Here is a 57,671-nt window from a genome sequence, read left to right as displayed (position 1 = left end):
CTAATCCATTGATTCCATCAATACCAGCGGTACCGGTGTCACCCTTGTCTCCTTTGTCACCTTTATCACCATCTATTCCGTTGGTTCCATCCAATCCGTTGGTTCCATTGATACCATCTGTACCAGCGGCTCCGGTATCGCCCTTGTCACCTTTATCTCCTTTGGCGCCGTCTATTCCGTTGGTTCCATTAATACCATCTGCACCAGCAGCTCCGGTATCTCCTTTGTCACCCTTGTCACCTTTAGCACCATCTATTCCGTTGGTTCCATTGATACCATCTGCACCAGCGGCTCCGGTAACCCCCTTGTCACCTTTATCACCTTTAGCGCCATCTGTTCCGTCTATTCCGTTGGTTCCATCTAATCCATTGATTCCATCAATACCAGCGGTACCGGTGTCACCCTTGTCTCCTTTGTCACCTTTATCACCTTTAGCACCGTCTATTCCGTTGGTTCCATTGATACCATCTGCACCAGCAGCTCCGGTATCGCCCTTGTCACCCTTGTCACCTTTAGCGCCATCTGTTCCGTCTATTCCATTGGTTCCGTTGATACCATCTGCACCAGCTGCTCCGGTATCACCCTTGTCACCTTTGTCACCTTTAGCACCATCTATTCCGTTGGTTCCGTCTATTCCGTTGGTTCCGTTGATTCCATCTGCACCGGCAGCTCCAGTATCTCCAGTATCTCCTTTAGCGCCATCTATTCCGTTGGTTCCATTGATACCATCTGCACCAGCAGCTCCGGTATCGCCCTTGTCACCCTTGTCACCTTTAGCGCCATCTGTTCCGTCTATTCCATTGGTTCCGTTGATACCATCTGCACCAGCTGCTCCGGTATCACCCTTGTCACCTTTGTCACCTTTAGCACCATCTATTCCGTTGGTTCCGTCTATTCCGTTGGTTCCGTTGATTCCATCTGCACCGGCAGCTCCAGTATCTCCAGTATCTCCTTTAGCGCCATCTGTTCCGTTGGTTCCATTAATACCATCTGCACCAGCTGTTCCGGTATCACCTTTGTCACCTTTGTCACCTTTATCTCCTTTAGCACCATCAGTTCCGTTGGTTCCATTGATACCATCTGCACCAGCAGCCCCGGTATCACCTTTATCACCTTTAGCACCATCAGTTCCGTTGGTTCCATTAATACCATCTGCACCGGAAGCTCCGGTATCACCTTTGTCGCCTTTATCACCTTTAGCGCCGTCTATTCCGTTGGTTCCATTGATACCATTTGCACCAGCGGCTCCGGTATCACCTTTATCTCCTTTGTCACCTTTAGTACCATCTATTCCGTTCGTTCCATTGGTTCCATCTGCACCAGCAGCTCCGGTATCACCTTTGTCGCCTTTAGCACCATCTATTCCGTTGGTTCCGTCTATTCCGTTGGTTCCGTCTATTCCGTTGGTTCCGTTGATTCCATCTGCACCGGCAGCTCCAGTATCTCCAGTATCTCCAGTATCTCCTTTAGCGCCATCTGTTCCGTTGGTTCCATTAATACCATCTGCACCGGCAGCTCCGGTATCACCCTTGTCACCTTTATCACCTTTAGCACCGTCTATTCCGTTGGTTCCATTGAGACCATCTGCACCAGCAGCTCCGGTATCACCTTTATCTCCTTTGTCACCCTTAGCACCATCAGTTCCGTTGGTTCCGTTTATACCATCTGCACCAGCGGCTCCGGTATCACCGGTATCACCCTTGTCACCTTTATCACCTTTAGCACCGTCTATTCCGTTAGTTCCATTGATACCATCTGCACCAGCAGCTCCGGTATCGCCCTTGTCACCCTTGTCACCTTTAGCGCCATCTGTTCCGTCTATTCCATTGGTTCCGTTGATACCATCTGCACCAGCTGCTCCGGTATCACCCTTGTCACCTTTGTCACCTTTAGCACCATCTATTCCGTTGGTTCCGTCTATTCCGTTGGTTCCGTTGATTCCATCTGCACCGGCAGCTCCAGTATCTCCAGTATCTCCTTTAGCGCCATCTGTTCCGTTGGTTCCATTAATACCAGCTGCACCGGCAGCTCCGGTATCACCCTTGTCACCTTTATCACCTTTAGCACCGTCTATTCCGTTGGTTCCATTGGTTCCATCAGTACCAGCTGCACCAGCAGCTCCGGTATCGCCCTTGTCACCCTTGTCACCCTTGTCACCTTTAGCGCCATCTGTTCCGTCTATTCCATTGGTTCCGTTGATACCATCTGCACCAGCTGCTCCGGTATCACCCTTGTCACCTTTGTCACCTTTAGCACCATCTATTCCGTTGGTTCCGTCTATTCCGTTGGTTCCGTTGATTCCATCTGCACCGGCAGCTCCAGTATCTCCAGTATCTCCTTTAGCGCCATCTGTTCCGTTGGTTCCATTAATACCATCTGCACCGGCAGCTCCGGTATCACCCTTGTCACCTTTATCACCTTTAGCACCGTCTATTCCGTTGGTTCCATTGGTTCCATCAGTACCAGCTGCACCGGTATCACCCTTGTCACCTTTGTCACCTTTAGCGCCATCTATTCCGTTGGTTCCATTAATACCATCTGCACCAGCTGTTCCGGTATCACCTTTGTCACCTTTGTCACCTTTAGCACCATCTGTTCCGTTGGTTCCGTCAATACCATCTACACCAGCGGCTCCGGTATCACCTTTATCTCCTTTGTCACCCTTAGCACCATCAGTTCCGTTGGTTCCATTGATACCATCTGCACCAGCAGCCCCGGTATCACCTTTATCACCTTTAGCACCATCAGTTCCGTTGGTTCCATCTATTCCGTTGGTTCCGTCAATACCAGCTGCACCAGCAGCTCCGGTATCGCCCTTGTCACCTTTATCCCCTTTAGCGCCATCTGTTCCGTTGGTTCCATTGAGACCATCTGCACCAGCAGCTCCGGTATCACCTTTATCTCCTTTGTCACCCTTAGCACCATCAGTTCCGTTGGTTCCGTTGATACCATCTGCACCAGCAGCTCCGGTATCACCTTTGTCTCCTTTATCTCCTTTTGCCCCGGTAGGTCCAATAAGGTTTGAAGTTGTGAAATTTGTACCATCGGAATAATTGAAAGTAAATGTTCCGTTGTTATTGTCGATTGTAGATATAATGGCTGTTCCAGTTTTATTGGAATTATTATCGCATAGGTTTATCCAATTGTTTCCATCGAAATAGTAAACACATTGTACATCGATATTATAGACCAAAGCACCTCTAAGTGGTGAAATGCTTTGCATTTGCGTTGTAGAGACTCGGGTAAGAACCAAGGCCTTAGTCGTGCTCTCCAATTCAATAATGGAAGCTGCATCTATGTTATTCGGATTTTCTCCAATTTTGACCTGAGCAGTCATAAATTGAACTCCCAGTAGTAGAAGTAGGAAACCTAACTTTTTTAGGTACATAATATTTAAGATTTTGGGGCAACTTTATATTGCAACGTAAAAATAATTCTGATTCTCAGGACATTTAACTAAATGTTGCGAATCCCTATTAATATGTTGTGAAAAAACATTTTGAGAAAATATATCCGAAAAAACTACTGTTAATCGATGTTATAAGAAATATAACGGCCTGTTTTATAGTCAGATAATTCCGATAAAAACCATCAAGAACAAATTAAAAACAGCAACATTAATTGTCAAAAAAAGTAAAATCTAGAGGGTAGGACTTTTTCGCTTATGTAGCGAACGCATGAATGAAATAAAAAAGTGTTTTGAAAAATTAGCGGGTCAAATATAGAAAGCCTTGAAAGTCCAAACCTAAATCTTGCATCGAGACAATATAAAAATAAACTCCTGTAGGTAGCCCATTTTCACGTTGAATTACGAAATTATCAACATTTGAAATCCCCCTAAATTGGTTTGTATAATTCTCCTGATCAAAAACCTTTGAGCCAAATCGGTTATATATCTGGAGATGATTGTTTGGAGATTGTTCTAATTCCGGAATGTAGAAAAAATCATTGATTCCATCATTATTGACCGAAACTAGATAATTGTCAAGATTTAGATAATCTAAGGGTTCACTTCTAGAACTACCAAATGTTATGATGTCATAATAACTAGGTATAAAGTTACTTGACGTGACAAAACCTTCAGATAAATCACCTACCGCTACTGACCCAGCCAAACTTTCCCATTGGTTAGAGACATTACTCCAGCCTACAACAATAATAGAATTAACATCGTCTGTAAGGTTAGAAATAGTACTTCTTTCATTCCAACTAATACTTATTGAAGAAAGTGCATCGCCACCTAAACGCCAGAATTCGGCTGTACTTATTTGATCAATTTCATGAGATTTTATTGCCGTATCATAGGACGTATTTAGCGTTGGTGACCCATTGGGGTTTTCGTAGAAATATGCACAATATGCTAGAAGATTTACATCTTGGGAATTTAATATCAATGGCCGAAGTTGCTCTGTATCTCCAACGGGAAAAGTAAAATTCTGTTGGCTACTTAAAGCAGCATATCCATGAACTTTTGAAACGTCACTATCACCAACATAAAATGCACTTTCAATGAACGTATAATATGAATCTATGTATTCGGTTGGAGTAATATAGTCGCCAATTACAAAATTGGTATTATTAAGGCTATTGATTCCAGTTTGTAGAAAAACACCATTTGGATTTGCAATTTCAGTATCGAAAAACGACGGGGGAATAGCACCTGAAATGTTCATTTGATTACTGCCATAGAAGCCCACCAACCCAACATTTTCATCAAATGCGGCATTATTGATCAGATTTGTATGAAATCCCAGCTGCCCATTGGTGTGAATACGAATGTTTCCACTATTGTATAGAGCGGTTTGGGCATTGGTCAAAAACCCCAATAAAAGTGTGAATATGTAAAGATTTCTCATCACCTTTTTTATTGGTCTTTAAGTAAGGCTTTTATTTCTTCAACATCTTTCCTCAGTGACTCTAGTTCATTGGCCAATGATTCGTTCTCACTTTTCAGGTCTATTATTTTCTTCTCTTGCTCAATGGTATGTATAAACAATTCCTCTATTTTTTCAAGGTTAATTTCAGTAGCTCGATTAATTAATATTCCTCCTTTATCCTTTACTTCACTAGCAGAAGGAACACCTGGTAGATGATTGTTGATTCTTGCAAAATTTTCAACATCTTCCAAACTATACAATTTATATTCTGGGTTAAGAGCACTTATACCATTAAAATAGGATTGAAAAACATAATCTGGAGTTATTGTCCCAGAAGCCAAAATATTCCCTATGACATGGAGTTTTTCAGAAGGAGTTGTGGTCCCAATACCCACATCACCATTATTTTTAATGGTCAATACGGCATCTGCAAAAGAAGGATTATCATCATTAAAATCACTATTCTGTAAGAAGTGAAAATCACCTACCCCCCAATTATCTTTTCGTTCGTATACTAATCCACCTTTTCCATGTGGACTTAGGTCTTCAGTAGAAAACAATATCCCAGTACCGGAATGGTCCAAATTGTTAGCGTCCCCGATTTCATTTCGAAGTTCAAGAGGATAGGAGAATGCGAGAGAACCTGGAAAACTCTCTGCAATTACCACTTTTGACGAGTAATCACTTGCACTGGTTGGTTTTAAACCTATGTGCAAAGCACCAGAGTCATACCTTTGAGTGGGATCCCAATATAGGCCTCCACTATTATCAGGATAGCCATTGTCATCGGCAGTTGTTGGAGTACCATCGGTATTTGCAAAAAAGAGGGAGTTGGCTGTACCAGTATGTGTACCTGGCGTAACAGCAGACCAAATTACATCACCAGATGCATCTGTTGTAAGGAATTCACCATTGGCACCAGCCGCTATTTTTGCAGGAGTAACATTTTCGTCAAGTATCTTCGCGGAAGTCACGGCGTCGTTTGCGATTACCGTTGCACTGGTAGGCCCTGTCACTTCGCCTGCAAGGTCATCGACATCGAAGTCGGTTCCATTGAGGGAGAGTCCCACACCCGGTGTGACTACGGTTCCACCGGCGTCGGTTGCCGGAGCCCATGCGGTACCGTTCCATTTTAGGATCTCGTTGTTTGCCGCTCCCATATCGTTGAGATCTGCAGCTACGATTTCCCCATCAAGTATCTTCGCGGAAGTCACGGCGTCGTTTGCGATTACCGTTGCACTGGTAGGCCCTGTCACTTCGCCTGCAAGGTCATCGACATCGAAGTCGGTTCCATTGAGGGAGAGTCCCACACCCGGTGTGACTACGGTTCCACCGGCGTCGGTTGCCGGAGCCCATGCGGTACCGTTCCATTTTAGGATCTCGTTGTTTGCCGCTCCCATATCGTTGAGATCTGCAGCTACGATTTCCCCATCAAGTATCTTCGCGGAAGTCACGGCGTCGTTTGCGATTACCGTTGCACTGGTAGGCCCTGTCACTTCGCCTGCAAGGTCATCGACATCGAAGTCGGTTCCATTGAGGGAGAGTCCCACACCCGGTGTGACTACGGTTCCACCGGCGTCTGTTGCCGGAGCCCATGCGGTACCGTTCCATTTTAGGATCTCGTTGTTTGCCGCTCCCATATCGTTGAGGTCTGCAGCTACGATTTCCCCGTCCAATATCTTCGCTGATGTCACGGCGTTATCCAATATATCTACATTGGCAATGGTGCCGTCAAGTATTTGTGTAGTAGTAATTCCACCAATAGGCACACTTAAATCAGTAGCAACCCCATCTCCTATAATTGTGGTTCCATCAGAACTAACGGCCCCTCCGGTACCAGTTGGTAAATCATCCCATTCTACTATTCCGGTTGTCGCATTGGTCCTTAAGAATTGTCCTAAAGTTGCTGATGGCTCAATTTTAAAGGGGTTTCCAACTGTACCAATACCTGTAATTGTAATCAGATCAGCAACCTCGGTACTGCCTATTCCTCCAGCAAGAGAGCTCAAATCAACCGCTCCTCCAGGAACTGTGGCCGAGTTTGTAAGGCTAAGTATATTTGTAGTTGTGTTAAAATCAATATCCGTTAATTCATTTGTAATACTATCATCAACCTCCGCCGTAAGGAATCCATTATTTGATACGGCATTATCAACTAAGGCTTCTAAATTTACATTGCCATTAAAACCTCCATTTATACCGGTAACTGCCAAGTTGTTCCCCGATGTAGTAATATTTGAAATAACTCCATCTGCGCCTCCACCACCCAAAATATTTCCTAAAGCTGTATCGATTCCTTCAAGATGCCCTTCAACATTTACGTCCGTTTCCGTATAATTGAGCGGATTGTTGGCTACATTAACTTGGGAAGCATTTTGAATTTCGTTGTTGGAGTCCGTATCCCCATCAGCCGCAATGGCCGCGGTGTTTATACCAATGGCGTTCAAAACAGTGGTGTTGTCATAAAAGGCACCACCATTGTCCGAAATGGCATTGTTTGCCGCGCCACTTACAATATTGGCGTTTGTGATATACCCGGCGTTATTTGTAAAATCCCCTAAATCTATGTTAGCATTATCCAGCGCTTGTATATCTACTGCATTTTCTGCAATTTCGTTCTGCCCTACTGCATCATCGCCTAATTTATTCTGCCCTATAGAATTGTCTTGAAGATCATCACCGTTAATACCACCGTCAATTATATGTTCACTGCGGATGCTATTCGGCGCCACCTCAATATGATTGTTCTCACCGTTTGGGGAAATTACCAGGGTGCTGTTAGAATTTACAAATGGGTCTGTTGTCAAATTTGAAATAACACTTGAATTTTCACATAGATTAATCCAATCGACTCCATCATAATAATAGATGCACTGGGCGTCTGTATTGTACACCATGGCCCCCTGTAAAGGTGCAATCGCATTCATTTGTGTTGTATTGATTCTGGTAATGACCAATGCTCTTGAATCACTTTCTAATTCAAGAACTGAAGAAGCGTCAATATTTTGAGGGTTGTCTCCAATTTTAATTTGACCCTTGACTGTACCACATGATAAAATGCCAAAAAAGAGGAACATAAGTGATTGTCTCATAATAGATAGTGTTTAATAATGTTCATTGTGTTGGGACAAGCAAAAATAAAACTATATTGAAATATTTATAATTTTTAGGGATAAAATAACAAGTATCTTGGGTGAATGGAAAGGTACAGGGTCTTTATTGTAATGATACAGATTATTCTTAGGTAATTTAACGAATTACGTTTATGATCAAATTAACAAAAATTTAGACCGTACTTCTTTTAAATGCGATGAAGTTATCTTTTCTTTATACTTTATAACACTATCTGAATGAAATCATTTTTACTTTCTTTTGTTGCTGTATTATTTGTTGTGATTGGGTATTCCCAGGATGATGATCGTATTTTTCTTCGTGGGCAGGTACTTTATCTTAATTCGTTTGTTCCCGATGAAAACGTAATCAACACTACTTCTGAAACTGCAACGATTACCAATGAAAAAGGGGAGTTCCTGATAAAGGTGAAAGTAGGTGATGAGCTTGTCTTTACGGCAGTAAATTATCAATTACAACTTGTATTTATTACTGAGGATATTCTACGAAAAGGTAGGCTAGTTGTCGAAGTAAATGAAAAAGTAACACAATTGGATGAAGTTGTTGTGACTCCTGAAAACCAAGAACGTTTTCTTGAGGTTAAAAATGAGGAGTTCAAAGAATTTGAATATGAGGAGGATCGCTCAAGTGAGGTTGAGAACATTGCTATGCCAAAATCGGCTAGGGGTATGACAGACGGAATTAATTTTGTGAATATTTTTAAAGCTTTAACCAGATCTAATAAATCATCAGAAGTAAAACGCCCTCCATTAAAAATAAGTCAGGTAATGCGACAGGTTTATGAAGATGAATTTTTCGTAAGTGATTTAAAGCTACCACAGGATAAGATTGATGCATTCTTGATTTACTGTGACAGTAAAATGCCTGCACAAACTTTATTGAAAAAGGAAAATGAATTTCAACTCATTGATTTTCTTGTTACCCATAGCAAAACATTTTTGAAGCAAATAGATGACGAGAAGTAGTGCACTTCTGGTCTTTTTTGTCTTAATGGGCACCACCTTGGGCGCACAATCTTTATTTGTAAAGCAAATAGAAGGTCGTGTTTATAGTAAAAATGAAGATGTTGCGGCTACCCATGTACTAAATATAACCGCCGATAAAGCTTCAATTACAGATTTAAACGGCTTTTTCTCAATTACCGCCAAGCTTAACGATACGTTGGTGTTTTCCGCTATTCAGTTCAAAAGAAAGATTGTTGTCATTTCCAATGAAGTACTAAAAAGCAAGTTGCTTTATGTGCCTTTAGAGGATGCCGTAAACGAGCTTGATGAAGTAATTGTTATGCCTTATAACCTCACTGGGGATATGTCAACTGATTTATCGCGTGCAGAAATTGAACCCGTGGTTACTGCTTCAACCTTGGGATTGCCAAATGCTTATGTAGTACCCCCGACCCAAGCTGAGCGTAAGTTGTATGAAGCCACTACTGGCGGCGGAATTTTACCGCTGAACCCTATCTTAAACGGCATTTCTGGCCGTACAAAAATGCTTAAAGAGCGGGTTGCCCGCAATGAAAAGTATGAACGTACCCAAAGGGTAAGGGCATTTTATCCGGACTCTTTATATCGCATTGAGTTTAAAATACCAGAGGTAAACATAGACGATTTCATGTACTTCTGTGAGGTGGATACCGCTTTTCAAGTTGTAGTTGACTCTCATGACAGATTTAAGATTTGGGAGTTCATGCGTAAAAAAAGTGTTGTTTATAGAAAAAACAATGAACTTGATTAAAATTTTAAAAAATAAATCCAAGTTCCGCACCAGGATAACGATATCAATGGTTTTTGTTTCTTGTTGTTTGTTTGTCTCATCGATCAAAGGTCAACAGACCAAGAAGCTCGAAGGTCGGGTCTTTAGTAAAGATGGTGATGTGGCTGGGACACATGTGATGAATATAAGCTCGCAAAAGGCCACAATAACTGATGCTATAGGCTTTTTTTCGGTTCAAGTCCGGCTCAATGACACCTTGGTCTTTTCGGCTATTCAGTATAAACGGAAAGTAGTGCCTGTTAATTCAGAAATCTTGGAAAGCAGGTTTTTGAACATATTTTTGGAAGAGGAAAGAATAAAGTTGGATGAGGTTTTGGTTACACCCTATAACCTTACCGGTGACCTTACAAAAGACTTGGATAGTTTGAATATAGGCTCTGTGGTAACCACTGGTTCCGTGGGGTTACCAAATGCCGATATAATACCTCTTACTCCGTCGGAACGAAAATTTTATGCAGCCAGAACTTGGGATGCGTATTTTTATATTCTTGCTGCTGGCACTAGAATAGATCCATTAATCAATTATTTTTCAGGCCGAACCAAAATGTTGAAAAAACGTATTGCCCAAGATAATGCCAATGAACAAATGAAAAGTATAAGACACATTTATGTTGATTCACTTTTTATACACGGTATGCATATTCCCAGGGAAAGTATAGCCGATTTCATGAATTTCTGTGAGGTTGATTCTACTTTTCAATCTACTTTGGAAATAAATGATAGATTGGTTTTTTGGGAGTTTATGCGAAGAAAGAGCGTCACATATAGAAAGAACAATAATCTGGATTAACTTTTGATCTGGCACAATGATTGCGTAATTTTGATAGATAAATGATGAAGATGAAATTTATAAAAAAGAGTTTACTTCTTTTACTTTTACCCTTGTTTGCCTTTACCACGGCACATAAGTTTTATGTAAGTGTCACTAATATTTCTTATTCCGAGAAGGATAAGGCCATACAGATTACTTCCCGACTATTTATAGATGATATTGAAAAGGTTTTGGAGGAACGCTATGGCTTTAAAACCCAACTCGCCACCGAAGCTGAGTCTAAAATGACTGATAGCTATATTGAGAAATACCTTAAAACAAAGTTCCTTGTTTATGCCAACGATAATCAAATGCAGTACAATTTTATAGGCAAAAAGTATGATAATGATGTAATGATCTGCTATCTGGAGATTCCTGAAGTTGATATTGAAAAAATAAAATCAATAAAAGTTCAAAATGAACTACTTACCGACCTTTTTGACGACCAGCAGAATGTTGTACATTTTAAAATAAAGGGCAAGAAAAAAAGCTTTGTACTCATCAAAGAGAATAATAAAGGAATGTTAAAATTATAACGAGCGATTAACAAATCGTTAAAAAAACTTTACATTTCGTTCTTTAATAAATCAAATATAAAAATGAATAAAATCAAGTACTACGTTGCTTTAGTTTTCTTTGTGTTCGCAACCGTGTTATCTGCGCAAGAAGCTGAGCAAAATGAAAAAGAGCCTGGTCACATAAATCAGAGCAAGTTTAAACAAATGTACGAGGAGTTTGCTACTCCCAATACATATCGCTCTGCATCCGGTGCACCTGGACCAGATTACTATCAGCAGCAGGCAGATTATAAAATGAATATCGAATTAGATGATAGGAATGCCAAGATTTATGGTACTGAAACTATTACCTATACCAATAATTCACCAGATGATTTAGAGTTCCTCTGGGTACAATTAGATCAAAATGTAAGGGCGAAAGATAGTAAATCACCTTTACGCGATGGTGGCGGTGTTCCTTTGGCAGAACAACCTGGCGGGTTTGCAGGCAAGTATCTTAGTAAGCCTTTTGAAGGAGGTTTCAATATTGAATATGTAAAAGACGCTTCTGGAAAGGCATTGTCATATACCATTAATCAGACGATGATGCGTATAAACATTCCTCAGCCATTGAAAAGTAAGGCACAGCTATCGTTTTCCATAAAATGGTGGTATAATATTCCAAACCATACGGTTAATAGAGCTAGGTCTGGTTATGAGCATTTTGAAAAGGATGGGAATAACTCCTATGTTATTGCCCAGTTTTTTCCAAGAATGGCTGTTTATAATGATGTAGAGGGATGGCAAAACCATCAGTTCTGGGGCAGTGGTGAATTTGCCCTTCCTTTCGGGGATTATGAAGTGAACATTACCGTACCAGCTGATCATATATTGGATGCCACTGGAGAGCTTCAGAATAGAAAAGAAGTTTTTTCAAAAGAGATGATGAAGCGTTATGAGAAGGCAAAAAAGTCATATGACAAGCCTGTAATTATCGTAACTCAGGCTGAAGCCGAAGCAGCTGAAAAAGGTTTCTCTGAGAAAAAGAAAACCTGGAAGTTCAAAGCACAAAATGTTAGGGATTATGGCTTCGCCACTTCAAGAAAGTTCATTTGGGACATGCAGGCCGTAAAAGTAGGTAGTAAGAATGTTATGGCTGTTTCATTGTATCCGAAAGAAGGTAATCCGCTTTGGGAAGAGTATTCAACAAAAGCAGTTGTTCAAACACTTGAGACATACTCAAAGCACACCTTTGACTATCCTTATCCAAAAGCAATTTCAGTCCATGCAAAGAACCAAGGTATGGAGTACCCAATGATATGCTGGAACTATGGTAGACCTAATGAAGATGGCTCTTATTCCGACCGTACTAAATATGGTATGATCAGTGTAATTATCCATGAAGTAGGTCATAACTATTTCCCAATGATCGTCAACTCCGATGAGCGCCAATGGGGTTGGATGGATGAAGGGCTTGATACATTCATGCAGTATTTGGCTGAACAGGCGTTTGGTGAAGCAAACCCCAACGCAATATCACCGAATAAAGCATACCCTTCAAGAAGAGGTGCACCTAGTAAGATTGTACCTTATATGAGCGGTGACCAAAGTACCTTATCACCAATTATGTCCAATCCTGAAAATGTTTACCAATTGGGGCCTAATGCCTATGGTAAACCTGCCACAGCTTTGAATATTCTTAGAGAAACTGTTATGGGAAAAGAATTGTTTGACCATGCATTCAAGACATATGCACAACGTTGGAAATTTAAGCACCCAACACCTGAAGACTTTTTTAGAACAATGGAAGATGCTTCTGCCGTTGATTTAGATTGGTATTGGAGGGGATGGTTCTATACCACGGATTATGTTGACATAGGTGTAAAAGGAATCAAGAAATATTATGTTTCTGATAAGCCTGGTAAAAAGATGCAAGAGTATATGGCAGCAAGAAACCTAACTGAAGCAGATTTACCTCCTTTGGTTTATTTAGCAGATGAGGATAGCGAAGGGTTTGATGCCAATTTGAAAGGTAAAGCTCCTTCTGAAAGTTCTAAAACTTTGAAAGAGTTTATGATGGACAATATGACGGCTGCTGAAAGAGCTGAAGTAAAAGAACCAAAGTTCTTTTATGAGGTTACCTACGATAAGCCAGGTGGAATTCCTATGCCATTGATTGTTGAATATACCTACGCCGATGGCACAAAGGAAAATATAACCTATCCTCCAGAAATCTGGAGAAAGAATGATGCTGAAGTGAAATTGGTTCTTTCTTCACAGAGTGAATTGGTAGGTATTGTTGTTGATCCTAAAGCTGAAACTGCTGATATTGATACAACCAACAATGCTTGGCCAAAACAAGAAGAGCAAAACGACTTTGATAAGTTCAAAGAAAAGATCAAAGGGTAATAAACAAAACAATTATTGAAAAAGTCCTGATACTACTATCAGGACTTTTTTATTTAGCAATTAATCTTCACTATATTTGACGTATGAATTCCATGGTTTTCTTATTTATTAGCGGAGGAGAGATTTTTTTCATCATGTTCATAGTGGTCATGGTATTTGGTGCCGATAAAATTCCAGGTATCGCCAAAGGACTTGGGAAAGGTATGAGGCAGTTAAAAGATGCAACAGAGGATATTAAGCAAGAAATACAGAAAAGCGCTGAGAAGCAGGGAATAGATACGAGTCTGGTAGAGGATATTAAAAAAGATATCAATGATGTAAAAGATAATATTGGTTCTGGGATTGGTGAAGACCTCAAAAAAGGAGTTAGTGCGGTAAAGAAAAACGTAGAGGACGTTACAGGAAGCATAAAACGCAAATAAGCTAAGCCCTATGCTCGATAGAATTCTTCAATGGGATAGGGAAACCTTTATTTATTTAAATAGTTTGGGAATAGAAAAGTATGATACTTTTTGGTCAACCGTGACCAATATCTATACTTGGATTCCCCTGTTTTTGTTTTTCTTCCTTCTTATTTTTTGGAAAGACCCTAAAAAAGAGGCAATCTATAAGACCTTGACGGTAATCTTATTGATTTGCTTTATTCTTGTGGCCACAGATTTGACCAAAGAGTTTTTTGAACGGTTAAGGCCAAACAACAATTCTGAGATCAACTCGATTATTCGTGTACTTAAAAATCCATCAAGTTTTAGTTTCTTCTCAGGGCATGCTGCCAGCTCATTTTCAATTACAACTTTGATTGTTTTGTTCTTAAGAAAAAAAGTAAAATGGTGTTGGGTGTTTTACACATGGCCGCTTCTATTTGCCTTAAGCAGAATCTATTTAGGTGTACATTACCCAGTAGATATTATTGTTGGTGCTATAGTGGGCTTACTGTCTGCATTTGGTTTCTACAACATTTATAAAAGGATTATAGTACCCTACTTAAGGTTAACCCATCCCTGATCGGTAAAAGCACAGTTTCTACTCTTGAATCTTCCTTGAGCTTTTTATTATAACCCAAAAGTGTTTTTGTTGCTATGTCTTTTTCGTTTAGAGGCTCTACAACTTTTCCAGACCAAAGCACATTGTCCGATAAGATTATGCTCCCAGAAGAGGTTTTTTCCATTACTGCTTCAAAATATTCTGGATATTCCCTTTTTTCAGCATCAATAAATACTAAATTAAAAGTCTCGTTCATTTCTGGAATAATTTTCAAGGCATCGCCAGCATGTTGTATTATTTGATGGCCAAATCCACTCTCTTCAAAATATTTTCGCTGAATATCGGCAAGTTCCTCATTAATGTCAATTGTATGAAGTGTGCCATTTTTTTTCAATCCTTCGGCCAAACACAAAGCTGAATAACCCGTGTAGGTTCCTATTTCTAATATGTTCGTGGGGTTGATGATTTTTGATAGTAGACTCAAGACCCTTCCTTGAAAATGCCCGGTTATCATTCTGGGTTGAATTACCTTTAAATGTGTTTCCCTTGAAAGCTTTTTTAATAATTCAGGCTCGTTTTCCGAACTATTTTCAATATAATTTTCTAAAACTTGGGATAAAAAGTGCATTTGTATTTTTTGGTAAAAATATATAATTATGTACTACCTTGAAATTCAAATGAACAAAGCACTCTTTTATGATTGATTTGGAAATAAGAACCGCTACACTTGGGGATTTATCGGTCCTATTGGAATTTGAACAAGGTGTGATTGAAGCCGAACGCCCTTTCGATATAACCCTTGCCAATGACCCGATTACTTATTATGATTTGAAAGATATGATTCTAAGGGATGATGCGTCTGTAGTCATTGCCGAAATCGGGGGTGAAATTGTGAGTTCGGGTTATGCTTTAATAAAACAAGCAAGACATTATTTAAACCATAATGAATATGCTTATTTAGGATTCATGTTCACACTACCGGAATATCGAGGTAAGGGAATTAATGGAAGAATCATTGAAGAATTAAAAGATTGGTCGTACTCAAAGGGGTTAAAAGAAATTAGATTGACAGTTTATGATGAAAATAATAGCGCAATAAGCGCCTATGAGAAAATGGGTTTCAAGAAGCATATAATTGAAATGCGATTGGAATAATTGAAAAAATCGACCAGAGAAAGTTTAACTCGAAATTGTACTTTTGAAAAAAAGTATACTATGCAGTTCGAGAATTCATTGGCTTTTGCCCAAAAATTGGATACTGAGGATGTTCTTAATGATTATAAGAGCCAATTTCATTTTCCACAAATAAACGGCAAGGACGTTATTTATTTTACAGGAAATTCCTTGGGATTGCAACCAAAAATCACCAAAAGTTATGTTGACGAGGTAATCACTGATTGGAAGAATTTGGCCGTTGAAGGTCATTTTCGTTCTGATAAACCTTGGTGGGATTATCATGAGCGTTTAGCCAAACCTTTGGCAAGTGTTGTTGGTGCTAAAAAAGAGGAAGTTTCAGTAATGAACACCCTGAGTGTAAATCTTCACTTATTACTGGTCTCATTTTATAGACCAACAAAAAAGAGATTCAAGATTTTATGTGAGGAAAAGGCATTTCCCAGCGATCAATATATACTGAAAAGCCAAGTGAAGTTTCATGGTTTTGATATCGAGGATGCCATTGTTGAGGTTAGAAAACGAGAAGGGGAGCATTTCTGGCGAACCGAAGATATTTTGAGTAAAATCAATGAAGTGGGCGAGGAGATTGCCTTGGTTTTGATAGGTGGTGTAAATTATTATAATGGCCAGGTATTTGATATGAAGGCGATTACAAAAGCAGGAAAGACACAAGGGGCTTTTGTTGGTTGGGATTTGGCTCATGCTGTAGGTAATGTTGAACTGAAGCTTCATGAATGGGATGTTGATTTTGCCTCTTGGTGCAGTTATAAATACATGAATAGTGGACCTGGTAATGCATCGGGCATTTTTGTGAACAAAAAATACTTGCATGAAAGTGATATTCCCAGGTTTGAAGGATGGTGGGGAACTAAAAAAGAAACACGCTTTTTAATGAAGCCTGAATTTGAACCTATTGAAAACGCTGATGCTTGGCAAATAAGCAACCCGTCAGTATTATCTCTTGCGCCCTATTTGGCCTCTTTACAGCTTTTTGAGGAAGTGGGGATGAATGCTTTAATTGAGAAACGTGATAAAATCGTCTCTTATCTGGAGTTCGTTTTGAACGAAATAGATGGTGAAGTAAACGGTTCTTTTGAAATAATCACGCCAAATGAAAGAGGTTGTCAACTGTCTGTTTTTCTTCATGGGCACGGTAGACCATTATTTGATTTTTTGATGGAGAGCGGTGTGATAACCGATTGGCGGGAACCAAATGTCATAAGATTGGCGCCAGCACCTTTTTACTGTTCCTTTGAAGATATGTATCGTTTTGGTCAAATATTGTTAAAAGGTATTAAAAGCGGTATCGCTTAATGTGATTTAATTCTGTTTGACTTGTTTTCGAGATATTCAGAAGGTGTTTTGTTCGTATGCTTTTTAAATATTTTGGCGAAATAAGAGGCGTCATTAAACCCACATTTGTACATAACCTCAGATACGGTGAATAGATTTTGATGAAATAAATCAATAGCTTTTCTTATTCTGAATTCGTTTACAAATTGCACAAAACTTTGATGCGTCATTTTCTTAAAAAAACGACAAAACGAGTTTTTTGTCAAACCCACTTTTGTGCAAATTGAAACTATATTGATTGGCTCGGCATAGTGTTCATTTACGAATTCGAATATGGTTTCCAATCGAATAACTTCACTAGGTTTATGTTCAATTAGGTCTTTTTTTGAGATAACTGTTTCATAGGAACTATTGGTTCCTAATTCATCAAGTAACCCTATAAGGTTAATCAGATTGTGTGCATCTTGTCCTACTTTGAAATTTTCAAAATATCCCTTGAATTTAGTTTTGACTTCCTTATTGAATACGAGTGCTTGGTTGGTTTTTTTAATAAGCTCTTTTATGTTTTTGAATTCAGGGAAAATTGTCAATTTATCATCAACAAATTCATTTTTGAACTGAATGACGATCTCTAAGTTGTCTTCGTAATCCTTATTGCCAAAATCCGCATGGGGAATATTCGGGCCTATAAATAGAAGGGCTCCATTATCATACGGAATTTCATGGGAGTCAATTTGTAAGACTCCTTTTCCATTTCTAATATAGACCAATTCATACTCAGGATGTATATGCCAATTTGTTGTTACACAAGACTTTGTATGAGTGTAGTGTTCAATATTAAAGGAGGTATGTATAGTATGGTTAATACTTTCATAAGAAAGTTTCATAGGTTAAAATTATCCAAAAAAATAAATAAATGAATACATTAAGAATATATTGTTTTGTTATTAGAATATTCAGGCTCATTTTTTCTGTCTATTTTGTGATTACTTTGCAGTCGAAAATTTGTTGTTGAATATTAACTGCTGCTAGTCATTTTTTATGAATTCTCTAAAACTTATTCTTACGAACCCAAGATATTTTGGCCCTGCATGGGTTTTTGCAAGTCTAAATATTCTATTCGGAACTTGGGCAATTTATATCCCTACTGTAAAGGAAAGATTGGGAATAGATAAAGCGGATTTAGGAATTGCAATATTCTTTCTCTCTCTCGGTGTGTTCACAGTTTTCCCCGTCGCTGCCAAGATAATAAATAGAGTTGGGGTGGGTAAGGCAACTTCTATTGGTGTTTTGTGTAGCAGTTTGGTTGCTTTGCTACCATTGTTGGCGCCGAGCTACTATACCTTAATGGCCTCTCTTTTTATGTTTGGGGCATTTAATGGTTTTACAGATATTGCCATGAATACCTTGGTCACCGAATTGGAAAAAGAAGATAAGCAAAAGTTCATGTCGGCCGCCCATGGTTTTTTTAGTCTTGGTGGTGTTTTGGCAGGATTGGGAAGTTTTCTAATTGTTAGTATAGGTAATCCGCCATTACATATGCTGATTGCGGTTTTGTTGGTTTTGATTGTAAACGCTATTTTTTTTAAGCGGTACTATCACGTAAAGGCCGCGGTCGAAGAAAAAGAACCTTTTAGTTTAAAGCTCTTTAAACCTCTGATGATTTTAGGCATTGTTTCATTCATTGCAATGGGTAGTGAAGGTGCAATCGTAGATTGGAGCGGACTTTACCTAAAAGAAATAAGTATGGCTCCAGAAACGCTTTGGGGTGCGGGATTCCTTGGTTTTCAGATAACCATGACCTTAGGGAGATTTTTGGGTGATGCCATCAGCACACGAATTGGTTCTGTGAAAATGGTGGCTTTGGGAGCAATTATAGCCATTTCAGGGTACATCTTGGTATTGACAACTGCAACCCATTTTACAATTGCTGGTTTTGCTTTAAGTGGATTAGGATTTTCGGTAATGGTACCTGAATTGTTTCGAATTGGAGGTAATGTTAAAGGAATTGATTCTTCTCAAGGGGTGTCCTTTATTGCCGGTTTAGGGTATACGGGATTTCTTATGGCTCCGCCAATCCTAGGGTTTATTGCTGAAAGCTCATCCTTATTTGGTTGTTTCGTTGTATTGCTGTGCTGTGGACTATTGATTTTGGTTGCAACAACAATACTTAACCGAAAACGAGTTAAGTCCTAAGAATGGATTATTTTGTATTCACTTCGATTTCGGTGAAATATAGTTTAAAACCTTCATCATTTTTGTGCGTTTGGGCAATTTTCAACCCACCTTTTTCAACATAATCTTCCCAAGTGGTAATTAATGAAGGTTCAGGTTGATTGGCTTTTCTAAAAACCCATTCTTTGATTTGAAAGTCGTCTTCAAAATAAAAATCATAGGCATCTCCGGGGGTGTAACCTCCATCTGAACTATAAGTTATAGTGAGTTTTTGCATGGCTTTCTTACTAATCGGAGCAACTACATCCTCTTTTAGGTTGTGAGTGTAATTGTCTTTGTCCCAAATTAGATTGAAAGGTGCCAACAACCAATATTTATCATTCACGAATCCACCGTTTATTTGATGGCTGGTGCTATCTAATTTTGCTCTATTGTATATTATTGTTTCGTTATTAGAGATAGACGTAACTTGGTTTTCTTTTATATCCCAAATCCACGTTCTTTCGAAGTGTGAAGTGTCCCTGTCAACATTAAAGGTAAATTTTAGTTGAGTAACTTCTTTCCAGTTTTGAAACCCATTAGCATTAGCTATTTTTTCTGAAAGGGTATATTCTTTCTCAATAACCAGGGCTTCCTTCTTTTTATCAGTTTTACAGCCCGAAATTATACTCAAAAGTAAAAGTATGATGACATATCTCATTTTGTACATTTTTTTCAAAGATAGATGAATCCATGTTATTTCAATAGAAATCAGTTTCTTGTCATTCCAACTATATTTAATAAAATGCTTAGTTTTGATAATTAAATAAAAATGCAATGAGTTCTAAAAAAGGAAAAGTACAGGAAGCAATAGATGAGAAATTATTAGAAGAAAGAAAAGTGTTTCTATGGGGAATGGTAGATGATGATTCTGCAAAACATGTTATTGATCGCTTGCTGTATTTAGATATGCAGAATAATAAAGAAATTCAGCTTTTTATTAATAGTCCTGGAGGGTATGTAACCTCTGGATTTGCAATGTACGATACGATAAAATCATTAAAGAGTCCTGTATCAACGATTTGTACCGGTTTGGCGGCCTCAATGGGTTCAATACTGCTTTCTGTGGGGAAAAAAGGAAGACGTTTTATTCAACCACATGCGCAAGTTATGATTCACCAACCAAGTGGTGGAGCAAGAGGGCAAGCATCTAATATCGAAATTCAGGCCAAAGAAATCATCAAAACCAAAGAATTGAGTGCTCAAATTTTAGCAGATAATTGCGGACAGGATTTTGATACGGTCATGCGAGATTTTGATAGGGATTACTGGATGAATGCAGAAGAATCGATAGAATACGGTATCGTTGACGGAGTTTTAGAATAGGTTAAAAGTATATGAAAGAGAAAAAGTCCTTCGCATTTTTAATGTGAAGGACTTTTTTTTAGGATATATATAGACGCCTAAGCGGATTGTATAGTATATACGGATTTGAATGTCATTTTAGATGTTTTAAACACAAAAAAAGATAAATTACAGTAGTGTTTAAATGGTTCGAAGACCTAATTCCATATCATCAAAAGTGAAGTTAAATTTATTAAATTTACAAACTAACCCTAGGTATTTTCCAATTGAGAAGTTATGAGTCAAACATCAAAAAACATTGCTATAGTGGGGTCCGGTTTAGTGGGCTCACTTTTAGCTATCTACTTGAGAAAATTAGGACACGCCATTACAGTTTTTGACAGAAGACCTGATATTAGAACAATAGAATTTTCGGGACGTTCAATTAACCTCGCCATGAGTAATAGGGGGTGGAGGGCACTGGATGAAATTGGAATAGAGGAGGAGATAAAAAAAATAGCGATACCTCTTGATAAACGAGCAATGCACGTAGTTGGTAAACCCATGTATTTTCAGCATTATGGCGAAGAAGGGGAGGCGATATGGTCTATATCAAGAGGGGTGTTAAATCGGAAGATGATTGATTTGGCTGAAGAAGCCGGTGTTAAATTCAAATTTGAAGAAAAAGTATGGGATGTTGATCTCCCAGCAGCCAAATTGCAAACAGGAGAAACCGAAAAAGGGGAATGGAAGGAGTACGCTTACGATTTGATTTTTGGTTGTGATGGAGCTTTTTCAAGAATTCGTCATAAAATGCAACGTCGGAGCAGGTTTGATTATTCACAGGATTTTATTGATGTTGGATACAAAGAATTGACCATTCCTGCTAATTCAGATGGCAGCCATAAGTTAGATGCCAATTCATTTCATATATGGCCACGCGGTCGATTTATGTTCATAGCGATGCCAAATATCGATGGTAGTTTTACCTGTACTCTGTTCATGCCCTTTGAAGGGGATATTTCTTTTGAAAGTATTAGAACCCATGAGGAAGCCAGGACTTTTTTTAGAACCCATTTCCCAAGTGTAGACCAGGAAATAGAGAATCTAGCACATGATTTTTTCAAGAACCCCACCAGTGCAATGGTAACAATGAAATGCTACCCTTGGACCTATTGGGACAAAGTAGCTCTAGTGGGTGATTCAGCGCATGCAATTGTACCCTTTTACGGACAAGGAATGAATGCCGGTTTTGAGGACATTTTTGTGTTGAATAAAATTATTAAAGAAGAAGGCGATAATTGGGAGGCGATTTTTCAGCAATACCAGAAAAAACGAAAACCAAATGCAGATGCCATTGCAGAGCTGAGTTATCGTAATTTTATGGAGATGAGTAGTAAAACAGCCGACCCAAAGTTCTTAATGCAAAAAAAGATAGAAAAAAGGTTTGCACAAAAGTATCCTGATAAGTGGGTGCCATTATACTCAAGAGTTACCTTTTCACATAGGCCTTATTCTGAAGCTTTGGCCATAGGCAACGCACAGGAAAAGATAATGTCACAAATTATGGATTTCCCAGATATTGAAAAAAAATGGGACAGCGATGAAATTGAGCAGGAAATTTTGAATATGTTACCTTAAACTAGAGCATTATAAATAAAAAAGGGCCATCTGATGGACGACCCTTTTTTATTTATAATTTTTTGGAGACTACAACTTGGCAAACATTTTCTCCATTTTTAGTTGCTCTTCTTCTGCAAGAGTAGGGTCAACCAATATTCTACCACTATGCTCGTCAGTAATGATTTTTTTGCGCGAAGCAATCTCAACCTGAACCTGTGGTGGTATAGTAAAGAATGAACCACCTGAGGCACCTCTTTCAATAGGAACAACTGCAAGTCCGTTTTTTACATTGTTTCTAATTCTAGAATATGCCTTAACCAATCGTTCTTCAATTTGTTCCTGATATTCGTTTGATTTGCTCAAAAGAGCTTTTTCCTCTTTTTCAGTTTCGGCCAAAATCGCATTCAATTCACTTTTTTTGTGCTTCAAATGGGCTTCTCTTTCACTTAACTTCTCTTTTGTTTCAGAGATAACCACTTTCTTTTGCTCTATTTGGGCTTTGAATTCTTTTATGTTTTTTTCAGCCAATTGAATTTCGAGTTCTTGAAATTCCAATTCCTTACTAATTGAGTTGAATTCTCTACTGTTTCGAACATTCTTCTGCTGCTCGGTATATTTTTTAATCAAGCCTTTTGATTCTTCAATCAAATTCTTTTTAGCAGTAATTTCAAAATTAACGGTCTCTACATCAGTTTTAAGCTTATCTAATCTTGTTTTAAGGCCTAAAACATCATCCTCCAAATCTTCAACTTCTAATGGTAATTCACCTCTAACATTGCGTATCTCATCAACCCTAGAATCAATTAATTGCAAGTCATATAATGCTCTTAACTTCTCTTCTACGGTTACTTCACCTTTTTTTGCCATACTTATAAATACTTGATTGGATTCGTTTTGCTTTCCGATAAACGGATTGCAAAATTAGGAATTTTTTTCGTAAGATAATCAACTAAAAGATTTTTTGTAAACTGTTCTGTTTCAAAGTGTCCAATATCGGCAATTATCATTTTACCCTCTGCCTCATAAAACTGATGATATTTTACATCTGCAGTAATAAAAATATCTGCCCCGGCAGCTTTTGCATCTTTTATCGCAAAGGCTCCACTGCCGCCAAGAACAGCCACTTTCTTAATGTTCTTGTTAAGTAATTGGGAATGTCTAATTCCTGAAGCATTCATTCTTTCTTGTACCAAATGTAAAAAGTCAACTTCTTTCATAGCGTTTGTCAATGTGCCGACCATACCCATTCCTATATGTTGATTCCTGTTTTCCAAGGTCAATATTTCATACGCCACCTCTTCATAGGGGTGATTTTTGAAAAGTGCATTCATTACTTTTTTCTCAACAGAAGCAGAAAAGGTAATATTGATTTGTGCTTCTTTTTCAAAATGAATTTCTCCTATTTCACCAATCGTTGGATTTGCCTCTTCCTCCGCTTTAAACGAACCTGTTCCTAAGCTGGTAAAACTACAATTGTCATATTTTCCTATGTTACCCGCTCCTGCTTCAAAAAGTGCATTTTTTAAAATTTGCGCCGACTCTACGGGCACGTAAGTAGTTAACTTTTTGATGGTATTGGTTTTTGGAATCAATATTTGGGGTTTCAATACACCCAGAACTTCGCATATTTTAGAATTAACACCCTTGTCGGAATTATCAAGTGCCGTATGCATGCTGTAAATCGCAATGTTGTTTTGAATAGCTTTTATTACAACTCGCTCAACATATGTGGTTCCCGTGAGTTTTCTTAATCCATTGAAAATAATGGGGTGGAAGCTTACAATGAGGTTACAATTAGTTGTTACTGCTTCGTCAACAACGTTTTCCAAAGTATCCAATGTCACCAAAATGCCCGATACTTCTTGTATGTAGTCGCCAACTAAAAGTCCAACATTATCAAATCCCTCGGCATTCTCTAAAGGAGCCAGTTCCTCTAATATCGCTGTAACTTCTTTTACTATCATTTTCTGGTTTTATTAATGTTACCAAAGATAAAATATTATATTTTCGTTCTAATGCAACTCCTTAGAAAAATAGCCTTTCCTTTTTCCCTGATTTACGCCCTTGTGGTCCATATTAGAAATTATCTCTACGATACTGGTTTGTTTACAAGTAAATCTTTCAAAACACCAACAATTTGTGTTGGTAACCTTAGTGTTGGTGGTACAGGCAAAACACCTATGATCGAGTATTTGATTGAAAATCTTTCAACTTCTTTTAAAATAGCAGTGTTAAGTAGGGGATATAGGCGTAAATCTAAAGGTTATGTTTTAGCAGGGACGGAGAGCAAAGTTGAGGATATAGGTGATGAGCCTTATCAAATACATTCAAAATTTCCAAATATATCAGTAGCAGTTGATGCCGATAGATGTCGTGGGATTCGTAAGCTTCAGGAAACGATACAACCTGACGTTATTCTACTTGATGATGCCTTTCAACATAGAAAGGTTCAGCCCCAATTTTCATTGCTGCTAACATCATATGACAACTTGTACATAAAAGATTGGTATCTACCTACAGGAGATTTAAGAGATAGTAAAAGAGAGGCTAAACGCGCTAATATTATCATTGTAACAAAATGCCCAGTGCATTTAAATAAAAGGATTCAAGAGGAGATTATTAAAAATCTAAACCCTAAGCAAGACCAGCAGGTGTTGTTTTGTTATTATTATTACAGTGAGAAACTTTTAGGAAATAATTCATCGGTTAGTTTAGATGATTTTAAGGGCAAGAGGATAACATTGGTAACGGGAATTGCCAATCCCAAGGCCTTAGTAGATTATTTAGCGGGTAAAGGAATAGATTTTGAGCATTTAGAGTACAAAGACCATCATTTTTTTACGAAACAGGAAATAGACCTAATTAACTCAAAGGAGCATGTCTTAACCACTGAGAAGGATTTTGTTAGGTTAAATAATGAAGTTGAAAACTTACATTATATTTCGGTAAAACACGTTTTTTTGGATGAAGGTTCGTCAGTTTTAGAAAGGTCACTTCAACAAGTTATGAGCTGAGGCTTCCATTTTCCCTATTGTCAAAGATATTTTCTCCTATTTTTTGATAGAATACTTCTGGTTTAAACGGCTTGGTTACAACATCATTACAACCAGCCGCATAGAAACTTTCTAAACTATCGTCTAAAGAAATTGCCGTTAACGCAATAATAGGAGTAATCTGATCGAACTTTCGAATTTCAATAGTGGCTTCTTCCCCACTAATTCCGGGCATATGAATATCCATTAATATGGCATCATATTTATTCTTTTTAGCCAAATCTATCGCGGCCATGCCATTGCTTGCAATGTCACTGGTAATTTCTTTTTTAGAGAGCATCTTTTTCGTTATTACCTGATTGATTTTGTTGTCTTCAACAATCATCAAATGCAATCCTTTAAATGTATAATCCTTTTGCGTCAACTCAAAAGGAATATCGTCAACAATGCTGTCTTTACTTTTTAATTTAAGCTCAAAAAAGAAGGAACTACCTTGGCCTAAGTCGCTTTGTAATTTTATTTGACTATCGAACAGACCTAATAGACTTTTTACAATAGTAAGTCCAAGCCCTGTTCCACCATATTCTCTGTTTATTTGAATGGAACCTTGCTCAAAACCTTCAAATATTTTTTGTTGCTGTTCTTTGGAAATTCCAATTCCATTGTCCAATACTTCAAAGTATAATGTTACATCTTCCTCTTCCTTATGTACCATTTGTGCGACTACCTTTACTTCACCATTTTTAGTGAATTTTAGGGCATTCCCTATAAGGTTCATGAAGATCTGGGATAGCTTTAGCGGATCACTCATTAAATGCGAAGGAATGGTATCATCATAATCCAATATGATTTCCGTATTATTTTCCTTAGCGCTTTGCTGTAATGAGTCAATAACCTCTTTTAAAACCTTTTTTAGATTGAATTCCATGTTCAAAGGTTCTAGTTTATCAGCGTCAATCTTATTAATATGTAAGATGTCATTAATGAAATTCAAAAGATAGTCTCCAGAGAATTTTAAGGCTTTTAAATGTTCTTTTTGGTTTTCACTTGGGTTTTCCTCCAGCAGCAAATGGGTAAGTCCGGTGACCGCATAAAGAGGCGTTCTAAGTTCATGACTTACCGTTGACAAGAAATTGGTTTTTGCCTCCATGGCATTTACAGCTTCATCCCTTGCGGCTTGCAATTCACTGTTTTTGGTCTGTAAAAGGGTGTTTGTCTTAAGCTTTATTTGATTGTTCCTGTATAAGGAAACTGCTAGCAACGAAATTATAATAAGAAAAGCTGAAGTTAATATGGCGGTTATCTCAGATTTATTGGCAGACTTGCTCAATTCTTCAATACGTTTATCCTGTCGCTTGATCTCATTGGCCATATTTTCACTATGGATTTCGTCGGCCGTTTTAGTTTCTATTTTTATTTTTTCAAGAGTGAAAAGAGAATCTTTTGCAGTATAAAGATTCCGCGTGGCTACTAAAGCTTCTTCAAAACGTTCCAAGCCCTCATAGGATTTGGAGAGTAGCTGGTTGCCCTCAACAACTTCTAGATAAAAACCATTTTCATCTGCCAATTTTAATGCACTTTGCGCATTGCTTAAAGCCTCTTCGAAATTATTAAGTTTAATATTGGTTCGCGCAAGCCCTATATATGCTTTTGATGCCAAATAATCTTTTTCGTAAACGTCGGTGTTTACTACTAAGGAATTGAAGTTTTTTAAAGCACTTTCGTACTTTTCCAAATTCAAATAAATATTGCCTTCAACCAAAAGTATATTATTGAAAAAATTCCGGTCATTATTGAGCTGCCTTGCCTCACCAAGCATAAAAATTGCTTGGAAATTCTGATTTTCCTTATAAAGGAGAATGGCTTCAATATACTTGTATATTGCATCGCCGTATGGGTATTCAACTTCACCAAGTAATACTTTAGCCCGGTCCCAATAGTATTTTGTGGTATTCACCTTATCCAGCTTTAAATAAAGCAAGGCAAACATGTTATAGGAATCTATCAGGGTTTTAACGTCTTTGTTCTCTTCTGCCAGAGCAGCTGCTTTGTCCAGGGATGAAAGGGCTAGGTCTATTTGGTTTTTATTGCTATACGTTCTGGCCTCGTTGAAATAGGTTTGAACATTGTTATGATTGGGGTCATCTTGAGCTATTGTACTAAATCCAAAGCACCATATGATTATGACTATGGTCATATATTTAATGAACTTGTATGAATTATTTTTGCTCAAACGAATTTTTTGGTGATCAATAAATTGATAATGTCAATGATTCTGCTACTGTAACCTGTTTCATTATCGTACCAGCCAATAATCTTGACCATTTTTCCGATTACAGAAGTCATCTGAGAATCAAACGTACAAGAATAACAACTATTGTTTATATCAACAGATACTATAGGATCTTTCGTATAAAAAAGTATGTTTTTTAGCTCATTATATGATGCTTCCTCAAAAGTATCATTTATTTCTTGAATTGAAGTTTCTCTTTTTACGTTAAAAGTTAAGTCTGTTAATGAACCATTCGGTACAGGAACCCTAATACCGCAACCTCCAATAACATTGGCCAAATCTGGAAATATTTTTGTCAGTGCTTTGGCTGCTCCTGTAGTTGTGGGAATGATTGACTGGGAGGCAGCCCGTGATCTACGAAGGTCTTTGTGCGGTTGATCATGAAGACTTTGGTCTGTTGTGTAGGAATGTATTGTCGTTATGTAGGCTTGCTCTATACCACAAAGATCTTTGATTACTTTGATCATAGGGGCGGCATTGTTTGTTGTACAGGACGCATTTGATAAAAGATGATCCTTGGATGTTATCTCTTTTTCATTTATCCCAAAAACTACCATTTTTATTGATTCATCAGCAGGAGGTACAGTGAGAATAACCTTCTTTGCTCCATTTGAAATATGAAAGTGAAGGTCTTTTCTAGTTTTGAATTTACCTGTTGACTCAATTACAATATCAACGCGATTGTTATTCCAAGGAATGTGTTCTGGTGAATTCTCATTGGTCAAAGCAATGCTTTTGCCATCAACCAAAATAAGATGTTCTTGGGCGGTAATCTCTTTTTGCCAAACTCCATGAATACTATCATACTTTAATAAGTGAGCCAAAGTTCTGGCATCTGCCAGGTCGTTAATGGCAACAACGCTTATGTTTGGGTGATTGTCCAGTAGCCTAAACAAGGTTCGTCCAATTCTGCCAAAGCCGTTAATACCAATATTAACCTTATTCATTGAGAAGTGTTTTTGAATTAAGCACTAAAATAAAATAGGGGGTACTAGTTTATATGCTTATGTGCCTTGTATGAAGATCTTACCAATGCCCCGCTTTCTACATGCCTAAAGCCCATTTTAAGTCCTGCTTCTTCGTATTTCTTAAACTGCTCTGGAAGTATGAATTCTTTTACCGGCAAGTGTTTTTTTGAAGGTTGAAGATACTGCCCTATTGTAACAACATCAACTCGGGCCTTTCTAAGGTCTTCCATGGTTTCTAATACTTCTTCTTCGAGTTCGCCAAGACCTAGCATTATTCCTGACTTTGTCCTATTTGCACCATTGTCGCGCAAATATCTTAAAGCTTCTAAACTTCTTTCGTATTTGGCCTGTATACGTACCTCTCTAGTTAGTCTTTTTACTGTTTCCATATTATGGGAAACTACTTCGGGTCTAACTTCGATTATGCGGTCTAAATGTTTTTCTATCCCTTGAAAATCAGGAATCAAAGTTTCTAATGTAGTTGAAGGGTTCATTCTGCGAATGGCCTTTACTGTTTCGGCCCAAATAATAGACCCCATATCTTTTAGGTCATCGCGATCAACTGATGTTATTACGGCATGTTTGATGCCCATCAAATTAATGGATCTGGCTACTTTTTCTGGTTCGGCCCAGTCAACGTCTTCAGGTCGACCAGTTTTAACGCCGCAAAAGCCACAAGAACGAGTACAGATATTACCTAAAATCATAAATGTAGCTGTACCTTCACCCCAACATTCTCCCATATTTGGACAACTGCCAGAGGTGCAAATTGTGTGCAGATCATATTTATCTACGAGTCCTCTTAATTGAGTGTATTTTTTACCTGTCGGTAATTTTACCCTCAACCATTTGGGTTTGCCCTTTGGTGGTGCTACACTATCTACGCCCATTATTGAATTTTCGACAAATATACGAACAAAATAATGTACGGATTAGGTGTGAATTAAAGTATCGGAATTATTTAAAAGTCCGATTTTCAACCCAAGATTTTCTTGAACTTACCTTTTGCTTGTGATTATTTCAGCCAATAGTTTCTTGGCCCTGAGAAGTTTAACTTTTATGTTATTTACTGGCTCGTTAAGCTCATTGGCAATTGCAGCATAACTTAATTCATGAAAATATCTTAGGTTGATGACTTCTTGATAATGTGGTTTTAGTTTTTTGATATTCTGAAGTAGGGTGGCCAAATTTTGTTCGGTAATCAATCTATCTTCGGCAGAAGGTGCATCGTCCAGGGCTTTCGTAATGGCTTCATTGTTTCCTCCTGCTTCTAGAACATTCCTTTTTCTTTTTCGGATAAGGTCAACATGAATATTTTTTGAAATGGTTATCAGCCAAGTTTTGAACTCATAAGAATCGTCGAAAGTATTTATCTTGTCAAAAGCTTTTGAGAACGTTTGAATGGTTATATCCTCGGCGTCATTCTCATTTTCCGTTCGCTTTAATTGAAAGCCATAAACATCATTCCAAAAAGTGTCCAACAAACTACTGAAAGCAATCTGGTTGCCCAGCTTGGCTTTCTTTATTGTGTCGAGTATTTTATTTTTAGTTTTGGCCAAAAGATTAAAGGTTTTAAACTTTGAGCGGCAAATCTCTATCGTAGTTCTGGGGTGGTGTTTTTCTTACAGTCCTGCTCACTTGGCAATTTTCCGCACATTCCACAGGCTTCACCTTCTTTGTTCAAGAAAGGGTTTTGGCTTGCACAGGTTCCCGCGAACTGACCATTTTTTTTAGACCATATTTTAATGGCGATACCAGCAAAAGCGAGCGCTAAAAGACCTATTGTTAGAAAAATCAACTTCATTTTAGAATTTTCCACAAAGATACAAAAAATAAAGCCCTGACGGTATAGTCAAGGCTTTATAAAAAGGTTTTGAAAATTGATCAATAATCAAATTTAGCAACAATATTTTCAACCGTAGGGGAGTTGTTTCCTCCTTTCGGTTCTATGGTAATATAGCTATAAGCTTTGTCTGCATATGGTAATGCCAACAATTTTTCATTTCCGGCCGCTTCATCTATAATCCCAAGATTTATCATTTCCCCATTGACCTCTGCCCACATCTGAAAACTTTGGTCTTCTGGAAGATTCGGTAATTTCTTGACATTGATATATGATAGTTTCTTAATTGGATTGATATAAGCGATAGCTTTCAATTCCTTTGCATTGTTGTTGCCTTTTACATTATATCTTCTTGTTTGAGGGCTGTTAAATAAAATGAATTGATTTCGAACATCAGCCAACTCTAAACGCATATCTTGTTTAAGGGTCTCGATTTTATTATTTACAATAATATTCTCTTCCTGAAGATTTTGATTTTGGTTCCATAGGAAATAGGAGGCACTTGCGAACATTACCGCAGCAAAACTAGCAGCAATAGCATACCTAACGAATTTTCTTCTACTGGAATTCTCAGATTTTATTCTTGATATGATCTTGTTCTTAAGCCCTTCAGGCGTTTTTATCGCGTGCATCTTGGCAAAAGTCTCCAAGTTATCCTGAAGTTCATTATAGGTTTTTCTCACTTCAGGGTACATGGCAATATACCTTTCCACTTGCAGGGATTCTTGGGTGTTTGTAGTACCCAATAAGTATTTCTCAAGCAAATCGGAATTCAAAAATATTTTTATCTTTTCTTTCATTACATCAGATTTAATAAAACGGTCAGCAGCATCGTAGAGCCATATATTTTTTTTAGCTCTCTTAAACCAATTTTCAATCTCGACTTAATAGTTCCCAGCGGAATATCCAATTCATCACTGGCCTCTTGTTGGGTCATTCCTTGAAAAAACAGAGCTTCAAGAACAATTTGGTACTTGTTTTCTATTTTATCAAGATTTTCACGAACATCCATCAATTCGGGTTTGATACTATCAACACCTAGATTATATACGTCAGAAACATCCATTTGGATTTCTTTATCCGATTTTGTGTTAACGCTTCTAAGTTTATCTATTGCCGCATTTCTCGTAATACGAAAGAGCCATGTGAATAATTTTGCTTTAGTGGCATCATAGGAATCTGACTTTTTCCAGATTTTCACAAAACTTTCCTGAAGAACATCTTGAGCTAATTCCTCATCACGGACTACCTTTTTTGCAACACCGTATAAAGTGTCGCCATAATGTTCATACAGGAGAGAAATGGCTTTTTCATTTCGTTCCTGTAATAATTCAACAATATGCTTTTCGAGAAGTGTGCTCATGCAATGGTTTGGTTTTGAAAAAATTAATGCCCTTGCGGCATCCAATCAATTCATTTTAACCGTATATCCTTTAAACGCTAATTTATAAAATTGATTGTTATAGCTGGCGTTATCTCAAAGTTTTAATTATATAAATGTGCAACTGGTAATTGTACATTTAGTTTTTGGTTAGTTTGGTTTGGTATAGCCCCTGTTATTCTTTAACAGGGGTTATTTTATGATATTCACTTCAGGGGTTATTGTAATTTTATAAACTTCAAAAACCTTATCTATAATTCTTTTGGCTAGGTCGAGTATTTCCTTTCCTGTTGCCTTTCCATGGTTTACCAATACTAGGGCTTGGTTTTTATGCACACCCGCATCACCATAACGTTTACCCTTAAAGCCACATTGCTCTATCAACCATCCTGCGGGAACTTTGTATTGGTCATCTGTAACTTTATAGTATCTAGCTTCTGGATGAGCAGTGATAAAAGTGTTGAATTCCAATTTTGTTAATACGGGATTCTTAAAAAAACTACCACTATTGCCCAATTTTTTAGGGTCAGGAAGTTTGCTTTGTCGAATAGTGACAACGGCATTGGAAATGTCTTTGATAGATGGTTTGACAATGCCTTGTTTTTTCAATTCACCCTCAATCGCGCCATAGGATGTATTTAGGTTGTGGTTTTCTTTAGTTAATCTAAACGTAACCGAAGTGATGATATATTGTCCTTTACCTTCATTTTTGAAAAAGGAATCCCTGTAGCCGAAATTGCAATCATCTTTTGTGAATGTCTGGATAGATTGATCCTCAATGTTCATGGCCTCACAGCTGACGAAATTGTCTTTGAGTTCAACACCGTAGGCACCAATATTTTGAATGGGGGCGGTTCCCGTATTACCTGGAATGAGTGACATGTTTTCCAAACCACCATAGCCTTGGTCGAGACACCATAGTATCATATCATGCCAAATTTCACCGGCCATTACTTTTAAAAGCACATATTCATTATCTTCTTCTAAGATATCCTTGCCCTTTATATTAATGTGTAATACCAATGCGTCAATGTCTTTCGTAATTAACAAATTACTCCCGCCACTCAAGATAAATTTGTTAGGGTAATCATCAAATTGCAATGCGTTTTTTAGCGCATTAACGCTTTTGATTTCGCAAAAATATTTTGCCAAAGCTTCAATGCCAAAGGTATTATGGTCTTTTAATGAAATGTTCTTTTGGATTTTCATTGGTCCTTATAAATCTTGAGAGCTTCATTTAAGATATTCACGGCTCTTTTAAGACTATCTTTGTCTAGGACATAGGCAATTCTAATTTGATTTTCGCCTAAGCCGGCAGAAGCATAGAAACCAGCAGCTGGTGCGACCATCACTGTTTCACCATTTACTCTAAACTCCTCTAATAACCACTGGGCAAAATCATCTGAATTTTTAACTGGCAATTCTGCAATGCAATAAAAAGCTCCTTGTGGACGTCCTATTTTAACACCATTTATTTTTTCAAGCTCTTGAATTAATATATTTCTTCTTTCAACATATTCCTCCTTTACATCATCAAAATAACTTTGTGGAGTGTCCAATGCTGCTTCACTGGCGATTTGAGCATAAGTTGGTGGTGATAATCTGGCTTGGGCAAATTTTAAAGCCGTTTTGATGATTTCTTTGTTTTTCGAGACTAAGCAACCGATTCGCGCTCCGCACATACTGTATCGTTTGGAAACAGAATCAACAATTACTGCATTTTCACTCAATCCTGGTTCCTGCAATATGGAGTAATGTTCCTTACCATCATAAATGAACTCTCTGTAAACCTCATCAGAGACAAGAAACAAGTTGTGTTCTTTAACGATGGATGCCAACTTTTGTATCTCTTCCTTACTATATAAATATCCTGTAGGATTGCCTGGGTTACATATAAGTATGGCCTTCGTTTTTTCGGTGATGAGCTTTTCGAACTCTTCAATAGGGGGTAGGGCAAAATTATTGTCAATTTGTGATACAACTGGTACAACTTTAATGCCCATTGCCGTTGCAAACCCATTATAATTAGCGTAAAATGGTTCCGGAATAATAATCTCATCATTTGCGTCTGCAATACTTCCCATTGTGAAGGATAGTGCCTCAGAACCTCCTGTTGTTACTATAATGTCCTGGGCCAGAACATGGATGTCATTTTTGGCGTAGTAATCAGCTAATTTTTCACGATAGGTCTCAGATCCCTCTGTCCTACTATACTCCAAAACAGAAAGGTTATTATTCTTGACTGCATCCAATGCAATTTGAGGGGTCTTGATATCTGGCTGTCCAATGTTCAGGTGAATCACCTTTGTGCCTTCTTTTTTAGCTTTTTCAGCATAAGGAACCAATTTGCGAATCGGAGATTCTGGCATTAAATGCCCTTTATTTGATATGGATGGCATAAACTTTAAATTTTAAACAAAAATGAGAAATCATAGCGTACAATACAATAGTTCTGCCCTTTTATTAATCTGTTGTAAATATGTTAATTAGCACGATTTTGAGGTAAATTTTCCGTAAATTGAAGAAGTACAATCTTTTTTAATCGGAATAATGAAAGTTTTTAAGGTGTTTTTATGGTCTGTATTGTTATGTCTACCAATTTTGGGAGCATCACAGACTTATGAATTACCTGAAGGACAGAAATATCAAAAGATAAAATTTCAATTAATAAATAATTTAATTATCATCCCGGTTGATGTTAATGGTAGTGAACTTTCTTTCGTCCTTGACTCTGGAGTTAACAAACCCATTCTTTTTAATATTACGGACCAAGATTCTCTTCAGATAAACAATGTTTCTGAAATTACGATAAGAGGGTTGGGAGAAGGCGAGCCAATTAAGGCACTAAGCTCCCGAGGAAATGCTTTCAATATTAAAAGTATTAAGAATCAAGACCAACTGCTTTACGTGGTTTTAGACAAGAGTTTAAATTTTTCAACGAGCTTGGGTATTCCCATTCACGGAATAATTGGGTATGATTTGTTTAGAGATTTTGTAGTTGACATAAATTATAATTCTAAAACGATAAAATTTCATGACCCTGAGCATTATGCCCATAAATCAATTAAAAAGGGCGAAACATTGCCTTTATCGATTATCAAGAAAAAGGCATATGTTGAGGCCAACGTATTTCTAGAAGATTCTGAGAACGTACCTGTTCGTTTATTGGTAGATACGGGAAGTAGCGATGCCATATGGCTTTTTGAGGATGATGATATTGAAATTCCCAAGCAGAATTATGAAGACTATTTAGGCATGGGTTTAAGCGGGAATATTTTCGGTAGACGTACCAAAGTTAATAGCATTAAAATTGGAAGTTTTGCTTTGAGAGATGCAAAAGCTGCTTTTCCTGATAAAAAGTCTTTTGGTTCGGTGAAAAACCTAGGAAATAGAAATGGAAGCGTTGGTGGTGAGGTGTTAAAACGTTTCAATATTGTTTTTGACTATACTCATAGAAAAATCACCTTGAGAAAGAATGGCATGTACAAAAATCCGTTTCATTATAATTTAAGCGGAATTACGCTTCAGCATGATGGTGTAAGGTATGTGTCTGAAAGAATAACCGATGGGAGAGGTGTAGTGCGGGAGAACAATGATTCATTTGGTAATGTCCAAATTCTTTTTGAGAATAATACTAGATTAAGTTTAGTTCCTGAAATAGTAGTTTCGGGTATTAGGGCAGGGAGCCCGGCTGAAAATGCTGGTCTTAAAGAAGGTGACGTAATATTGGCAGTGAACGGTAAAAGCGTCCATCAATATAAAATTCAAGAGATCATGCATATGTTAGATGCAAAAGAAGGTAAGCGGGTACGTGTCTTAATTGAGCGATATAATCGTGATTTGCTCTTTTCTTTTGTCTTGGAAAATATGTTCAATAAAAAAAGCCCTGACCAATAGTCAGGGCTTCTATTTATTAGTTTGTTGAATCTATTTATTTTGTTCCTTCTACATTAGCTTTTACTTCCCCCTTAATCTTCAAGACTTTGGTAGGAGTGTCTGCATTTGAAATTACGGTCACAGCTTTTCTGATAGGACCAACGCGATTTGTATCATATTTAACCTGTATCTCTCCAGTCTTTCCTGGTAAAATAGGCGCTTCTGGTTTCTTAGGGATTGTGCATCCACAGCTAGAGCTTACTTTGCTTATAATCAAAGGGGCATCACCTGTGTTTGTGAATTCAAATACACGAACACCATCACTTCCCTTGGTAATTTCACCATAGTCGACAGTTTCAGTTTTAAACTCAATTTTTGCCGCTGTATCCTGAGCGGTTAGGCTAAATCCTAAGAGTCCTACAAATAATACAAGTACTATTTTTTTCATCATTTTTTAGTTTTGGGTGAACCTCAAATGTAAATCTTTTTAGATGAACGTCCAAAATTCTTTTGTTATGTAATAACGTTACTTATTTTTGTTTCGTATTTATAATTGGGCAAAAACGCCATCCAAATTGATAATTTAACATATCTTTCCGGTCGCATTTTAAGCACCGTTTCACACTTATTCAAAAACTGTTCCAAAAAATGGATATCCCATCAAAATATGAGCCTCAAAAGGTAGAGAACCATTGGTATGATTACTGGACCAAGCATAACTACTTTCATTCAACACCTGATGAAAGAGAGCCTTACAGCATAGTAATACCGCCGCCGAATGTTACAGGTATCTTGCATATGGGACATATGTTGAACAATACCATACAGGATGTTTTGATTCGCAAAGCGCGATTAATGGGAAAGAATGCCTGTTGGGTGCCTGGCACAGACCATGCTTCCATCGCTACAGAAGCTAAAGTTGTGGCAAGATTAAAAGAACAGGGTATAGACAAGGCAGATTTATCTCGTGAGGAGTTTTTAAAACATGCTTGGGATTGGACTCATGAGTATGGTGGTGTTATTCTTGAACAACTTAAGAAGTTAGGCTGTTCTTGCGATTGGGAGCGAACTGCCTTTACGATGGATGATAATATGTCTGCCTCGGTGAATAAGGTTTTTGTTGATTTATTCAATAAAGGATTGATTTATAGAGGGCACCGGATGGTAAACTGGGACCCACAAGCTCTAACCACTTTATCCGATGAAGAGGTAATCTATGAAGAAAAGCAGGGTCTTTTGTACTATCTGTCCTATGAAATTGAAGGTTCAGATGAAAAAGTGACCATTGCAACTACCCGTCCCGAAACCATATTGGGAGATACAGCAATTTGTATCAATCCGAATGATGAGCGTTTCAAGCATTTGAAAGGTAAAAAAGCAATTGTTCCTATTTGTAATCGGGTAATACCCATTATTGAAGATGAATATGTAGATATTGAATTTGGTACAGGGTGTTTAAAAGTGACTCCGGCCCATGATATTAATGATAAGGCATTAGGGGAAAAGCATAGTCTTGAAGTGATTGATATTTTTAATGCAGATGCTACACTAAATAGTTTTGGACTACATTATCAAGGTAAAGACCGTTTTGTAGTTAGAAAAGAAATCAAAAAAGAGCTTGAAGAACAGGGTTTTTTGGTTAAGACTGAGAACTACATCAATAAAGTTGGCACTTCCGAGAGGACCAAAGCTGTAATAGAACCTCGTTTATCTGAACAATGGTTTTTGAAAATGGAGGATTTGGTAAAGCCAGCGATTAAAGCTGTTTTGGATTCTGATGATATTAATTTCTATCCAAAAAAGTTTGAAAATACCTATCGCCATTGGATGGAGAATATTCGCGATTGGAATATCTCTAGACAATTATGGTGGGGACAACAGATTCCTGCATATTATTATGGTGATGGGCAGAACGATTTTGTTGTTGCTGAAACGAAAGAGGAAGCCTTGGAATTGGCTAGAGCCAAATCCCAAAATCCAAACCTTAAAATTGAAGATTTAAAGCAAGACCCTGACGTGGTTGATACCTGGTTTTCTTCATGGTTATGGCCAATGACCGTTTTTAATGGAATTTTGGAACCAGATAATGAGGATATTAGTTATTACTACCCAACAAGTGATTTGGTGACTGGGCCAGATATTATCTTTTTCTGGGTTGCACGAATGATCATATCAGGTTATGAGTATCGTGATGAAAAACCCTTCGAGAATGTATATTTTACTGGATTGGTTCGAGATAAGCAACGTCGCAAGATGTCAAAGCAATTGGGTAATTCTCCTGATGCCTTAAAGCTCATAGAAAACTATGGTGCTGATGGCGTCCGCGTTGGTTTGTTGCTAAGTTCTGCCGCTGGTAATGATTTAATGTTTGATGAAGATCTCTGTCAGCAAGGAAAAAACTTTGCCAATAAAATATGGAATGGCTTTAGATTATTAAAGGGTTGGGAGGTTGCAGATTTGCCACAACCCGAGGCATCAAAATTGGGTATATCTTGGTACAAGGCCAAATTCAACCAGACTTTGGTAGAAATAGAGGATCATTTTAGCAAGTATAGAATTTCAGATGCCCTCATGGCAATATATAAGTTGGTTTGGGATGATTATAGCTCATGGTTACTTGAAATAATCAAACCAGCATATCAGCAGCCTATTGACCGTAAAACCTTTGATGAAGTTATTACACTTTTTGAAGGGAATTTGAAACTATTACATCCTTTTATGCCGTTCTTGACAGAAGAGATTTGGCAGCATATAGCCGAGCGCTCTCCTGAACAGGCTTTGGTTGTTTCACAATGGCCAGAAGGTAAAAATGTTGATAGTGCTTTAATCAATGAATTTGAGTTTGCAGCAGAAGTAATTTCTGGAGTACGTACGAAAAGAAAAGAAAAGAATATTCCTATGAAGGAAGCTTTAGAACTTTCTATATTAAATAAGGAAAGGACAAGTGATGCGTGGGATGTTGTAGTTAGAAAACTTACCAATGTTTCTAGTATATTTTATGTGGAAGCCGCGGTTGAAGGTGCTCTGTCTTTTAGAATAAAAAGTAATGAATATTTTATTCCAATTAGTGGGGCAGTTGACCTTGAGGCCGAAATTAAAAAGATTCAAGAAGAGTTAAAGTACACTAAAGGCTTCTTAATGTCTGTACAGAAGAAGTTGTCGAATGAACGGTTTGTAAACAATGCACCGGAAAAGGTAATTGAGATTGAGCGTAAAAAGCAGTCCGATGCCGAGGCAAAAATTGAAACCCTAGAGAAAAGTTTGGCGAGTCTGTCTTAAAATAAGCCGTAAAAAATAAACTGGATTCGATTAGTTTAATTCCTGTTTTTATTAAAGCACATGAAAAAATCCCTTATAGAAAAGATTGTACAGGTCTGCGATGCAAAAATTAAAGCTAAAGGGGAAAATGTTGGATTGTCGTTCTATGCCTTCTTTTCAAACAAAAATGATAATCCGGAATTATTGATGGAGATGGCGCAATGGTGGATATTAGAAAACAAATTGGATCATTTTGAGAAAGCAGTGAAAATCAAAGCAATGGTTGCGTGAGTTTTGTAGTGATTCTATCCTGGATGGGTTTTAGTTGAAATCCCATTGAAAATAATTGAAGAAGTCCGATGTAGTGTGTATATTTAGACAAAACACTTTACAATGAAACTATTCTTATTTTTTGCTCTTTTGCTTCTTGTGCTTCCTGTTAATGCTCAAGAAGAAGTTGAAATTCTCCCAGCTGAAATACAAATAAAAACGGCAGTGCTACCAGCACCAGAAGCTGACCAAAAAGGTGCTATGGTATATGGGTATAATGACAAGGGTGAAATGGTTGTACTTCGTGAAGGCACCAATAATTTGATATGTATTGGAGACAACCCCAATAAAGAAGGCGTGAGTGTTTCTTGTTACTCTAGTAAACTAGCAGTTTTTATGGCCCGCGGGCGTGAACTTTCTGCTGAGGGTAAAGACTTTAAAGAAAAGCGTGAAATTAGAGGTGCTGAGGTTGCTTCTGGAAAAATTCCTATGCCAAGGGATCCCAGCATGACCTATATTTTCTATGGGAAGGACGAAAACTACGATAAATCCACCGGGGAGCTAAAAGATGGGCAATTTAGATATGTGATCTATACCCCTTTTGCTACTCCAGAATCAACAGGATTACCAATTAAGCCTCACGCAAAAGGAATGCCATGGTTAATGGATCCAGGAACGCATAGGGCCCATATAATGGTCGGTCCTTTCAATTAATCACAACAAATTTCAAACGATTTTATTAATTTGATTTAGAAATTGGAAAACATGACAATTGTCAAGCTTTCAATCTATTCAAATTTGTATTTTTAATAAATTAAGAATTAATTAAATGGGATATACCGCCGAGGACTTTTTTAAAGCAAAGACTAGAAAAGAATTAATTAAGATTGCACAAAAAAAGGATATTAAAGTTCAAAAGGTTGTAAAAAACCTGAAATACGAAATTGAATTAAGTAAGCTTCAAAGCGAACTAGTTAACCTACAACAGTGGATTACAAAGAACAATTTACGTGTCGCTGTTTTATTTGAAGGTCGGGATGCTGCAGGTAAAGGTGGATGTATAAAACGCTTTATAGAGCACTTGAATCCTCGTTCTTCCCGCGTAGTAGCCTTGTCCAAACCTACTGACAATGAAAAGGGACAATGGTATTTTAGAAGATATATTAAAGAACTACCTAATCCTGGTGAAATTGTCTTTTTTGACCGTAGTTGGTACAATCGAGCTGTGGTGGAACCGGTTATGGGTTTTTGTACTAAAGATCAATATGAGCAATTTATTGTTCAAGTGCCCGAATTTGAGCATATGTTATACGAAGACGGTGTTATCATAATTAAATTTTGGTTTTCAATATCTAAGGAAGTTCAAAACAAGCGTTTCAATGCGCGTTTGAATAATCCATTAAAAGAATGGAAGTTTAGTCCGGTTGATAAAATGGGGCAGGTTCTTTGGGATAAATACACTTATTATAAAGAACAGATGTTTTCTAAGACCCACACTAATTTTAGCCCATGGATAATTGTTAAGACAAACGATAAAAAAACTGCACGACTAGAAAGTATGCGTTATTTGCTTTCAAGATTTGATTACCTAGATGAGGAAGACAGTTCTAATTTGATACAACCCGATCCAAATGTGATCGTTCGCTATTATAGGAATGCAAAACAAATTGATATTTAAAATGGAGAATATACAGAACATGAGCATATCACCGGAGGAATTGGAGCTGTTAAACTCTAAACTTGGTCTACGAAGTTTGTTTGCAAGTAAAAATATTGATCTAGAGAAAACTCTCCGAGAAATAAAATATGAACTACGATTACGAGAGCTTCAGGCAGAACTAGTAAAGTTGCAAGCTTGGGCAATCGAAAACAGAAAGAAGATAGTAATTCTTTTTGAAGGTAGGGATGCTGCAGGAAAAGGAGGGGCTATTCGGAGAATTACCGCACACATCAATCCAAGATATTTTAGAATAGTTGCCTTGAACAAACCTACTGAAGATGAACAGGGGCAATGGTATTTTCAGCGTTACGTTAATAAATTGCCTAAGCCTGGTAAAATTGTATTTTTTGACCGTAGTTGGTACAATAGGGCAGTGGTTGAACCAGCTCATGGCTTTTGTACCGAAGAGGAATACAAGATTTTTATGTCTCAGGTGAACGATTTTGAGAAAATGATAATGGAATCTAATACCTATTTGATAAAATTTTACTTCTCAATTACAAAAGAAGAACAAGGTAAGCGATTTGATGATATACAGAAGAGTAATTTGAAGCGCTGGAAGATGACCCCAATGGACGAAAGGGCACGAGAGCTCTGGGATGTGTATACTGGGTATAAAGAGGTTATGTTAAAAGATACAAACTCGGATCATGCTCCTTGGGTTATAATTGAGGCGAATAAAAAGACTGAGGCCCGTATAGCGGCAATTGAGCATATTTTAAAGACTATTCCTTATAATAAATAGAAAGAGGAGAAGGTATAATCAATCATATTTCGATTTAATTATATTTGTTAGATACAAAATAAGTAACTAATTGGAGGCCTACGCAAATGCCCTTTTATATGCGATTCCCTTTTTTATGATTCTTCTGATCATAGAGATTGCCTATGGTTATTTTATAAAAAATCAAAAGCATAAGGTGCTCGATTCTGTATCGAGTATAAGTTCGGGACTTACTAATATCATCAAGGATTCATTGGGTATTGGTATTATAATTGTCAGTTACCCTTATTTATTGGAGAATATTGCCTTATTAGAAATCAAGGCAACGTGGCTTGTTTGGTTGATAGCGTTTTTGGCCTTAGATTTTGCTGGGTATTGGAACCATCGATTAAGTCATAAAGTTAATTTTTTTTGGAACCAACATGTTATACACCATAGCAGTGAGGAGTTTAATCTTGCTTGCGCCCTACGGCAATCAATTTCAAATCTTCTTGGGTACTTTCCATTGTTATTGATTCCTGCGGCACTTCTTGGAGTACCGAGTAAGGTTATCGCAATTCTAGCTCCTATACATTTATTTGCCCAATTTTGGTACCATACGCAGTATATTGGGAAAATGGGGTGGTTGGAATATATTATTATAACCCCTTCTCAACATCGGGTTCACCATGCAATTAATCCAGAATACATTGATAAAAATCTTGGACAGATTCTTTGTGTTTGGGATCGTTGGTTTGGTACATTTCAAGAAGAACTTAAAGATGTTCCACCTCAATACGGGGTATTGAAGCCAGCTGCCACTTGGAATCCAATCATCATTAATTTTCAACATATTTGGCGCTTGATGAAGGATGCCTGGCGCACCAAGAATTTATTGGATAAATTACGTATTTGGTTTATGCCAACCGGTTGGAGACCTGAAGATGTCAAAGAAAAATACCCCATTCAAATCATTGAGGATGTATATCATTTTGAACGATACGAAACACGGGCATCATCAGCTCTAAAAGGATATTCAATTTTTCAATTATTGATGACAACAGCACTGTTGCTCTTTATGTTCTATAATTATTCTAAAATAGGCATTGATGGGTTGTTATTGTTCGGAGCGTTTGTTTTTGTCGGTATCTACGGGTATACCACTTTAATGGACGGTAAAATTTATGCGGTATGGATTGAAACTATACGCGCCATATTAGGCCTTGCGCTGATCTGGATAACGGGTGATTGGTTTGGAATTGATTCTTATTCCAGTTTTGGAAGCAGGTTTGTTGCTATCTATTTCCTGATTACTATAATTGCCGCATTGTATTTTACCTTTTTTGAAGGTAGTCCCCCTTTAAATAAAGCCACTCTTAATTGATATCATAAAATGATTAGACCATATATTTTAGCAGAAACGAACTGGAAAGCGCTAGAAAATGCCAAATTTGATTTGGCTATTTTGCCATGGGGAGCAACTGAAGCACATAATTATCATCTGCCATATGCTACTGATGTTTATGAGAGTGACGCTCTTGCTGCCGAATCAGCTAGGTTGGCTTGGGAAAAAGGGAGCAAGGTCATTGTTCTACCATCTATTCCTTTTGGGGTCAATACTGGTCAATCAGACATCTATCTCGATATTAATTTAAACCCTACGACTCAGTTGGCAATTTTGGCAGATGTGATAGAAGTACTTAACCGTCAGGGAATAAAAAAGTTACTGATTTTCAATAGTCACGGAGGAAATAATTTTAAACCCTTGGTAAGAGAACTGGGTTTAAAATTTCCTGAAATGTTCATTTGTTTTTCTAATTGGTTCCAATCACTGAACAAAACTGAATATTTTGATGAAGAAGGGGATCATGCCGATGAAATGGAAACTAGCCTTATGCTCTACCTAAGACCTGATTTGGTACTCCCCAAGAAAATATGGGGTTTGGGTTCTTCCAAAAAATTTAAAATCAAATCATTTTCCGAAGGATGGGTTTGGGCAGAACGCAAATGGTCAGAAGTCAGTGAAGATACAGGGATTGGTAATCCAATGCAATCGACAACAGAAAAAGGTGAGCGTTTCTTTAAAGACGTGACCATTAAAATTGGACAATTTATCCACGAATTAAGTAATTCAGATTTAGCAGACCAATACGAGTAGAAAAAGCTAAGAACCTGTTTTGATTTCTTTTTTAACTAACTTAATATATGCTTTCATTGCATCTTCTCGACTAATATCTTGAGCTTGAATCAATGCGTTTGCCTTGAATGCATTTATAAGGGGGGTTTTGCTCCCAGGGTTGTCAAAATTCTTTTTTGCAATCTTGTAGTAAGCATATAACTTGAGTAACAGATCTGCAGGTAATGGCTCCTTGTAACTGTTTAAAAACTCAACAGCTTCTTCAAAATTCTTAAGTAAGGTCTCCTTTTTCATTTTTGTCAACAAAGGTTGCAATACAGGTCTTGGCGCCAATAACTTTCTGATTTAGTTGAACGACAATGCCACAATCCAAAGGTAATAATAAGTCGACCCTAGAACCAAATTTGATAAAGCCCGCGTCCTCACCTTGATGAACACTTTCACCTTCTTCAGCATAATTTACAATACGCCGTGCCAGTGCACCCGCTATTTGTCGATAAAGTATTTCTCCAAATTTTGGTGTATTTATGACCACGGTAGTACGTTCATTATCTGTGCTCGACTTAGGGTGCCAAGCAACTAGATATTTGCCAGGATGATATTTTGAATACTTAATTGTACCGCTTATTGGATATCTTGTAACGTGTACATTTAAAGGGGACATGAATATCGAAACCTGCATACGTTTTTCATTAAAATATTCAGTTTCCATTACTTCTTCGATGACAACTACCTTGCCATCAACTGGAGCTAATATTTCATCAAAAAGATTGTTGGCTCCTCTTTTAGGGTTTCTAAAGAATTGAAGTATCAAAACTAGAACAACTATGGCCGCTAACTGCAGTCCCCATCGTACCCAATCATTGAGCACATAAAACTCTGAAAGTAAAACAGTTGCCACAACAAGGAAAAAGGTGATCAATATGATAGTTTGACCCTCTCTATGAAACATAAGCGAAAATATTAAGTGTTAAATATGCAAAAGGTGCAGCAAAAACCATACTGTCTAAACGGTCTAGCATTCCGCCATGCCCTGGTAATATAGCCCCGCTGTCTTTAACTCCTGCTGACCTTTTGAATTTTGATTCTATTAAATCCCCTAGAGTTCCAAAAATCACTATTACCGCTGCCAGGATCATCCATTGTAACGGGCTGATTATAGGTTCATATTTGCCCAAAAAGTATGCTGCAACAAATGTAAACACTAACCCTCCTAATGTGCCCTCAATGGTCTTTTTAGGAGATACTGCAGTGAATAGTTTGTTGCGACCAATGGTGCTTCCAACTAGATAAGCGAAAGAATCATTTACCCATATCATTATGAAAATGCCCATAATCAATAATTTGGCAAATTCATTGTCTTTGTAAGGAATCATTGTCAAAAAAATACATCCTCCTCCAATATAGAATAGACCAATTATAAACTTTTGAAAAAAATTGAAAGGCCTTTCTTTTTTTGAAAACAGAAAAAAGAGCAAAGCAATATTCATTGAAATCGTAAGGAACATTAATATATTAATGAGCCATTTATCATGTACTAAATAAATAAATGCCCACCATAAAGCCAAGTAAGCAATAAAAATATGATACCCCTTGAGATGTACCAATCTTTTGTATTCATATAAACAGGCCAGCCCAAATGTCATGAATAAAAAATCAAAAGCGTCTGAACTAAGGAATACTGCCGAAAGTAATAGGATAATGTACACGGCTCCGGAAAGTGCTCTTCTTAAAACTTCTTTCATACTATAGATCTTCCAAAAGTAAAAGGTACAAATTTTTGGAGCTGCTACCGTATGTTAAAAAATCATTTGAGTTTTCGTTTGTGGCCTGAAAGTGCTTTAACGTAGTTATGTTCGCTGGAATACTATGCCCGTATTTCTTTTTAATTTTCTTTAAGCCTTCACCAATGGATTCAACAAGTTGACTTGTAGTCGCAAAAACAATAACATTGCCAGGGAGCTCATTGAGTTTCTTTTCCATCAACTGGTTGGAGCAAACTAAGATAGAACCATTTTGTGCTATCAAATGCTCACAAGTTGTGAAGAATACTTCACTTTCTTTGGTTTTATGTGTAAAGCTTATTGTTTCCTTGGCAAACCTATCTTCAAGCATAGGATTCATGGCAAAGAAAGGTTGATTTTCCCAACTATTTTCTATGACAATGTTTTTAAGCGCTTCTGATATCTCCTGAAATGAATCGCAGTAAATAAACTTACCGCCATTATTTTTAAAGTGAATGGTGAATTTTTCGTCTACAGGAATGTTCAAATCAGGCATATGAACCCCTCGGGTTTCTGCTGTTTCCTTAGAAACCTTTTTCTTTCCACCACCAAAAAGTTTATCAATTAGCCCCATTAACTTAATTAAAGCTTCTTATCGTGTTCAGTATATGTTAGAACAACGTAAAATGTACCTATTTATTTTCTTTTTCTTTCTCCTCTATGGTTGAAGTATCCTCATCTGTTTTGGATTCTTCCTTAGTAACTTCCTGCCCTTTTTCATCAAACGCCTTGTCAAATGGTCTTTTCCCGAAAATCTTTTCCAAATCTTCCTTGAAAATAACTTCTTTCTCTAAAAGACGCTCAGCCAATTCAGTTAGTTTATCCTTGTTTTTTTCCAGCACATCAATGGCTCGTTTGTATTGCTCCTCAATAATCTGCGAAATCTCTGCATCAATTTTCCTGGCAGTTTCTTCGCTATAAGGTTTTGTGAAACCATATTCGTTCTGACCTGAGGAATCATAATAGGTAAGATTTCCTATTTCATCATTCAGTCCATAAACGGTCACCATAGCCCTGGCCTGTTTTGTTACTTTCTCAAGATCACTAAGTGCTCCTGTAGATATTTGGTCAAATATTACTTTTTCGGCTGCTCTACCACCTAAGGTGGCACACATTTCATCTAACATTTGTTCGGGTCGAACAATAAGTCTCTCTTCAGGTAAATACCAAGCCGCACCTAATGATTGTCCTCGAGGAACAATGGTGACTTTTACCAAGGGTGCAGCATGTTCTAGCATCCAACTCGTAGTAGCATGGCCAGCCTCGTGATAAGCAATAGTCTTTTTTTCTCCAGCAGTTATTATTTTGTTCTTTTTCTCAAGACCGCCAACAATCCTATCGACGGCATCCAAAAAATCTTGCTTGCTTACAGCTTTTTTCTCTTTACGGGCAGCAATTAGCGCTGCTTCGTTACAAACATTCGCTATGTCCGCGCCTGAGAAACCGGGTGTTTGTCTTGCCAAGAAATCCAAATCTAAAGTCTCGGCAGTTTTTATAGGCCTTAAATGAACTTCGAAAATCTCTTTTCGTTCCCTTATATCGGGTAAATCAACATAAATCTGCCTGTCGAAACGACCAGCACGCATCAAAGCTTTGTCCAAGACATCTGCTCGGTTTGTGGCTGCCAGAACAATTACATTGGTATTGGTCCCAAACCCGTCCATTTCTGTCAATAGTTGATTCAGGGTATTTTCGCGCTCATCGTTAGAACCTGTAAAATTGTTTTTACCTCTAGCTCTACCAATTGCATCAATCTCATCTATAAATATTATTGCCGGAGATTTGTCTTTGGCTTGTTTGAATAAATCTCTAACTCTAGATGCACCCACACCCACGAACATTTCAACAAAATCTGAACCAGAAAGAGAAAAGAACGGTACTTTGGCCTCACCAGCAACGGCTTTAGCCAATAAAGTTTTACCGGTTCCTGGAGGTCCGACCAATAAAGCTCCCTTTGGAATTTTCCCTCCCAAAGAAGTGTACTTATCAGGATTTCTTAAAAATTCTACGATTTCTTCAACTTCTTCTTTTGCTCCTTCCAAACCAGCAACGTCCTTAAATGAAGTACGAGTGTCAGTTTTTTCATCGAATAATTTAGCTTTTGATTTGCCTATGTTGAATATTTGCCCTCCGGCACCACCACCTCCGCCGCCAGACATTCTGCGCATAAGATATATCCAGATACCAATAATCAGAACAAATGGGAGTATACCTAACAAAAGCTCACCCAGATAATTTGATTCCTTGTCGAATTCAACAACTGTATCCAGGCTTTCAGCTTTTTTTATCTCTGTAATTTCATTTTGAAAAATCTGAAGATCTCCAAAGTCCAATATATATTGCGGTATTGCACCCGTTGAGGGTAAGAAAGGTTTTTCTGCAACTTCTTTATGAACCGCCTTTTGAAGGGCTTCATCTGTCAAAAATACCTTGGCTTGGTCGGTATTGGTAATGATAATTATTTTTTCAATATCACCATTCCTCAAATACTCTTGTAATTCTGATGTGGTTGTTTTTTTGGTGTTAGCTAAGTTGCCCCCCCCGATAAATTGAAAACCAATTAAAAACACTGCTATTAATCCATAGATCCACCATGAACTGAATTTAGGTTTTTTGGGAGTTGTATTATTATCTTTTGCCATTCTTTTTTTTTACTGATTTACACTACTTTCAATTACCGTGAATTTGGCGTCACCCCAAAGACCCTCAATATCGTAGTATTCCCTAATTTGTTTTTGGAAAACATGTACTACTACATTAACATAATCCATTAACACCCACTCTGCATTATCCTCACCTTCTACATGCCACGGTTTGTCTTTAATAGCTTTACTAACTGTTTTTTGGATTGAACCTACTATTGCATTTACATGAGTGTTCGAAGTACCATTACAAATAATAAAGTAGTCACATACGGTATTTTCTATTTCTCTTAGGTCCAGTAAATTTATATCGTGCCCTTTTACTTCTTCTATTCCCTGTAAAATTAATGCAATTAACTCATCTGCACTAGCTTTCCTTTTTTGCATTCAATAATTTTAGTTTATACAAAGTTATTATTTTTTTGTTCTTTTAACCCTAGTTTTTAACATTAGATTCTACTTTCTCATATTGGGTATTACATGCAGATAATCAAACTTAGTGCCACGGACTCTACAAATCTTTACTTAAAAGATTTAATGGGTTCACATTCTTTAGAAGATTTTACGGTAGTAATTGCCAATGATCAAACTATGGGTAGAGGACAGTTGGGTACTATCTGGGATTCAGAACCTGGTAAGAATCTGACATTTAGTGTTTTAAAGAAAATGAGTTCAGTTAATTTTCCAAATCTGTTCATGTTGAATATTTGCGTGTCATTAGCAATTTATTCTGCTCTTAAAAAGTTGAACATACCCAATTTAAAAGTCAAGTGGCCTAACGACATTCTGTCAGGTAATGCGAAGATTTGTGGAATTTTAATTGAGAATATTCTCGCTGGTAATCGTATTCACGCCTCAGTTATCGGTATTGGCTTGAATGTGAACCAAATTTCATTCAATGATCTACCAAAAGTAACTTCTTTGAAATTATCACTAGGTAAATCCTTTGATTTGGAACCTGTTTTGAATTCAATAACACAGGAATTGAAGCTAATCTTTGAAAGATGCCAACTTGAAGGAACCCTCGAATTAGAAGAGGAATACACTCAATTATTATTCAGAAAAGACAAACCCTCAACTTTTAAATCCAAAGAAGGTGAAATGTTCACTGGGATTATTCGCGGTATCTCTAAAGAAGGAAAACTTATGGTTGCCCTAGAAGATGAAGTTTCAAAAGAATTTAATCTAAAAGAAATAACCCTTTTGTATTGATTTAAATTGAATCTAAATTTTCTGATAAGGTGCCCATGAATTTAGTAATGGGCGATTTAATCATCATGGCCATCATTGCATTGAACTCACCTGCAAAACTCAAGATGATTTCACTTTCATTCTCTCCAAGTTCAATAATGTCAGCCGTCAGGGTAAAGGGCAATTTATCACTTGCTGCGCCTAAAACTATTTTATTATTAGGGTGTTGCTCATTTCGCTGAAGCACAATTTCGGGCATTCCTTTAAGTGCAAAGAGAAAACGGTCCTCGTTGATGACTTCGAATTTATCTATATTTTCCGGCATCAATTTTTCAAAATTCTCGAGCTTGGTCAAAAATTCAAATACTTCTTGACTACTTTTATTTACGGTCCTTTTAGGAGTTTCTATATGCATGTTTTAATTATTGTTGCCATTCTGAGGGTTTTTTACGCCACTCCATCAATGTTTTTAGTTGTTCTTCTTTTATATAGCCTGTTTCCGAAGCTTGTTCAATTAAATGGTTATAATCAGATAAAGTATGTAACTCAAGCTTTTTTTCAGCGAAATTTGCGTCGGCCACATCAAATCCATAAGTAAAAATGGCAAGCATACCTTTGATATTGGCTTGGGAAGCTTCAAGTGCGTCAACAGCATTCAGACTACTTTTGCCAGTACTTATTAAATCCTCGATTACAACTACAGTTTGGTTTGGTTCTAAATAACCCTCTATTTGGTTTTGTCTGCCATGAGATTTTGGTTCTGGTCGTACGTAAATGAAAGGCAATCCCATATAATCAGCAACCAAAGCCCCAATTCCAATGGCGCCAGTGGCTACACCGGCTATGACATCAGGTTTACCATAAAGATTTTCAACCTGTTTGGCCATTTCTTCGCGTACAAAATTGCGAATCATGGTATAGGATAATATTATTCTATTGTCACAATAGATTGGTGATTTCCATCCTGAAGCCCAAGTAAAAGGATTTTCAGGATTCAACTTAATTGCATTAATTTGCAATAGAAGCTCTGCAGTTTTTTTTGCGGTGTTTTTGTCTAAAACCATTAAGCAAATGTATAAAGTTTTTGTTAAAGAATTACCTCTGATTTTAACAAATAATCTATCTGAAATAACCAACAGCAAATACTTTCTGTTAAATGGGGAATCTATACAGGAAGCCATTGGTCTGTTGTCCAAGAAAAAGATAAATGAAGCTTACATTTATCATCCCAACCATGAGGAATTATTAAAAAAATTCTGTAAAAACATTCCGAGAGTAGTAGCAGCTGGGGGGGTTGTTACAAACAAAGAAGGTAAGGTTCTATTTATTTACCGCAATGATAAATGGGATTTGCCGAAAGGAAAACTTGATAAGGGAGAGACAATTGAAGAGTGTGCCATTAGAGAAGTTGAGGAAGAGACTGGGGTTAAAAAACTTAAAATCGAAAACTTTCTGAGAACAACTTACCATATTTTTAAACGCAATGGGCAGTTTAAATTGAAAGAAGTACATTGGTATGCCATGAAAACCTCCTACGACGGTGAATTGAAAGGGCAGAAAAGTGAGGGAATAGAGAAGGTAAAATGGAAAGGCCCAAAAAAAATAAAAAAAGCCCTTACCAATTCTTACGTAAATATCAAATCTCTGTTCGGGGAATGATATTTTAATCTTTCAAACTTTTTGGGTTTTATTCGACAGGTCTTGTTATATCAATTATCTCGGCTCTGCTAACAGGCTTAGTGTTGAAAGATATCATATGATGTGTTCTTTCATTATAATTCGCCCAATTTTGATGGTCTATAGGGTCGATTGAAGAAGTCACAATATTAATCCGGACTTTTTCCTTTATAGGGAGTTCTACAAAATCTTCTAAGAATTGCCATCCATCCATAATTGGCATATTGATATCCAAGAAAATAATTTCGGGAACAGGGTTGCCGTCATTCATTGCCTTTTTTATGCCATCAATGGCTAATTTACCATTTCCGAAAGTGCTAATGGTATTACATTCTATCGAATTAAGCATTTTCCGAATTCCGAAAACCATAATTGGATCATCATCTACTATAAAAATTGAATTAATTTTCTTCATTGAAATAAATATTAAATGTTGTTCCAGATCCAACTGTACTTGATACGGTTACTTTTCCGTTCATTGCCTCTATTTGATTTTTCGTGATGTAAAGTCCAATGCCTCTAGATCCATTGGTATTGTGGAAGGTCTTGTACATTCCGAATAGTTTATCACCATATTTTTTTAAATCTATTCCAAGTCCATTGTCCTCAATGCTCAGAATGGTAAACCCATTTTTACTTTCGGTACTTAATTTGATAACCGGGTCTCGCTTTGGGGATTTGTATTTAATGGCGTTGGTAATAAAATTCACCAAAATACTTTCGACATATGTAGGGATGGTAGGTATGTAAACATCATCCGAAATTTTGTTGTAAATTTTTACTTTTTTCTTCTTAAGTAGCCCATCAAGTTTATTCGTTACCTTATTTATTTTTTTATTCAGATTTATTGATTTCTTTTTTAAGTTGATGTTTGTGCTAATTGCAAGAACCTGATTAAGGTTTTCTAAGGTTTCAAGTAAATTATTGGATGCATCTTCAAGCATTTTAATTATGTTGTTTCTCTCAGTCTCATTTTTCTCATTGATCAAGAATTCTAAGAGCATAGAAAAATTTGCGGAGTGTGATCTTAAATTATGGGAAACTATATGGGCAAATTCCAAAAGTTTCTTGTTTTGTAAAGAGGTAACATTTATTAAACCTCTAAGTTCTTCCTCTTTTTGCTTTAACTCAGATATGTCTAGACTAATTCCAACTAATCCAGTTACACTTCCGTCTTCCCCTTTTAAAGGGATTTTAGAGCTTAGAAAAGTACTAATGGTCCCGTCTTTTTTCTTTTTAATGGTCTCTTGTCCAAGTATTGGTTTTAAGGTACTAATTACCCCCAGGTCCTCATTACGAAATTCTTGAGCCGTTTTCTTATCATATAAATCAAAATCACTCTTCCCTAAGAGTTCCTCCTCACTGTCCACGCCCAGATAATCACATTCTGCCTGATTGACCAAAATTTTTCTTGACTGGGTATCCTTTATATATACGTTTAATGGTAAATTGTCAATCAGTGTTTTTAATAGTTTTCGTTCTTCTCTTATTTGCTGCTCTTTTTTCACCGATTCAGAAATATCCTGAATTATTGTCCAAACTAATTTTTCTCCTTTTCTATTTACGATCAATGATTTATTTATAATCACTGAATATTCTTTACCATCTTTATTGATGATTTTTTCTTCAAATGGGCCAAAAGCTCCATTGTTTTCTAGTTCGAGGTTAATCTGCTCTTTGTTTTGGTTATTGGTATTTTTTAGAAAATCCCAAAAAACAATCTCATCAATATTTGTTTTATCATATCCAGAAATATTTTCAAAAGAGGGGTTGAAATCTAAAATTCTCCCAGTTTCATAATCGTACAAAATGAAACTAATCGGTGACATTACATATAATGTCCTAAATTTTTGTTCGCTCTCTTTTATTTTGTCTCTGGCTGCAACCATTTCAGTAATCATTCTACCTTCAGCTAGCAGAGAAACGACTTTGTTATTGTCATTGTAAATGGGCTTTAGTGAAAAATCGACCGGAATAGGATTTTTATCCTTGTCTAGAACTTTAATCTCACTTCGCATGAATTCACCTTTGGCAGCTGATTTCACCACCTGTTTTAACCCTCCTTTTACAAAATCTGGTATGGGCCACCAATAGGCGTCCCAGAATTTTTTACCTACTATGTCTTCTAATTTTTTATTTGCAAAATCAAGTGCAGTGTCATTGATTTCTAAAAGAGTGCCATCGATGTCAAGAATTCCTGTAAATTGATAAGAGGAATTAAAAATGCTTCTGAAGTACCTGTCTTTTTCTTCGAGTTTTATTTCGGCATCCCTTTTTTCCGTAATGTCCAAAGACATTCCGATTATACCAGCTACCTCATTATCTTCATTTAAAAGTGGAATTTTTGAGCCCAAAAAGAGAGTCTCTTTTCCATCTTTAGTTTTACAGATATCCTCTCTAGCTAATATAGGTATAAGCGAGTCCATCACTTTGTACTCCTCATCAGCTGATAATTGAGCAGATTTTTTGTCTAGAAAGTCAAAATCTGTTTTCCCTAAAAGTTCTTCAGGATTTTTTGCCCCATTGAATTCACATTCTGCCTTGTTGACTAAAATTTTCCGTAAATTAATGTCTTTGACATAAATGTTAATTGGAAGATTGTCTATTAATGTTTTAAGTAGTTGTTCACTTTCCCTGGTTTTTATATCTGATAATACTTGTTCATTAATGTCTTTGAATGTGCCGATAAGGCCAATGAATTTATTATTCTTAAAAACGGGTTGACCAGATGCAATTACCCATATTTCATTGCCTTTTTCTGTTATGATTTGTAATTTTTCATTCCAGGACTTGCCTTCTCTCATGGCTAAGTCAAATGCCATGGATATTGTATTTCGACTATGACCGTTTTTATAATAATTAATGGCAGTATCAATGTTGGGTTCAAAATTTGTATTTACCTCATGAATATCTTTGGTAATATCGCACCAAAGAAGGCAATCTTTTACTGCATCATATTCCCATGTCCCAGTTTTTGTCGTTTCTGACTGCACATTTATGAGTGCCTCAAGTTTTGCTAGTTTTAAATCATTTAAAACTCTTTGGGTTACATCTTCTATTTGTATGATGACTCCAATGATATTTTCTTTTTCATCATACCAGGGGAGATCGATCCATTCGAACCATTTTTCCTCGTTATTTTCATCAATATGGTTTTCGATACGGCCTTCATGGATAATTCCTTTTAGGCATTCTTTGAGAATTTTTTGATGACTGTCAAAGCTTTTTCCTAAAAGTTGATTTATTTTCTTACCTGTAATCTTTCTGTCTGTGAAATCAAAAGCATTGATCCACCGATCAGAAGCATGTACTACTTCTAATTTTTTATTTAAAAAAGCAGTTGCTTGTGGCAGCTGTTTTATTAAATAATTATTAGGATCTATTTGACTTCTTTTTATCATATTACAGATATTTCTTACTAAAGTAGAAGTATTTTGTAATATTCATTAACCTTTGTTGTGAATAGGGCTATACTAGTTGTGATACCTTATTTATTCAGTATGAAGACGAATTCGATAACGTTTATACGAGAGAAAATGATTACAATTTAATAGCCAATAAAAAGCTTTTAGAGAAAGTGTTTATATATTTAATAACAACTGTTGATTGGACTATTTTACCTTTACACTATCTGGAACCAAAATTGAATAATTCCCACCATTTCGTATCACATCCCTTACTATTGAAGAGCTTATATATGACTTGCCTGAAGAAGTAAGTAAAAAGACGGTCTCAATTTCAGATAATTTTCTATTTGTATGGGCAATTGCTTTTTCGAATTCAAAATCTGCTGGATTTCTCAAACCTCGTAAAATAAATTCTGCGCCAATCTTTTCGCAAAAATCAACAGTAAGTCCTTCATAGGTCATTACTTTTATTTTGGGTTCATTTTTAAATGCACCATTGATGAATCCAAGACGTTGATCTAAAGTGAACATATATTTCTTGTCCGCATTAATACCTACCGCTATGATCAATTCATCAAAAAGGGTAATGCCCCTAGAGATAATGTCATGATGACCTAGGGTTAGAGGGTCAAAGGAACCTGGAAAAATAGCACGTCTCATGATGTAAATTTAGTGGTTTTTGGGCAATACTTCCTCAATAGCACCTCCGAACAATTCAGATAATGAAATTCCAGCTTCGCCAGCTTGTTGAGGTAATATACTTTCTGTTGTAAGGCCTGGAGTGGTATTCATTTCTAACATAAACGGTTCATCACCTATAAAAATGAACTCACTTCTTGAAAATCCGGTCATTTTCAGAACGTCATAAGCTCGTTTTGCAGCTTGAATCACGTTTTTTTCTTGTCGGGAACTGATCCTGGCGGGTGTTATTTCCTGTGACTTACCTTCATACTTGGCTTCGTAATCAAAAAAATCATTCTCAGTAACAATCTCTGTTATCGGTAGAACCTTAGTTTCCCCTTTGTATTTGATTACACCGACTGAAACTTCGGTTCCGTCCAAGAAACCTTCTATTATTATTTCATCATCTTCCTTATAGGCAAATTCAATGGCTTCTTTTAATCTATCCTTTTCATTCACTTTACTTATTCCAAAACTACTCCCCGCTTTATTGGCCTTTACAAAACATGGCAACCCTACTTGTTCGATTATGGCATCTTCATTTATTTCATCACCTAGATTTAGATAGTATGATGGCGCGGATTTTATTCCATAAGGTTTAAGAACGCTTAATAAATCTCTTTTGTTAAAGGTTAAAGCAGCTTGGTAATAACCACAGGAAGTCTGTGGAATACCTAGCAATTCAAAATAAGCTTGCATTAGCCCATCTTCCCCTGGCGTACCATGAATGGCATTAAAAACACAATCAAAAACAATCTTTTCATTGTTGACCTGAATAGAGAAATCATCCTTGTTCACCTCATGTTCCGCATTGACATCATCAACATACACCCATTTTTGCTTAAATATGTGAATTCTATAACGCTCATATTTTTCTTTATCCAAATAATCATGAACCACATTTCCACTTTTGAGAGATATTTTATACTCACTTGAGTATCCACCCATAATAATGGCCACTTTTTTCTTCATATTCAAATCTTGAAAGTTCTTGTTTAAAAGGAATATTGAGTATTCAAAGTAAAGAAAAAAGCAATCTATTTCTTCTGATATTCTATATTTTTTTAGGATTTAAATATAAATATCGATGAACACCCCATTACTTTAACCAACATTTGGGAGGCTTGCATTCTATTGTTTTGACTCATTTCCTATATTTGTGGCCTCAATTACAACGTATGAAGAATTTTTTCAATTTTTTGAGAAGCAAAACATTTTTAATTCAAATAGGGTTGGCTCTTGTTTTATCTGTGCTTTTGGTTTTTCTCTCCTTACGATGGTTGAACGGTTCAACCAACCACGGTGAATTTGTTGAAGTTCCCGATTTTGCAAAGATGTCGGTAATGGATATGCGCCAGGCCGTGGAGGATGCTGGATTGCGTTATGAAGTACTTGATTCTGCTAATTTTAATCCAGAATATCCAAGATTTTCTATCATAGAACAGGATCCAAAGGCTGGAAACAAAGTAAAGGAAAACAGAAAGATTTATTTCACTGTAAATCCGTCTGGTTATAAAAAGGTAACAGTTCCTAATATTATACAGGTAACGCAAAGAAATGCATCCTCGATGTTAAAAGCGGTAGGGTTGGATGTACAACGGGTTAGTTATATTGATGAGTTGGGCAAGGACATGGTATACCAAATCAAGTATAAAGGAAAGTATGTTAAGCCTGGGGATAAGCTTCCAAAAACTTCGAAAATAGAATTAATCTGTGGAAATGGCTCAATTACCACCCGTGCCCAGATTAAAGCTGATTCTGAATAAATTATGGAGTCCGCCATGGGTCCAGAACTCAACGACGAAGAACTCTATGAACATCATAAGTTCATAGCATCTAAAGGTCAAGAACCCCTTCGTGTCGATAAATTTTTGATGAACTTCATAGAAAATGCAACTCGGAATAAAATTCAGCAGGCTGCAAAAGATGGCCATATTTGGGTCAATGAAAAAATCGTTAAACAAAATTATAAGGTAAAGGCTGGTGATGAGGTGAAAGTATTGTTTGAACACCCACCATATGAGCTATTACTAACTCCGGAAAATATTCCTTTAGATATTGTTTATGAAGATGATGTGTTACTGGTAGTGAACAAACCTGCCGGTATGGTGGTTCATCCAGGTCATGGAAATTATACTGGAACTCTGATCAATGCACTTTTATATCATAGTAAAGATTTGCCTGTAAACAGTAATGACCGGCCAGGACTGGTACACCGAATTGATAAAGATACCTCTGGTTTACTCGTTGTTGCCAAGACGGAGGCTGCTATGACCCATTTGGCTAAACAGTTTTTTGATAAAACCTCGGAACGTGAATATGTTGCTTTGGTGTGGGGTAATGTAGAAGATGAAAGCGGAACAATTGAAGGTAATATTGCGCGAAATCCCAAGAACCGATTACAAATGCAGGTTTTTCCTGAAGGAGAACAAGGAAAAGAGGCGGTTACACATTATGGGGTTTTAGAACGTCTTGGGTACGTTACTTTGGTTTCTTGCAAGTTGGAAACTGGTCGTACACACCAAATAAGAGTACATATGAAGTATATAGGGCACACCTTGTTCAATGATGAGCGCTATGGGGGTGATAAAGTGCTTAAAGGAACAACCTTTACCAAATACAAACAATTTGTTGATAATGCTTTTAAAATACTACCAAGACAAGCACTGCATGCGAAAACGCTTGGTTTTGTTCATCCCGTTTCCGGTGAAATGATGCGATTTGATTCTGAAATTCCTGAAGATATGAGCCTTTGTATTGATAAATGGAAGGAT

At 37.1% G+C, this 57,671-nt stretch carries 55 protein-coding genes (2 of these 55 cut by a window edge); 25 read left to right on the top strand and 30 right to left on the bottom strand.

All coding sequences use genetic code 11. The annotated features are described in order from the left end of the window. The 3 genes from FB2170_RS16965 to FB2170_RS16960 form a co-directional block, all read right to left on the bottom strand. A protein-coding gene (locus FB2170_RS16965) for a beta strand repeat-containing protein (protein ID WP_049782630.1) crosses the window boundary here: on the bottom strand, positions 1-3,388 show its 5' portion. The gene continues 959 nt to the left of window position 1, outside the view; only the first 3,388 of its 4,347 coding nucleotides appear in the window; it begins with the start codon at positions 3,386-3,388; the stop codon falls past the left edge of the window. A gap of 319 nt (positions 3,389-3,707) precedes the next feature. Then, positions 3,708-4,856 carry a gliding motility-associated C-terminal domain-containing protein gene (locus FB2170_RS00505; protein WP_013304530.1) on the bottom strand — a complete coding sequence of 383 codons (1,149 nt, stop codon included), beginning with the start codon at positions 4,854-4,856 and terminating at the stop codon, positions 3,708-3,710. 8 nt (positions 4,857-4,864) lie between these two features. Beyond that, on the bottom strand, positions 4,865-7,969 hold the full coding sequence (locus FB2170_RS16960) for a hypothetical protein (protein ID WP_049782629.1): 3,105 nt from the start codon (positions 7,967-7,969) through the stop codon (positions 4,865-4,867). A 258-nt stretch (positions 7,970-8,227) separates the two neighbouring features. Here FB2170_RS16960 and FB2170_RS00495 point away from each other — a divergent pair, with 258 nt between their 5' ends. From FB2170_RS00495 to FB2170_RS00465, 7 genes are all read left to right on the top strand, one after another. After that, positions 8,228-8,974 carry a hypothetical protein gene (locus tag FB2170_RS00495; RefSeq protein WP_013304528.1) on the top strand — a complete coding sequence of 249 codons (747 nt, stop codon included), beginning with the start codon at positions 8,228-8,230 and terminating at the stop codon, positions 8,972-8,974. Next, positions 8,961-9,743 (top strand): outer membrane protein, encoded by a 783-nt coding sequence (locus FB2170_RS00490; protein ID WP_041632611.1) that lies wholly within the window; start codon positions 8,961-8,963, stop codon positions 9,741-9,743. Before FB2170_RS00495 ends, FB2170_RS00490 begins: the two co-directional genes overlap by 14 nt. After that, on the top strand, positions 9,730-10,572 hold the full coding sequence (locus FB2170_RS00485; protein ID WP_013304526.1) for a carboxypeptidase-like regulatory domain-containing protein: 843 nt from the start codon (positions 9,730-9,732) through the stop codon (positions 10,570-10,572). The genes FB2170_RS00490 and FB2170_RS00485 overlap by 14 nt, the downstream gene beginning before the upstream one ends. 50 nt (positions 10,573-10,622) lie before the next feature. Beyond that, positions 10,623-11,129, top strand: a complete 507-nt coding sequence (locus FB2170_RS00480) for a DUF6702 family protein (protein WP_041632948.1) — start codon at positions 10,623-10,625, stop codon at positions 11,127-11,129. A gap of 63 nt (positions 11,130-11,192) precedes the next feature. Further along, positions 11,193-13,499 (top strand): M1 family metallopeptidase, encoded by a 2,307-nt coding sequence (locus tag FB2170_RS00475; protein ID WP_013304524.1) that lies wholly within the window; start codon positions 11,193-11,195, stop codon positions 13,497-13,499. An 83-nt stretch (positions 13,500-13,582) separates the two neighbouring features. Further along, complete coding sequence (locus tag FB2170_RS00470; RefSeq protein WP_013304523.1) at positions 13,583-13,921, top strand: twin-arginine translocase TatA/TatE family subunit; 339 nt, start codon at positions 13,583-13,585, stop codon at positions 13,919-13,921. Between the two features lie 10 nt (positions 13,922-13,931). After that, positions 13,932-14,504, top strand: coding sequence for a phosphatase PAP2 family protein (locus FB2170_RS00465; RefSeq protein ID WP_013304522.1), 573 nt, complete (start codon positions 13,932-13,934; stop codon positions 14,502-14,504). Here FB2170_RS00465 and FB2170_RS00460 read toward each other — a convergent pair. Further along, positions 14,470-15,111 carry an O-methyltransferase gene (locus tag FB2170_RS00460; RefSeq protein WP_013304521.1) on the bottom strand — a complete coding sequence of 214 codons (642 nt, stop codon included), beginning with the start codon at positions 15,109-15,111 and terminating at the stop codon, positions 14,470-14,472. The two genes, FB2170_RS00465 and FB2170_RS00460, sit on opposite strands and share 35 nt — an antisense overlap. 68 nt (positions 15,112-15,179) lie before the next feature. On the opposite strand from FB2170_RS00460, the gene FB2170_RS00455 reads away from it, so the two are divergent. Then, a complete protein-coding gene (locus tag FB2170_RS00455) occupies positions 15,180-15,638 on the top strand; it encodes a GNAT family N-acetyltransferase (protein WP_013304520.1) in 459 nt (152 codons plus the stop codon). A 60-nt stretch (positions 15,639-15,698) separates the two neighbouring features. After that, a complete protein-coding gene (gene kynU / locus FB2170_RS00450) occupies positions 15,699-16,973 on the top strand; it encodes a kynureninase (protein ID WP_041632609.1) in 1,275 nt (424 codons plus the stop codon). On the opposite strand, the gene FB2170_RS16955 is transcribed toward kynU, so the two are convergent. Continuing rightward, on the bottom strand, positions 16,970-17,839 hold the full coding sequence (locus FB2170_RS16955; RefSeq protein ID WP_013304518.1) for an AraC family transcriptional regulator: 870 nt from the start codon (positions 17,837-17,839) through the stop codon (positions 16,970-16,972). The genes kynU and FB2170_RS16955 overlap by 4 nt on opposite strands. 154 nt (positions 17,840-17,993) lie before the next feature. On the opposite strand from FB2170_RS16955, the gene FB2170_RS00440 reads away from it, so the two are divergent. After that, a complete protein-coding gene (locus tag FB2170_RS00440) occupies positions 17,994-19,148 on the top strand; it encodes an MFS transporter (RefSeq protein ID WP_013304517.1) in 1,155 nt (384 codons plus the stop codon). A gap of 7 nt (positions 19,149-19,155) precedes the next feature. Here FB2170_RS00440 and FB2170_RS00435 read toward each other — a convergent pair whose 3' ends face one another. Beyond that, entirely contained in the window at positions 19,156-19,827 is a 672-nt protein-coding gene (locus FB2170_RS00435) for a hypothetical protein (RefSeq protein WP_148232031.1), read from the bottom strand. A 116-nt stretch (positions 19,828-19,943) separates the two neighbouring features. Here FB2170_RS00435 and FB2170_RS00430 point away from each other — a divergent pair, with 116 nt between their 5' ends. Beyond that, positions 19,944-20,492, top strand: coding sequence for a ClpP family protease (locus tag FB2170_RS00430; protein ID WP_013304515.1), 549 nt, complete (start codon positions 19,944-19,946; stop codon positions 20,490-20,492). A 255-nt stretch (positions 20,493-20,747) separates the two neighbouring features. Beyond that, entirely contained in the window at positions 20,748-22,091 is a 1,344-nt protein-coding gene (locus FB2170_RS00425) for an FAD-dependent oxidoreductase (RefSeq protein WP_013304514.1), read from the top strand. A gap of 69 nt (positions 22,092-22,160) precedes the next feature. Here the strand turns inward: FB2170_RS00425 and FB2170_RS00420 are convergent, their stop codons facing one another. Together FB2170_RS00420 and FB2170_RS00415 are read right to left on the bottom strand one after the other, a co-directional pair. Next, positions 22,161-22,940: a zinc ribbon domain-containing protein gene (locus FB2170_RS00420; protein WP_013304513.1), complete on the bottom strand. Its 780-nt coding sequence runs from the start codon at positions 22,938-22,940 to the stop codon at positions 22,161-22,163. 2 nt (positions 22,941-22,942) lie between these two features. After that, positions 22,943-24,037 (bottom strand): Nif3-like dinuclear metal center hexameric protein, encoded by a 1,095-nt coding sequence (locus tag FB2170_RS00415; RefSeq protein WP_013304512.1) that lies wholly within the window; start codon positions 24,035-24,037, stop codon positions 22,943-22,945. A gap of 51 nt (positions 24,038-24,088) precedes the next feature. Here FB2170_RS00415 and lpxK point away from each other — a divergent pair, with 51 nt between their 5' ends. After that, positions 24,089-25,087: a tetraacyldisaccharide 4'-kinase gene (gene lpxK, locus FB2170_RS00410; protein WP_041632941.1), complete on the top strand. Its 999-nt coding sequence runs from the start codon at positions 24,089-24,091 to the stop codon at positions 25,085-25,087. On the opposite strand, the gene FB2170_RS00405 is transcribed toward lpxK, so the two are convergent. The 9 genes from FB2170_RS00405 to FB2170_RS00365 form a co-directional block, all read right to left on the bottom strand. After that, the gene (locus FB2170_RS00405; RefSeq protein WP_013304510.1) at positions 25,077-27,263 is read right to left on the bottom strand and encodes an ATP-binding protein; all 2,187 of its coding nucleotides are present in this window, start codon (positions 27,261-27,263) and stop codon (positions 25,077-25,079) included. The two genes, lpxK and FB2170_RS00405, sit on opposite strands and share 11 nt — an antisense overlap. Before the next feature lie 32 nt (positions 27,264-27,295). Beyond that, positions 27,296-28,306, bottom strand: a complete 1,011-nt coding sequence (gene gap / locus FB2170_RS00400; protein ID WP_013304509.1) for a type I glyceraldehyde-3-phosphate dehydrogenase — start codon at positions 28,304-28,306, stop codon at positions 27,296-27,298. Between the two features lie 44 nt (positions 28,307-28,350). Beyond that, a complete protein-coding gene (gene lipA, locus FB2170_RS00395) occupies positions 28,351-29,217 on the bottom strand; it encodes a lipoyl synthase (RefSeq protein WP_013304508.1) in 867 nt (288 codons plus the stop codon). 108 nt (positions 29,218-29,325) lie between these two features. Beyond that, on the bottom strand, positions 29,326-29,886 hold the full coding sequence (locus FB2170_RS00390; protein WP_013304507.1) for an RNA polymerase sigma factor: 561 nt from the start codon (positions 29,884-29,886) through the stop codon (positions 29,326-29,328). 35 nt (positions 29,887-29,921) lie between these two features. Then, the gene (locus FB2170_RS00385) at positions 29,922-30,131 is read right to left on the bottom strand and encodes a cbb3-type cytochrome oxidase assembly protein (protein ID WP_013304506.1); all 210 of its coding nucleotides are present in this window, start codon (positions 30,129-30,131) and stop codon (positions 29,922-29,924) included. 80 nt (positions 30,132-30,211) lie between these two features. Beyond that, the gene (locus FB2170_RS00380; protein ID WP_013304505.1) at positions 30,212-30,970 is read right to left on the bottom strand and encodes an anti-sigma factor; all 759 of its coding nucleotides are present in this window, start codon (positions 30,968-30,970) and stop codon (positions 30,212-30,214) included. Next, entirely contained in the window at positions 30,970-31,533 is a 564-nt protein-coding gene (locus FB2170_RS00375; protein ID WP_013304504.1) for an RNA polymerase sigma factor, read from the bottom strand. Before FB2170_RS00375 ends, FB2170_RS00380 begins: the two co-directional genes overlap by 1 nt. Positions 31,534-31,743: 210 nt before the next feature. Next, positions 31,744-32,760 carry a UDP-N-acetylmuramate dehydrogenase gene (gene murB / locus FB2170_RS00370; protein ID WP_013304502.1) on the bottom strand — a complete coding sequence of 339 codons (1,017 nt, stop codon included), beginning with the start codon at positions 32,758-32,760 and terminating at the stop codon, positions 31,744-31,746. Further along, positions 32,757-33,950 carry a pyridoxal phosphate-dependent aminotransferase gene (locus FB2170_RS00365; RefSeq protein ID WP_013304501.1) on the bottom strand — a complete coding sequence of 398 codons (1,194 nt, stop codon included), beginning with the start codon at positions 33,948-33,950 and terminating at the stop codon, positions 32,757-32,759. Before FB2170_RS00365 ends, murB begins: the two co-directional genes overlap by 4 nt. A 151-nt stretch (positions 33,951-34,101) precedes the next feature. Here FB2170_RS00365 and FB2170_RS00360 point away from each other — a divergent pair, with 151 nt between their 5' ends. Then, on the top strand, positions 34,102-35,448 hold the full coding sequence (locus tag FB2170_RS00360; RefSeq protein ID WP_013304500.1) for an aspartyl protease family protein: 1,347 nt from the start codon (positions 34,102-34,104) through the stop codon (positions 35,446-35,448). 34 nt (positions 35,449-35,482) lie between these two features. Here the strand turns inward: FB2170_RS00360 and FB2170_RS00355 are convergent, their stop codons facing one another. After that, the gene (locus FB2170_RS00355) at positions 35,483-35,878 is read right to left on the bottom strand and encodes a DUF1573 domain-containing protein (protein WP_013304499.1); all 396 of its coding nucleotides are present in this window, start codon (positions 35,876-35,878) and stop codon (positions 35,483-35,485) included. A gap of 197 nt (positions 35,879-36,075) precedes the next feature. Here FB2170_RS00355 and FB2170_RS00350 point away from each other — a divergent pair, with 197 nt between their 5' ends. From FB2170_RS00350 to FB2170_RS00320, 7 genes are all read left to right on the top strand, one after another. Beyond that, on the top strand, positions 36,076-38,706 hold the full coding sequence (locus FB2170_RS00350) for a valine--tRNA ligase (protein WP_013304498.1): 2,631 nt from the start codon (positions 36,076-36,078) through the stop codon (positions 38,704-38,706). A 60-nt stretch (positions 38,707-38,766) separates the two neighbouring features. Continuing rightward, positions 38,767-38,976 carry a DUF6500 family protein gene (locus FB2170_RS00345; RefSeq protein WP_013304497.1) on the top strand — a complete coding sequence of 70 codons (210 nt, stop codon included), beginning with the start codon at positions 38,767-38,769 and terminating at the stop codon, positions 38,974-38,976. Positions 38,977-39,078: 102 nt separating this feature from the next. Continuing rightward, positions 39,079-39,669 (top strand): hypothetical protein, encoded by a 591-nt coding sequence (locus FB2170_RS00340; RefSeq protein ID WP_013304496.1) that lies wholly within the window; start codon positions 39,079-39,081, stop codon positions 39,667-39,669. Between the two features lie 115 nt (positions 39,670-39,784). Next, complete coding sequence (ppk2, locus tag FB2170_RS00335) at positions 39,785-40,633, top strand: polyphosphate kinase 2 (RefSeq protein WP_013304495.1); 849 nt, start codon at positions 39,785-39,787, stop codon at positions 40,631-40,633. A gap of 19 nt (positions 40,634-40,652) precedes the next feature. Further along, entirely contained in the window at positions 40,653-41,420 is a 768-nt protein-coding gene (ppk2, locus tag FB2170_RS00330) for a polyphosphate kinase 2 (protein WP_041632935.1), read from the top strand. A 70-nt stretch (positions 41,421-41,490) separates the two neighbouring features. Further along, on the top strand, positions 41,491-42,762 hold the full coding sequence (locus FB2170_RS00325; protein WP_013304493.1) for a sterol desaturase family protein: 1,272 nt from the start codon (positions 41,491-41,493) through the stop codon (positions 42,760-42,762). A gap of 9 nt (positions 42,763-42,771) precedes the next feature. Continuing rightward, entirely contained in the window at positions 42,772-43,536 is a 765-nt protein-coding gene (locus tag FB2170_RS00320; RefSeq protein WP_013304492.1) for a creatininase family protein, read from the top strand. A 6-nt stretch (positions 43,537-43,542) separates the two neighbouring features. On the opposite strand, the gene FB2170_RS00315 is transcribed toward FB2170_RS00320, so the two are convergent. The 6 genes from FB2170_RS00315 to rsfS are packed head-to-tail and all read right to left on the bottom strand — an operon-like array spanning position 43,543 to position 48,328. Beyond that, the gene (locus tag FB2170_RS00315) at positions 43,543-43,809 is read right to left on the bottom strand and encodes an acyl-CoA-binding protein (protein WP_013304491.1); all 267 of its coding nucleotides are present in this window, start codon (positions 43,807-43,809) and stop codon (positions 43,543-43,545) included. Further along, positions 43,787-44,467 carry a phosphatidylserine decarboxylase family protein gene (locus FB2170_RS00310; protein ID WP_013304490.1) on the bottom strand — a complete coding sequence of 227 codons (681 nt, stop codon included), beginning with the start codon at positions 44,465-44,467 and terminating at the stop codon, positions 43,787-43,789. Before FB2170_RS00310 ends, FB2170_RS00315 begins: the two co-directional genes overlap by 23 nt. Next, positions 44,457-45,260: a phosphatidate cytidylyltransferase gene (locus tag FB2170_RS00305; protein ID WP_013304489.1), complete on the bottom strand. Its 804-nt coding sequence runs from the start codon at positions 45,258-45,260 to the stop codon at positions 44,457-44,459. Before FB2170_RS00305 ends, FB2170_RS00310 begins: the two co-directional genes overlap by 11 nt. Position 45,261: 1 nt before the next feature. Next, positions 45,262-45,873: an LUD domain-containing protein gene (locus FB2170_RS00300; RefSeq protein WP_013304488.1), complete on the bottom strand. Its 612-nt coding sequence runs from the start codon at positions 45,871-45,873 to the stop codon at positions 45,262-45,264. Between the two features lie 58 nt (positions 45,874-45,931). After that, complete coding sequence (ftsH, locus tag FB2170_RS00295; protein WP_013304487.1) at positions 45,932-47,941, bottom strand: ATP-dependent zinc metalloprotease FtsH; 2,010 nt, start codon at positions 47,939-47,941, stop codon at positions 45,932-45,934. Between the two features lie 9 nt (positions 47,942-47,950). Then, positions 47,951-48,328 carry a ribosome silencing factor gene (gene rsfS / locus FB2170_RS00290; RefSeq protein WP_013304486.1) on the bottom strand — a complete coding sequence of 126 codons (378 nt, stop codon included), beginning with the start codon at positions 48,326-48,328 and terminating at the stop codon, positions 47,951-47,953. A gap of 93 nt (positions 48,329-48,421) precedes the next feature. Between rsfS and FB2170_RS00285 the strand changes: the two genes are divergently transcribed. Then, on the top strand, positions 48,422-49,153 hold the full coding sequence (locus FB2170_RS00285; RefSeq protein WP_013304485.1) for a biotin--[acetyl-CoA-carboxylase] ligase: 732 nt from the start codon (positions 48,422-48,424) through the stop codon (positions 49,151-49,153). 1 nt (position 49,154) lies between these two features. Here FB2170_RS00285 and FB2170_RS00280 read toward each other — a convergent pair whose 3' ends face one another. Together FB2170_RS00280 and pyrE are read right to left on the bottom strand one after the other, a co-directional pair. After that, positions 49,155-49,547, bottom strand: coding sequence for an orotate phosphoribosyltransferase (locus FB2170_RS00280; protein WP_013304484.1), 393 nt, complete (start codon positions 49,545-49,547; stop codon positions 49,155-49,157). A 7-nt stretch (positions 49,548-49,554) separates the two neighbouring features. Next, positions 49,555-50,196, bottom strand: a complete 642-nt coding sequence (gene pyrE, locus FB2170_RS00275) for an orotate phosphoribosyltransferase (RefSeq protein ID WP_013304483.1) — start codon at positions 50,194-50,196, stop codon at positions 49,555-49,557. 7 nt (positions 50,197-50,203) lie between these two features. Here pyrE and FB2170_RS00270 point away from each other — a divergent pair, with 7 nt between their 5' ends. Continuing rightward, entirely contained in the window at positions 50,204-50,791 is a 588-nt protein-coding gene (locus FB2170_RS00270) for an NUDIX hydrolase (RefSeq protein ID WP_013304482.1), read from the top strand. 28 nt (positions 50,792-50,819) lie between these two features. Here the strand turns inward: FB2170_RS00270 and FB2170_RS00265 are convergent, their stop codons facing one another. The 4 genes from FB2170_RS00265 to FB2170_RS00250 form a co-directional block, all read right to left on the bottom strand. Further along, the gene (locus FB2170_RS00265) at positions 50,820-51,224 is read right to left on the bottom strand and encodes a two-component system response regulator (RefSeq protein ID WP_013304481.1); all 405 of its coding nucleotides are present in this window, start codon (positions 51,222-51,224) and stop codon (positions 50,820-50,822) included. Continuing rightward, positions 51,211-54,210: a PAS domain S-box protein gene (locus tag FB2170_RS00260; RefSeq protein ID WP_013304480.1), complete on the bottom strand. Its 3,000-nt coding sequence runs from the start codon at positions 54,208-54,210 to the stop codon at positions 51,211-51,213. The genes FB2170_RS00265 and FB2170_RS00260 overlap by 14 nt, the downstream gene beginning before the upstream one ends. Before the next feature lie 210 nt (positions 54,211-54,420). Then, a complete protein-coding gene (gene coaD / locus FB2170_RS00255; RefSeq protein ID WP_013304479.1) occupies positions 54,421-54,876 on the bottom strand; it encodes a pantetheine-phosphate adenylyltransferase in 456 nt (151 codons plus the stop codon). A 9-nt stretch (positions 54,877-54,885) separates the two neighbouring features. Beyond that, complete coding sequence (locus tag FB2170_RS00250) at positions 54,886-55,869, bottom strand: D-alanine--D-alanine ligase (RefSeq protein ID WP_013304478.1); 984 nt, start codon at positions 55,867-55,869, stop codon at positions 54,886-54,888. A 206-nt stretch (positions 55,870-56,075) separates the two neighbouring features. Here FB2170_RS00250 and FB2170_RS00245 point away from each other — a divergent pair, with 206 nt between their 5' ends. Together FB2170_RS00245 and FB2170_RS00240 are read left to right on the top strand one after the other, a co-directional pair. Beyond that, on the top strand, positions 56,076-56,663 hold the full coding sequence (locus tag FB2170_RS00245; RefSeq protein ID WP_013304477.1) for a PASTA domain-containing protein: 588 nt from the start codon (positions 56,076-56,078) through the stop codon (positions 56,661-56,663). Between the two features lie 3 nt (positions 56,664-56,666). Continuing rightward, on the top strand, positions 56,667-57,671 hold the 5' portion of the coding sequence (locus FB2170_RS00240) for an RluA family pseudouridine synthase (RefSeq protein ID WP_013304476.1). Its footprint extends 21 nt past the window's final position; the window shows 1,005 of its 1,026 coding nt (coding positions 1-1,005); the start codon lies at positions 56,667-56,669; its stop codon lies off the right edge, out of view.

This window comes from Maribacter sp. HTCC2170, from assembly GCF_000153165.2.
Taxonomy (GTDB): Bacteria; Bacteroidota; Bacteroidia; order Flavobacteriales; family Flavobacteriaceae; genus Maribacter_A.
This window is presented reverse-complemented; position numbering and strand designations above follow the sequence as displayed.

Bases quoted from the DNA above. Each gene is read 5' to 3' on its own strand.
- FB2170_RS00360 (WP_013304500.1), top strand. From the start codon at position 34,102: ATGAAAGTTTTTAAGGTGTTTTTATGGTCTGTATTGTTATGTCTACCA.
- FB2170_RS00460 (WP_013304521.1), bottom strand. From the start codon at position 15,111: ATGCACTTTTTATCCCAAGTTTTAGAAAATTATATTGAAAATAGTTCG.
- FB2170_RS00320 (WP_013304492.1), top strand. From the start codon at position 42,772: ATGATTAGACCATATATTTTAGCAGAAACGAACTGGAAAGCGCTAGAA.
- murB (WP_013304502.1), bottom strand. From the start codon at position 32,760: ATGAAAATCCAAAAGAACATTTCATTAAAAGACCATAATACCTTTGGC.
- FB2170_RS00495 (WP_013304528.1), top strand. From the start codon at position 8,228: ATGAAATCATTTTTACTTTCTTTTGTTGCTGTATTATTTGTTGTGATT.
- FB2170_RS00480 (WP_041632948.1), top strand. From the start codon at position 10,623: ATGAAATTTATAAAAAAGAGTTTACTTCTTTTACTTTTACCCTTGTTT.
- FB2170_RS00405 (WP_013304510.1), bottom strand. From the start codon at position 27,263: ATGACCATAGTCATAATCATATGGTGCTTTGGATTTAGTACAATAGCT.
- FB2170_RS00285 (WP_013304485.1), top strand. From the start codon at position 48,422: ATGCAGATAATCAAACTTAGTGCCACGGACTCTACAAATCTTTACTTA.
- FB2170_RS00470 (WP_013304523.1), top strand. From the start codon at position 13,583: ATGAATTCCATGGTTTTCTTATTTATTAGCGGAGGAGAGATTTTTTTC.
- FB2170_RS00260 (WP_013304480.1), bottom strand. From the start codon at position 54,210: ATGATAAAAAGAAGTCAAATAGATCCTAATAATTATTTAATAAAACAG.
- ppk2 (WP_013304495.1), top strand. From the start codon at position 39,785: ATGGGATATACCGCCGAGGACTTTTTTAAAGCAAAGACTAGAAAAGAA.
- FB2170_RS00265 (WP_013304481.1), bottom strand. From the start codon at position 51,224: ATGAAGAAAATTAATTCAATTTTTATAGTAGATGATGATCCAATTATG.
- lipA (WP_013304508.1), bottom strand. From the start codon at position 29,217: ATGGGCGTAGATAGTGTAGCACCACCAAAGGGCAAACCCAAATGGTTG.
- FB2170_RS00465 (WP_013304522.1), top strand. From the start codon at position 13,932: ATGCTCGATAGAATTCTTCAATGGGATAGGGAAACCTTTATTTATTTA.
- ftsH (WP_013304487.1), bottom strand. From the start codon at position 47,941: ATGGCAAAAGATAATAATACAACTCCCAAAAAACCTAAATTCAGTTCA.
- gap (WP_013304509.1), bottom strand. From the start codon at position 28,306: ATGAATAAGGTTAATATTGGTATTAACGGCTTTGGCAGAATTGGACGA.
- FB2170_RS00315 (WP_013304491.1), bottom strand. From the start codon at position 43,809: ATGAAAAAGGAGACCTTACTTAAGAATTTTGAAGAAGCTGTTGAGTTT.
- FB2170_RS00435 (WP_148232031.1), bottom strand. From the start codon at position 19,827: ATGAGATATGTCATCATACTTTTACTTTTGAGTATAATTTCGGGCTGT.
- FB2170_RS00245 (WP_013304477.1), top strand. From the start codon at position 56,076: ATGAAGAATTTTTTCAATTTTTTGAGAAGCAAAACATTTTTAATTCAA.
- ppk2 (WP_041632935.1), top strand. From the start codon at position 40,653: ATGAGCATATCACCGGAGGAATTGGAGCTGTTAAACTCTAAACTTGGT.
- FB2170_RS00355 (WP_013304499.1), bottom strand. From the start codon at position 35,878: ATGATGAAAAAAATAGTACTTGTATTATTTGTAGGACTCTTAGGATTT.
- FB2170_RS00340 (WP_013304496.1), top strand. From the start codon at position 39,079: ATGAAACTATTCTTATTTTTTGCTCTTTTGCTTCTTGTGCTTCCTGTT.
- FB2170_RS00430 (WP_013304515.1), top strand. From the start codon at position 19,944: ATGAGTTCTAAAAAAGGAAAAGTACAGGAAGCAATAGATGAGAAATTA.
- FB2170_RS00440 (WP_013304517.1), top strand. From the start codon at position 17,994: ATGAATTCTCTAAAACTTATTCTTACGAACCCAAGATATTTTGGCCCT.
- FB2170_RS00455 (WP_013304520.1), top strand. From the start codon at position 15,180: ATGATTGATTTGGAAATAAGAACCGCTACACTTGGGGATTTATCGGTC.
- FB2170_RS00475 (WP_013304524.1), top strand. From the start codon at position 11,193: ATGAATAAAATCAAGTACTACGTTGCTTTAGTTTTCTTTGTGTTCGCA.
- FB2170_RS00420 (WP_013304513.1), bottom strand. From the start codon at position 22,940: ATGGCAAAAAAAGGTGAAGTAACCGTAGAAGAGAAGTTAAGAGCATTA.
- rsfS (WP_013304486.1), bottom strand. From the start codon at position 48,328: ATGCAAAAAAGGAAAGCTAGTGCAGATGAGTTAATTGCATTAATTTTA.
- FB2170_RS00300 (WP_013304488.1), bottom strand. From the start codon at position 45,873: ATGGGGCTAATTGATAAACTTTTTGGTGGTGGAAAGAAAAAGGTTTCT.
- FB2170_RS00485 (WP_013304526.1), top strand. From the start codon at position 9,730: ATGAACTTGATTAAAATTTTAAAAAATAAATCCAAGTTCCGCACCAGG.
- FB2170_RS00365 (WP_013304501.1), bottom strand. From the start codon at position 33,950: ATGCCATCCATATCAAATAAAGGGCATTTAATGCCAGAATCTCCGATT.
- FB2170_RS16960 (WP_049782629.1), bottom strand. From the start codon at position 7,969: ATGAGACAATCACTTATGTTCCTCTTTTTTGGCATTTTATCATGTGGT.
- FB2170_RS00345 (WP_013304497.1), top strand. From the start codon at position 38,767: ATGAAAAAATCCCTTATAGAAAAGATTGTACAGGTCTGCGATGCAAAA.
- kynU (WP_041632609.1), top strand. From the start codon at position 15,699: ATGCAGTTCGAGAATTCATTGGCTTTTGCCCAAAAATTGGATACTGAG.
- coaD (WP_013304479.1), bottom strand. From the start codon at position 54,876: ATGAGACGTGCTATTTTTCCAGGTTCCTTTGACCCTCTAACCCTAGGT.
- FB2170_RS00490 (WP_041632611.1), top strand. From the start codon at position 8,961: ATGACGAGAAGTAGTGCACTTCTGGTCTTTTTTGTCTTAATGGGCACC.
- FB2170_RS00350 (WP_013304498.1), top strand. From the start codon at position 36,076: ATGGATATCCCATCAAAATATGAGCCTCAAAAGGTAGAGAACCATTGG.
- FB2170_RS00385 (WP_013304506.1), bottom strand. From the start codon at position 30,131: ATGAAGTTGATTTTTCTAACAATAGGTCTTTTAGCGCTCGCTTTTGCT.
- FB2170_RS00415 (WP_013304512.1), bottom strand. From the start codon at position 24,037: ATGATAGTAAAAGAAGTTACAGCGATATTAGAGGAACTGGCTCCTTTA.
- FB2170_RS00375 (WP_013304504.1), bottom strand. From the start codon at position 31,533: ATGAGCACACTTCTCGAAAAGCATATTGTTGAATTATTACAGGAACGA.
- FB2170_RS00380 (WP_013304505.1), bottom strand. From the start codon at position 30,970: ATGAAAGAAAAGATAAAAATATTTTTGAATTCCGATTTGCTTGAGAAA.
- FB2170_RS16955 (WP_013304518.1), bottom strand. From the start codon at position 17,839: ATGAAACTTTCTTATGAAAGTATTAACCATACTATACATACCTCCTTT.
- FB2170_RS00505 (WP_013304530.1), bottom strand. From the start codon at position 4,856: ATGAGAAATCTTTACATATTCACACTTTTATTGGGGTTTTTGACCAAT.
- lpxK (WP_041632941.1), top strand. From the start codon at position 24,089: ATGCAACTCCTTAGAAAAATAGCCTTTCCTTTTTCCCTGATTTACGCC.
- FB2170_RS00250 (WP_013304478.1), bottom strand. From the start codon at position 55,869: ATGAAGAAAAAAGTGGCCATTATTATGGGTGGATACTCAAGTGAGTAT.
- FB2170_RS00270 (WP_013304482.1), top strand. From the start codon at position 50,204: ATGTATAAAGTTTTTGTTAAAGAATTACCTCTGATTTTAACAAATAAT.
- FB2170_RS00310 (WP_013304490.1), bottom strand. From the start codon at position 44,467: ATGTTTCATAGAGAGGGTCAAACTATCATATTGATCACCTTTTTCCTT.
- FB2170_RS00305 (WP_013304489.1), bottom strand. From the start codon at position 45,260: ATGAAAGAAGTTTTAAGAAGAGCACTTTCCGGAGCCGTGTACATTATC.
- FB2170_RS00280 (WP_013304484.1), bottom strand. From the start codon at position 49,547: ATGCATATAGAAACTCCTAAAAGGACCGTAAATAAAAGTAGTCAAGAA.
- FB2170_RS00425 (WP_013304514.1), top strand. From the start codon at position 20,748: ATGAGTCAAACATCAAAAAACATTGCTATAGTGGGGTCCGGTTTAGTG.
- pyrE (WP_013304483.1), bottom strand. From the start codon at position 50,196: ATGGTTTTAGACAAAAACACCGCAAAAAAAACTGCAGAGCTTCTATTG.